The organism is Streptomyces sp. ISL-100 (genome assembly GCF_018614615.1).
Classification (GTDB): Bacteria; Actinomycetota; Actinomycetes; order Streptomycetales; family Streptomycetaceae; genus Streptomyces.
In genome coordinates, this window is the sequence record NZ_JAGGOK010000066.1 from 1 (window position 1) to 56,159 (window position 56,159).

Annotated in this window: 55 protein-coding genes, 1 tRNA gene and 1 pseudogene (1 of these 57 running past the window's edge); 24 read left to right on the forward strand and 33 right to left on the reverse strand. The window is 70.3% G+C overall.

The annotated features are described in order from the left end of the window. Positions 1–89: 89 nt before the first annotated feature. Complete coding sequence (locus tag J7E89_RS28000) at positions 90–1,421, reverse strand: sensor histidine kinase (protein WP_214977238.1); 1,332 nt, start codon at positions 1,419–1,421, stop codon at positions 90–92. Positions 1,422–1,575: 154 nt separating this feature from the next. On the opposite strand from J7E89_RS28000, the pseudogene J7E89_RS28005 reads away from it, so the two are divergent. From J7E89_RS28005 to J7E89_RS28040, 8 genes and pseudogenes are all read left to right on the forward strand, one after another. Continuing rightward, a pseudogene (locus J7E89_RS28005) lies at positions 1,576–2,443 on the forward strand (hypothetical protein). Positions 2,444–2,454: 11 nt separating this feature from the next. Then, positions 2,455–2,525 (forward strand) — tRNA-Gln (locus tag J7E89_RS28010). Between the two features lie 109 nt (positions 2,526–2,634). Beyond that, positions 2,635–4,086 carry a bifunctional UDP-N-acetylglucosamine diphosphorylase/glucosamine-1-phosphate N-acetyltransferase GlmU gene (gene glmU / locus J7E89_RS28015; RefSeq protein WP_214977239.1) on the forward strand — a complete coding sequence of 484 codons (1,452 nt, stop codon included), beginning with the start codon at positions 2,635–2,637 and terminating at the stop codon, positions 4,084–4,086. A gap of 121 nt (positions 4,087–4,207) precedes the next feature. Next, positions 4,208–5,185 (forward strand): ribose-phosphate diphosphokinase, encoded by a 978-nt coding sequence (locus J7E89_RS28020; RefSeq protein ID WP_214977240.1) that lies wholly within the window; start codon positions 4,208–4,210, stop codon positions 5,183–5,185. 191 nt (positions 5,186–5,376) lie between these two features. After that, positions 5,377–5,961 (forward strand): 50S ribosomal protein L25/general stress protein Ctc, encoded by a 585-nt coding sequence (locus tag J7E89_RS28025; RefSeq protein WP_214977241.1) that lies wholly within the window; start codon positions 5,377–5,379, stop codon positions 5,959–5,961. 120 nt (positions 5,962–6,081) lie between these two features. Further along, complete coding sequence (gene pth / locus J7E89_RS28030; protein ID WP_214977242.1) at positions 6,082–6,678, forward strand: aminoacyl-tRNA hydrolase; 597 nt, start codon at positions 6,082–6,084, stop codon at positions 6,676–6,678. 66 nt (positions 6,679–6,744) lie between these two features. Then, positions 6,745–7,212, forward strand: a complete 468-nt coding sequence (locus tag J7E89_RS28035; RefSeq protein WP_214977243.1) for a hypothetical protein — start codon at positions 6,745–6,747, stop codon at positions 7,210–7,212. Positions 7,213–7,395: 183 nt separating this feature from the next. Further along, positions 7,396–8,103, forward strand: a complete 708-nt coding sequence (locus J7E89_RS28040) for an LPXTG cell wall anchor domain-containing protein (protein WP_214977244.1) — start codon at positions 7,396–7,398, stop codon at positions 8,101–8,103. A gap of 68 nt (positions 8,104–8,171) precedes the next feature. On the opposite strand, the gene ppc is transcribed toward J7E89_RS28040, so the two are convergent. After that, the gene (gene ppc, locus J7E89_RS28045) at positions 8,172–10,898 is read right to left on the reverse strand and encodes a phosphoenolpyruvate carboxylase (RefSeq protein ID WP_214977245.1); all 2,727 of its coding nucleotides are present in this window, start codon (positions 10,896–10,898) and stop codon (positions 8,172–8,174) included. Between the two features lie 233 nt (positions 10,899–11,131). Between ppc and J7E89_RS28050 the strand changes: the two genes are divergently transcribed. Together J7E89_RS28050 and J7E89_RS28055 are read left to right on the forward strand one after the other, a co-directional pair. Beyond that, positions 11,132–12,115: an acyl-CoA desaturase gene (locus tag J7E89_RS28050; RefSeq protein WP_214977246.1), complete on the forward strand. Its 984-nt coding sequence runs from the start codon at positions 11,132–11,134 to the stop codon at positions 12,113–12,115. Then, complete coding sequence (locus J7E89_RS28055) at positions 12,112–12,801, forward strand: TetR/AcrR family transcriptional regulator (RefSeq protein ID WP_214977247.1); 690 nt, start codon at positions 12,112–12,114, stop codon at positions 12,799–12,801. Before J7E89_RS28050 ends, J7E89_RS28055 begins: the two co-directional genes overlap by 4 nt. A 74-nt stretch (positions 12,802–12,875) precedes the next feature. Here J7E89_RS28055 and J7E89_RS28060 read toward each other — a convergent pair whose 3' ends face one another. From J7E89_RS28060 to J7E89_RS28080, 5 genes are all read right to left on the reverse strand, one after another. Beyond that, positions 12,876–13,097 (reverse strand): DUF397 domain-containing protein, encoded by a 222-nt coding sequence (locus J7E89_RS28060; RefSeq protein ID WP_214977248.1) that lies wholly within the window; start codon positions 13,095–13,097, stop codon positions 12,876–12,878. Next, the gene (locus tag J7E89_RS28065; RefSeq protein WP_214977249.1) at positions 13,094–13,336 is read right to left on the reverse strand and encodes a DUF397 domain-containing protein; all 243 of its coding nucleotides are present in this window, start codon (positions 13,334–13,336) and stop codon (positions 13,094–13,096) included. The genes J7E89_RS28060 and J7E89_RS28065 overlap by 4 nt, the downstream gene beginning before the upstream one ends. Then, positions 13,329–13,535, reverse strand: a complete 207-nt coding sequence (locus tag J7E89_RS28070; protein WP_214977250.1) for a DUF397 domain-containing protein — start codon at positions 13,533–13,535, stop codon at positions 13,329–13,331. The genes J7E89_RS28065 and J7E89_RS28070 overlap by 8 nt, the downstream gene beginning before the upstream one ends. Beyond that, on the reverse strand, positions 13,532–14,374 hold the full coding sequence (locus J7E89_RS28075; RefSeq protein WP_251061197.1) for a helix-turn-helix transcriptional regulator: 843 nt from the start codon (positions 14,372–14,374) through the stop codon (positions 13,532–13,534). The genes J7E89_RS28070 and J7E89_RS28075 overlap by 4 nt, the downstream gene beginning before the upstream one ends. A gap of 245 nt (positions 14,375–14,619) precedes the next feature. Beyond that, positions 14,620–14,808 carry a hypothetical protein gene (locus J7E89_RS28080; protein ID WP_214977252.1) on the reverse strand — a complete coding sequence of 63 codons (189 nt, stop codon included), beginning with the start codon at positions 14,806–14,808 and terminating at the stop codon, positions 14,620–14,622. Positions 14,809–14,831: 23 nt separating this feature from the next. On the opposite strand from J7E89_RS28080, the gene J7E89_RS28085 reads away from it, so the two are divergent. Genes J7E89_RS28085 through J7E89_RS28100 form a run of 4 tightly spaced genes read left to right on the forward strand, consistent with a single transcriptional unit; the run spans position 14,832 to position 16,532 of the window. Further along, a complete protein-coding gene (locus J7E89_RS28085; protein WP_214977253.1) occupies positions 14,832–15,116 on the forward strand; it encodes a hypothetical protein in 285 nt (94 codons plus the stop codon). After that, positions 15,113–15,862, forward strand: a complete 750-nt coding sequence (locus J7E89_RS42110) for an ATP-binding protein (protein WP_214977254.1) — start codon at positions 15,113–15,115, stop codon at positions 15,860–15,862. Before J7E89_RS28085 ends, J7E89_RS42110 begins: the two co-directional genes overlap by 4 nt. Continuing rightward, on the forward strand, positions 15,859–16,275 hold the full coding sequence (locus J7E89_RS28095; protein WP_251061189.1) for a DUF6247 family protein: 417 nt from the start codon (positions 15,859–15,861) through the stop codon (positions 16,273–16,275). The genes J7E89_RS42110 and J7E89_RS28095 overlap by 4 nt, the downstream gene beginning before the upstream one ends. Next, entirely contained in the window at positions 16,272–16,532 is a 261-nt protein-coding gene (locus J7E89_RS28100) for a hypothetical protein (protein ID WP_214977255.1), read from the forward strand. Before J7E89_RS28095 ends, J7E89_RS28100 begins: the two co-directional genes overlap by 4 nt. Before the next feature lie 57 nt (positions 16,533–16,589). On the opposite strand, the gene J7E89_RS28105 is transcribed toward J7E89_RS28100, so the two are convergent. The 6 genes from J7E89_RS28105 to J7E89_RS28130 all read right to left on the reverse strand — a co-directional run bounded on the left by J7E89_RS28105 (position 16,590) and on the right by J7E89_RS28130 (position 21,504). Then, a complete protein-coding gene (locus J7E89_RS28105) occupies positions 16,590–17,648 on the reverse strand; it encodes a serine hydrolase domain-containing protein (RefSeq protein WP_308315627.1) in 1,059 nt (352 codons plus the stop codon). Beyond that, positions 17,645–18,580, reverse strand: coding sequence for a hypothetical protein (locus J7E89_RS28110; protein WP_214977256.1), 936 nt, complete (start codon positions 18,578–18,580; stop codon positions 17,645–17,647). Before J7E89_RS28110 ends, J7E89_RS28105 begins: the two co-directional genes overlap by 4 nt. Beyond that, positions 18,577–19,611: a hypothetical protein gene (locus tag J7E89_RS28115; protein WP_308315628.1), complete on the reverse strand. Its 1,035-nt coding sequence runs from the start codon at positions 19,609–19,611 to the stop codon at positions 18,577–18,579. Before J7E89_RS28115 ends, J7E89_RS28110 begins: the two co-directional genes overlap by 4 nt. After that, positions 19,608–20,270, reverse strand: a complete 663-nt coding sequence (locus tag J7E89_RS28120) for a hypothetical protein (protein WP_214977307.1) — start codon at positions 20,268–20,270, stop codon at positions 19,608–19,610. The genes J7E89_RS28115 and J7E89_RS28120 overlap by 4 nt, the downstream gene beginning before the upstream one ends. Before the next feature lie 56 nt (positions 20,271–20,326). Beyond that, complete coding sequence (locus tag J7E89_RS28125; RefSeq protein ID WP_214977257.1) at positions 20,327–20,518, reverse strand: hypothetical protein; 192 nt, start codon at positions 20,516–20,518, stop codon at positions 20,327–20,329. 173 nt (positions 20,519–20,691) lie between these two features. Continuing rightward, positions 20,692–21,504 carry a trans-aconitate 2-methyltransferase gene (locus J7E89_RS28130; RefSeq protein ID WP_214977258.1) on the reverse strand — a complete coding sequence of 271 codons (813 nt, stop codon included), beginning with the start codon at positions 21,502–21,504 and terminating at the stop codon, positions 20,692–20,694. 88 nt (positions 21,505–21,592) lie between these two features. Between J7E89_RS28130 and tamR the strand changes: the two genes are divergently transcribed. After that, positions 21,593–22,090, forward strand: a complete 498-nt coding sequence (gene tamR / locus J7E89_RS28135; RefSeq protein WP_214977259.1) for a MarR family transcriptional regulator TamR — start codon at positions 21,593–21,595, stop codon at positions 22,088–22,090. Here the strand turns inward: tamR and J7E89_RS28140 are convergent. Further along, complete coding sequence (locus tag J7E89_RS28140) at positions 22,049–22,846, reverse strand: response regulator transcription factor (protein WP_214977260.1); 798 nt, start codon at positions 22,844–22,846, stop codon at positions 22,049–22,051. The genes tamR and J7E89_RS28140 overlap by 42 nt on opposite strands. 530 nt (positions 22,847–23,376) lie before the next feature. Between J7E89_RS28140 and J7E89_RS28145 the strand changes: the two genes are divergently transcribed. Next, positions 23,377–25,026 carry a hypothetical protein gene (locus J7E89_RS28145; protein ID WP_214977261.1) on the forward strand — a complete coding sequence of 550 codons (1,650 nt, stop codon included), beginning with the start codon at positions 23,377–23,379 and terminating at the stop codon, positions 25,024–25,026. A gap of 36 nt (positions 25,027–25,062) precedes the next feature. Further along, a complete protein-coding gene (locus tag J7E89_RS28150) occupies positions 25,063–25,830 on the forward strand; it encodes a DUF4239 domain-containing protein (RefSeq protein ID WP_214977262.1) in 768 nt (255 codons plus the stop codon). 6 nt (positions 25,831–25,836) lie between these two features. Here J7E89_RS28150 and galK read toward each other — a convergent pair whose 3' ends face one another. The 7 genes from galK to J7E89_RS28185 form a co-directional block, all read right to left on the reverse strand. Further along, the gene (galK, locus tag J7E89_RS28155) at positions 25,837–26,991 is read right to left on the reverse strand and encodes a galactokinase (protein ID WP_214977263.1); all 1,155 of its coding nucleotides are present in this window, start codon (positions 26,989–26,991) and stop codon (positions 25,837–25,839) included. Further along, complete coding sequence (gene galE / locus J7E89_RS28160) at positions 26,988–27,962, reverse strand: UDP-glucose 4-epimerase GalE (RefSeq protein ID WP_214977264.1); 975 nt, start codon at positions 27,960–27,962, stop codon at positions 26,988–26,990. The genes galK and galE overlap by 4 nt, the downstream gene beginning before the upstream one ends. Then, a complete protein-coding gene (gene galT, locus J7E89_RS28165; RefSeq protein WP_214977265.1) occupies positions 27,959–28,993 on the reverse strand; it encodes a galactose-1-phosphate uridylyltransferase in 1,035 nt (344 codons plus the stop codon). The genes galE and galT overlap by 4 nt, the downstream gene beginning before the upstream one ends. Positions 28,994–29,249: 256 nt before the next feature. Further along, positions 29,250–29,924, reverse strand: coding sequence for a response regulator transcription factor (locus J7E89_RS28170; RefSeq protein WP_214977266.1), 675 nt, complete (start codon positions 29,922–29,924; stop codon positions 29,250–29,252). A 235-nt stretch (positions 29,925–30,159) separates the two neighbouring features. Then, positions 30,160–31,920, reverse strand: coding sequence for a PQQ-binding-like beta-propeller repeat protein (locus tag J7E89_RS28175; RefSeq protein ID WP_214977267.1), 1,761 nt, complete (start codon positions 31,918–31,920; stop codon positions 30,160–30,162). A gap of 68 nt (positions 31,921–31,988) precedes the next feature. After that, positions 31,989–33,827, reverse strand: a complete 1,839-nt coding sequence (locus J7E89_RS28180) for a PQQ-binding-like beta-propeller repeat protein (RefSeq protein WP_214977268.1) — start codon at positions 33,825–33,827, stop codon at positions 31,989–31,991. Positions 33,828–34,056: 229 nt separating this feature from the next. Then, positions 34,057–35,859 (reverse strand): ABC-F family ATP-binding cassette domain-containing protein, encoded by a 1,803-nt coding sequence (locus tag J7E89_RS28185; protein ID WP_214977269.1) that lies wholly within the window; start codon positions 35,857–35,859, stop codon positions 34,057–34,059. A gap of 109 nt (positions 35,860–35,968) precedes the next feature. Here J7E89_RS28185 and J7E89_RS28190 point away from each other — a divergent pair, with 109 nt between their 5' ends. Both J7E89_RS28190 and J7E89_RS28195 read left to right on the forward strand, forming a co-directional pair. Then, entirely contained in the window at positions 35,969–36,637 is a 669-nt protein-coding gene (locus tag J7E89_RS28190; RefSeq protein ID WP_214977270.1) for a TetR/AcrR family transcriptional regulator, read from the forward strand. Between the two features lie 50 nt (positions 36,638–36,687). Next, on the forward strand, positions 36,688–38,094 hold the full coding sequence (locus tag J7E89_RS28195; protein ID WP_214977308.1) for an MFS transporter: 1,407 nt from the start codon (positions 36,688–36,690) through the stop codon (positions 38,092–38,094). 169 nt (positions 38,095–38,263) lie between these two features. On the opposite strand, the gene J7E89_RS28200 is transcribed toward J7E89_RS28195, so the two are convergent. From J7E89_RS28200 to rsmI, 7 genes are all read right to left on the reverse strand, one after another. Further along, on the reverse strand, positions 38,264–39,625 hold the full coding sequence (locus J7E89_RS28200) for an acyltransferase (RefSeq protein WP_214977271.1): 1,362 nt from the start codon (positions 39,623–39,625) through the stop codon (positions 38,264–38,266). Between the two features lie 88 nt (positions 39,626–39,713). After that, complete coding sequence (locus J7E89_RS28205) at positions 39,714–40,625, reverse strand: 4-(cytidine 5'-diphospho)-2-C-methyl-D-erythritol kinase (protein ID WP_214977272.1); 912 nt, start codon at positions 40,623–40,625, stop codon at positions 39,714–39,716. Then, on the reverse strand, positions 40,622–41,521 hold the full coding sequence (gene rsmA, locus J7E89_RS28210) for a 16S rRNA (adenine(1518)-N(6)/adenine(1519)-N(6))-dimethyltransferase RsmA (protein ID WP_214977309.1): 900 nt from the start codon (positions 41,519–41,521) through the stop codon (positions 40,622–40,624). Before rsmA ends, J7E89_RS28205 begins: the two co-directional genes overlap by 4 nt. Positions 41,522–41,862: 341 nt before the next feature. Next, positions 41,863–43,080, reverse strand: coding sequence for a resuscitation-promoting factor (locus J7E89_RS28215; protein ID WP_214977310.1), 1,218 nt, complete (start codon positions 43,078–43,080; stop codon positions 41,863–41,865). Positions 43,081–43,247: 167 nt separating this feature from the next. Further along, positions 43,248–44,117 carry a TatD family hydrolase gene (locus tag J7E89_RS28220; protein WP_214977273.1) on the reverse strand — a complete coding sequence of 290 codons (870 nt, stop codon included), beginning with the start codon at positions 44,115–44,117 and terminating at the stop codon, positions 43,248–43,250. A gap of 58 nt (positions 44,118–44,175) precedes the next feature. After that, on the reverse strand, positions 44,176–44,583 hold the full coding sequence (locus J7E89_RS28225; protein WP_214977274.1) for a hypothetical protein: 408 nt from the start codon (positions 44,581–44,583) through the stop codon (positions 44,176–44,178). A gap of 139 nt (positions 44,584–44,722) precedes the next feature. Further along, a complete protein-coding gene (gene rsmI / locus J7E89_RS28230) occupies positions 44,723–45,625 on the reverse strand; it encodes a 16S rRNA (cytidine(1402)-2'-O)-methyltransferase (protein WP_308315629.1) in 903 nt (300 codons plus the stop codon). 61 nt (positions 45,626–45,686) lie between these two features. Here rsmI and J7E89_RS28235 point away from each other — a divergent pair, with 61 nt between their 5' ends. The 4 genes from J7E89_RS28235 (at position 45,687) to J7E89_RS28250 (ending at position 50,588) form a co-directional block, all read left to right on the forward strand. Beyond that, a complete protein-coding gene (locus J7E89_RS28235; protein ID WP_214977276.1) occupies positions 45,687–47,408 on the forward strand; it encodes a dolichyl-phosphate-mannose--protein mannosyltransferase in 1,722 nt (573 codons plus the stop codon). A gap of 134 nt (positions 47,409–47,542) precedes the next feature. Further along, positions 47,543–49,165 (forward strand): penicillin-binding transpeptidase domain-containing protein, encoded by a 1,623-nt coding sequence (locus J7E89_RS28240; protein WP_214977277.1) that lies wholly within the window; start codon positions 47,543–47,545, stop codon positions 49,163–49,165. Between the two features lie 59 nt (positions 49,166–49,224). Next, positions 49,225–49,716 (forward strand): YbaK/EbsC family protein, encoded by a 492-nt coding sequence (locus J7E89_RS28245; RefSeq protein WP_214977278.1) that lies wholly within the window; start codon positions 49,225–49,227, stop codon positions 49,714–49,716. Beyond that, complete coding sequence (locus tag J7E89_RS28250) at positions 49,713–50,588, forward strand: DMT family transporter (RefSeq protein ID WP_214977279.1); 876 nt, start codon at positions 49,713–49,715, stop codon at positions 50,586–50,588. Before J7E89_RS28245 ends, J7E89_RS28250 begins: the two co-directional genes overlap by 4 nt. A gap of 26 nt (positions 50,589–50,614) precedes the next feature. Here J7E89_RS28250 and J7E89_RS28255 read toward each other — a convergent pair whose 3' ends face one another. From J7E89_RS28255 to J7E89_RS28270, 4 genes are all read right to left on the reverse strand, one after another. Beyond that, on the reverse strand, positions 50,615–51,772 hold the full coding sequence (locus J7E89_RS28255) for a serine hydrolase domain-containing protein (protein ID WP_214977311.1): 1,158 nt from the start codon (positions 51,770–51,772) through the stop codon (positions 50,615–50,617). Positions 51,773–51,997: 225 nt separating this feature from the next. Beyond that, complete coding sequence (locus J7E89_RS28260) at positions 51,998–52,759, reverse strand: energy-coupling factor ABC transporter ATP-binding protein (protein WP_214977280.1); 762 nt, start codon at positions 52,757–52,759, stop codon at positions 51,998–52,000. Beyond that, a complete protein-coding gene (gene cbiQ, locus J7E89_RS28265; protein WP_138896271.1) occupies positions 52,747–53,508 on the reverse strand; it encodes a cobalt ECF transporter T component CbiQ in 762 nt (253 codons plus the stop codon). Before cbiQ ends, J7E89_RS28260 begins: the two co-directional genes overlap by 13 nt. A gap of 1 nt (position 53,509) precedes the next feature. Next, positions 53,510–54,580 (reverse strand): energy-coupling factor ABC transporter permease, encoded by a 1,071-nt coding sequence (locus tag J7E89_RS28270; RefSeq protein WP_214977281.1) that lies wholly within the window; start codon positions 54,578–54,580, stop codon positions 53,510–53,512. 166 nt (positions 54,581–54,746) lie between these two features. Here J7E89_RS28270 and J7E89_RS28275 point away from each other — a divergent pair, with 166 nt between their 5' ends. Beyond that, a complete protein-coding gene (locus J7E89_RS28275; protein ID WP_214977282.1) occupies positions 54,747–55,130 on the forward strand; it encodes an SsgA family sporulation/cell division regulator in 384 nt (127 codons plus the stop codon). Positions 55,131–55,290: 160 nt separating this feature from the next. Here the strand turns inward: J7E89_RS28275 and J7E89_RS28280 are convergent, their stop codons facing one another. Next, a protein-coding gene (locus tag J7E89_RS28280; RefSeq protein WP_214977283.1) for an MMPL family transporter crosses the window boundary here: on the reverse strand, positions 55,291–56,159 show its 3' portion. It continues 1,348 nt past the right edge of the window; the window shows 869 of its 2,217 coding nt (coding positions 1,349–2,217); the start codon falls outside the window, past its right edge; its stop codon occupies positions 55,291–55,293.

Consider the following 56,159-nt stretch of genomic DNA (forward strand, 5'->3'; position numbering starts at 1 on the left):
CCACCCCGCCCCCGCCCCCGCAGCCGGAGGCGGCCCGGCAGCCGGCCCGGCGACCGGCAGCCCGCAGTCAAGCCCCACCCGGAAGCGAGCTACCCCCCGCGCGGCCGGGCCGGGAGTACCGCCGACACACGAAAGCCACCCGCGTCCGTCGGCCCGGACACGAACACACCCCCCAGCGCCGTCACCCGCTCCCGCATCCCCACCAGCCCATTCCCCCCGCTCGGCAACCCCGCATCCGCCGCACCACCGTCAGACGGCCCGTTCTCCACCTGCATGGCCACCTCCGAACCCCGGTGCGCCAACCGCACCCACGTCTTCGCACCCGCCGCATGCTTGTGCACGTTCGTCAGGGCCTCCTGCACCACGCGATACGCCGTCTGCTCCACCAGCGGCCCACACGCAACGGGATCGCCCTCCACCGAGAACTCCACCACCATCCCCGCCTGCCGCGACTGCCCCACCAGCGCCTCAAGATCGGCCAGACACGGCCCGTCCTCCGCCTCGGCGGCAGCCACCGCAGCCGCAGCCGCACCCACCGCAGCCAACGGAACCGCCGAAGCCACCGGCCGCCGCTTCTCCCCCGCATCCCCCGAACGCAGCACCCCGAGCATCTCCCGCAACTCCGTCAGCGCCTGCCGCCCCATGTCCCCGACCAGCGCCGCGTTCCTCACCGCCTTGGCCGGGTCCTTCAACGCCACCGCCTGCAGCGCCGCCGCGTGCACCACCATCAGACTCACCCGGTGCGCGACCACGTCATGCATCTCACGCGCGATCCGCGTCCGCTCCTCCGTACGCGCCCACTCGGCCCGCTCCTCCGCCCGGTCCGCCAGCAGCGACAGCTCCCGCTCCAGCGAATCCGCCCGCTCCCGCAAGCTCTCCATCAACCGCCGCCGCGCCCCTATATAGAGCCCGTACAACACCGGCGGCCCCGTCAGCCCCAGCGACAAGAACAACGAAACCAGCGGCACATACCAGGGCCCGGGCCTGAAGTCCCCGTCCGTGGCGTTCGCCACGTCCTGCTGCGTCCGTACGAACGTCACGATCAGCGTCCCGGCCAGGGACATCCCCGCCAGTACCACCGTGATCCGGCGCGGCACCTCCGACGCGGCCAGCGTGTACAGCGACACGATGCCCATCAGGAAAGCCATCTCGGCCGGCGTCACGGCGATCGACACCAGCACCACCGCGATCGGCCACCGCCGACGCACGACCAGCACGGACCCCGCGACCAGCCCGAACAACACCCCCAGCGGAACCGGCAGCCCCGCGTTCCCCGCGAACCTCACACCCTCCAACGCACATTCGAGCGCCGAAACCAGCGCCAGCCCCACATCCAGGACGACACTGCGCCGCCTGTCCCACCACCAGAAGCGCCGGGCGGTCATGCCCGTGGCGTCCTGATCTGCCCCCGTTACGGTCATGCCAACCACCCTACGGGCGCCCGCCACCCAATATCCGGAGACCGGACGAGTGCGGAAACAGCTGTTGGCCCCCGAAACATGCGTTGTCCACACGAACTATTGAATCGACCGCGCTTTCGACCCAAGACTCCGCATAACGAACAACGCTGCTCGCATGACGGAAATCCTCGGCAAGTACGCCGACTTCGAAGGCCTCCGCGAGCAGGCGATCTGCTCCGCCGCCAGGGCCTCAGCCGCCGCCAGATCCGCGACCGCATCCAGGTCGACAACAACGACATCCTCAACCGGCTCCTGGAGGGTGAGCCCGCCCCGGAGTGGACGAAGCGCCCGAACGCGAAAGACGACCTGCGGGCGAAGGCAAGGGAGCTGCGGCTCCAGGGCCTCACGTACGACCAGATCCAGGTGGAGCTGGGCTGCTCGAAGAGCTCGATCTCTTTGTGGGTCCGGGACCTGCCCAAGCCACCGAAGAGGACCCGCGAGGAGGCATCCACTATCGGGAAGCGAGGCTGGGAGGCAACAAACCAGCGACGTGAAATTGAGCGGGAGAGGACCAAGCGTGCCGCTACGGAGGCAGTCGGCACACTGAGGACCGCGAGCTCTTCCTCGCCGGTGTCACGCTCTACTGGGCCGAGGGCGGCAAGGACAAGTCGTACGACCGGCGCGAGTCTCTTAAGTTCATCAACAGCGACCCGAACGTGATCAAGCTCTACCTGCGATGGCTCGACCTGCTCGAGGTGCCCCGTGAGCGCCTGCGCCTCTCCGTCAGCATTCACGAATCGGCCGACGTGCCCGCCGCCGAACAGTTCTGGGCGGAGATCGCCGGCGTGGCACCCTTCGCCTTCAACAAGGCAACACTCAAGCGGCACAATCCCAAGACCATCCGCAAGAACACAGGCGACGCGTACCGGGGTTGCCTGAGCATCTACGTCACCAAGAGCGCCGACCTCTACCGTCGCATGGAAGGCGCCTGGTACGGCATAGTAGGGGCGTCACTCGCGTCCGATCCAGAAAATCGGACATAAGCGACTAACCATCCCGGGTCGTCTAATGGTAGGACAAATGGTTTTGGTCCATTGAATGAGGGTTCGATTCCTTCCCCGGGAGCTTCACTTTGCGGGTCCTGACCACACCGGTCAGGACCCGCGCGCGTTTCGGGCATGACACCCCCCGGTATCCTGCGGGTGTCCACCACCCGAAGCCGAAGGGCATCACCGTGAGCGCCAACCGCCCGGCCGCCGCCGTCGTCGTCCTCGCAGCGGGTGAGGGCACCCGCATGAAGTCGGCCATCCCGAAGGTCCTGCACGAGATCAGCGGGCGCTCGCTCGTCGGGCACGTCGTCGCCGCCTCCCGCGAGCTGAACCCCGAGCACCTCGTCGTGGTCGTCGGCCACGCCCGCGAGCAGGTCGCCGCGCACCTCGGCGAGATCGACGCCGAGGCCCGTACCGCCGTACAGGAGCAGCAGAAGGGCACCGGGCACGCCGTCCGCATGGGCCTGGAGCAGCTGGGCGGCACCATTGAAGGCACCGTCGTCGTGGTCTGTGGCGACACGCCGCTGCTGACCGGTGACACCCTGGCCCGCCTGGCCGGGACGCATGCCGCCGACGGCAACGCGTGCACGGTGCTGACAGCTGAGGTTCCGGACTCGACGGGGTACGGGCGGATCGTGCGGGACAGGGACAGCGGTGCGGTCACCGGGATCGTCGAGCACAAGGACGCCACGGACGCGCAGCGCGCGATCAGTGAGATCAATTCCGGTGTGTTCGCGTTCGACGGGCAGCTGCTTGCCGATGCGCTGGGCAAGGTTCGTACGGACAACAGTCAGGGTGAGGAATACCTGACGGATGTGCTCGGGATCCTGCGTGAGGCCGGTCACCGGGTGGGTGCGGCGGTCGCTGTCGATCACCGGGAGATCCTGGGTATCAACAACCGGGTCCAGCTGGCCGAGGCGCGCCGGCTGCTCAATGCCCGGCTGCTTGAGCGGGCGATGCTGAGCGGCGTGACGGTCGTCGATCCGGTGTCGACGTTCGTTGATGTGACGGTGACGTTCGATCAGGACGCGGTGGTGCATCCGGGTACGCAGTTGCTCGGTGCGACGCACTTGGGTGAGGGCTGTGAGGTGGGGCCCAATTCGCGGCTCACGGACACGGTCGTCCACGCGGGCGCCCGGGTGGACAACACGGTGGCGGAGCGCGCGGAGGTGGGGCCGGGGGCGACGGTCGGCCCGTACACCTATCTGCGGCCCGGTACGAAGCTCGGCCCGAAGTCGAAGGCCGGTGCGTATGTGGAGATGAAGGCCGCTGTCATCGGTGAGGGCACGAAGGTGCCGCATCTGTCGTACGTGGGTGACGCGACCATCGGCGAGTACACGAACATCGGCGCGGCGAGCGTGTTCGTGAACTATGACGGTGAGACGAAGCATCACACCACGATCGGTTCGCACTGCCGGACGGGCTCGGACAACATGTTTGTGGCTCCTGTCACGGTCGGGGACGGCGCGTACACCGCGGCGGGCTCTGTCATTACCAAGGATGTTCCGCCCGGTTCACTCGCCGTTGCCCGTGGGCAGCAAAGGAATATCGAGGGTTGGGTGGCTCGAAAGCGTCCGGGAAGTGCTGCCGCGCAGGCGGCTCAGTCGGCGGCCGAAGTGGTCGAAGGCGAAAGCTGACCGGAAACAGGTGCGCCACTGACGGCGTACCGTGATAGGTGCACACAATTCGGCTGGCTCGTATGCGATTCAAGGGCGTGCGGGCGCAGCAGCAATGATTCACGTCCGAGGAGACAGTGCTGTGACCGGGATCAAGACGACCAGCGAGAAGAAGCTGATGCTCTTCTCCGGCCGCGCCCACCCCGAGCTGGCCGAGGAGGTCGCGCACCAGTTGGGTGTCGACCTCGTGCCGACGAAGGCTTTCGACTTCGCCAATGGTGAGATTTACGTTCGTTACCAGCAGTCGGCGCGCGGTGCCGATTGCTTCCTGATCCAGAGCCACACGGCTCCGATCAACAAGTGGATCATGGAGCAGTTGATCATGCTCGATGCTCTGAAGCGGGCTTCCGCGCGGAGCATCACCGTGGTCGTCCCGTCCTACGGTTACGCCCGTCAGGACAAGAAGCACCGTGGGCGTGAGCCGATCTCGGCCCGTCTGATCGCCGACCTGATGAAGACGGCGGGTGCGGACCGCATCGTCACGGTCGACCTGCACACCGACCAGATCCAGGGTTTCTTCGACGGCCCGGTCGACCACCTGTTCGCGCTGCCGGTGCTGGCGGACTATGTCGGGGCGAAGGTGGACCGTTCGAAGCTGACGATCGTGTCGCCGGACGCCGGCCGGGTGCGGGTGGCCGACCGCTGGTGCGACCGTCTGGACGCGCCGCTGGCGATCGTCCACAAGCGCCGTGACAAGGACGTCGCGAACCAGGTCACGGTCCACGAGGTCGTGGGTGACGTGAAGGGCCGTGTCTGCGTCCTGGTCGACGACATGATCGACACGGGTGGCACGATCTGTGCCGCTGCTGACGCGCTGTTCGAGAACGGTGCGGAGGACGTCATCGTGACGGCCACGCACGGCATCCTGTCCGGCCCGGCGGCCGACCGTCTGAAGAACTCCAAGGTGAGTGAGTTCGTCTTTACGGACACGCTGCCCACCCCGGGCGAACTGGAGCTCGACAAGATCACGGTGCTTTCGATCGCGCCGACGATCGCGCGTGCGTTGCGTGAGGTCTTCGAGGACGGTTCGGTCACGAGCCTGTTCGAGGAGCAGTCGTAACTGTCGTAACGGTCTGATCCGTTGATCGATTTCTGGTACGGCCTTCCCGCCGGGTAGACTCCTTGAGTTGCTCGGCGAGGGAGGCCGTACTCATGCAGTACGGCATATCCGTTATCGACGCGCTCTTCGTAGCAGGCCGTTTCGTGGCCGGGTGACCCATCCGTTTTTTGTCACCTGCGAGGAGTGCAGCCATGGCCGAGATCAAGATCGCCGCTGAAGTCCGTACCGAGTTCGGCAAGGGCGCTGCCCGTCAGACCCGTCGTGCCAACAAGGTTCCGGGCGTCATCTACGGCCACGGCGCCGCGCCGGTCCACGTCTCCCTGCCGGGTCACGACCTGATGATGGCGCTCAAGACCAGCAACGCGCTGCTGAGCCTCGACGTCGACGGCAAGACCGAGCTCGTCATCCCCAAGGCCATTCAGCGTGATGCCATCCGTCGCACCATCACCCACGTCGACCTGCTCTCGGTCAAGCTGGGCGAGAAGGTCACGGTCGAGGTCGCGGTCCACACCGAGGGCGAGCTGGCCCCGGGCGGCAACCTGCTCGAGAACGTGCTGAACACGCTGTCGGTCGAGACCGAGGCCACGCACATCCCCGAGTCCGTCACGGTCTCCATCGCGGGCCTCGAGGCCGGTGCCTCGATCCACGCCAAGGACGTTCCGCTGCCCGAGGGCACGACCCTGGTCACCGACCCGGACGCCATCGTCATCCAGGTGCTGGCCCCGCAGGCCGAGGAGGCCCCGGCCGAGGGTGAGTCCGAGGGCTCCGAGGCCTGAGCCTCGTCGCTCACCTAGCTGTTCACCGTCCAGCCGCCGTCCCGCGCCTCTGCGCGCGGGACGGCGGCTGGCGTATGAGGGCGTACGACGCGTACGAAGGCGTATGAAGGAGACATGCAGATGACGGACGCAGCAGCCGCCGAGCCGTGGCTGATCGTGGGTCTGGGCAACCCGGGTCCCGACTACGCGGCCAACCGGCACAATGTCGGCTTCATGGTGGCCGACCTGCTGGCGGAGCGCATGCGGGCGAAGTTCAAGGCGCACAAGGCCCGTGCCCAGGTGGTGGAGGGCCGCATGGGTGCGCCGGGTCCGGCCAACCGGCGTGTGGTGCTGGCCAAGCCGTTGTCGTACATGAATCTGTCCGGTGGCCCGGTCACGGCGCTGCGTGACTTCTACAAGGTGCCGACGGCCAACATCGTCGCGGTCCACGACGAGCTGGACATCGACTTCGGCGCGCTGCGCGTGAAGCTGGGCGGCGGCGACAACGGCCACAACGGTCTCAAGTCGATGACCAAGGCGATGGGGCCGGACTATCACCGGGTGCGGTTCGGTATCGGGCGGCCGCCGGGGCGTACGCAGGTGGCGGACTTCGTCCTCAAGGATTTCTCCTCGACGGAGCGCAAGGAGCTGGGTTACTTCGTGGACCGGGCGGCGGACGCGGTGGAGTGTCTGGTCACTGAGGGCCTTGAGCGCGCGCAGAGCTCGTACAACTCCTGATATTCCCCCCTCCGGTCATGGCCAGAGGTTGACCGAGCGCGGTCATATGGCCAAGGATCGCGCTCCATGGCCTCGAAGCGGACTCAAGCCCTCCTGTACACCCGACGGACGGCGATGGCCGGCATCGCCCTGCTGCTGCTCGTCGCCGGCGTGCGTTCCTCCTGGGGCACGGCCCAGCACGTCATGCTCGCCAAGGGGCGCGAGCACGGCACGATGACGGTCGCCGCGTGCGGCGCCGAGACCTGTACCGGTCCGTACACGCCCGAGGGCCGTACGCCCGACCACCCGCGCGTGAGCATCGACAAGTCGATCGCGGCGAAGAAGGGCATGAAGCTCCGGGTCGTGGTGAAGCCCGGCACCGATGAGGTGGTACGCGCCGGAGGATCCGGGCTCCTGCACGCCTGGACCCCTCTCGGCGGCGCACTGCTGCTCGCCGGCCTGGTCATCGGTGGGGGCCTGCGGCTGACCCGCACCGCCTGGGCAGCGGGGGCGGTCGGCGGGGCGCTACTGGTCGCGTCGTTCTTCACGCTCTGAGTTCCGAGCCGCGTACCTCTGTGCGGAGCCGGAACCCCGTATTCCTGATCGTTACCCGGGACCATTGGGTCAAGTCACAGCGCAAGGGACGGATGGGCCAAGTTCCTCCTTGACGGGCCGCAGGGACCACAGGAAGCTGAGCCGCCCCCCACGGCATGCCACTTCTCTCACGTTGGACTGCCCATGCGCACCCTCATTCCCTCCAGCGCTCTGGTGACGGCTGTGACCGCCTCCCTGCTGCTGGCCCCTTCCGCCCACGCCACGCCCAAGGGCGACAACGGCACGGTGAAGATCCACAACGCCACGACCGGCGAGGAACTTCGCAAGAACGAGCCGAAAGTCTGCTCCTTCTATCTCGACGCTTTCGGCTTCGACGCGGCCCAGCAGGTCGACTGGCACATCGAAGCCTGGGCCAACAACGACCTGGCCAAGGGCGAGACCGTGAAGTCCGGTTCGCTGACGCTCGACGGCTCCGGCCACGAGCGAACCGAGGACATGACCCTGCCCGACGGCCAGTACAAGCTGTTCTGGAACTTCGAGGGCGAGAACGGCAAGGCCAAGCACAAGGTCTTCAAGACCGACTGCCCGGCCGACGAGAAGCCCGCCGACGAACCCGGTAAGCCCGCCGACAAGCCGGCCGACGAGCCGGCCGCCACTCCCAACGAGAAGCCCTCCGAGCCCGCCCCGGCAGGCGAGCAGCCGAACGGGGGCGCCTCCCCGACGGAGTCCGCTCCGGCGTCCCCGGCCCCGGCCGGTCAGGACGACGCTTCCGGCGACCTGGCCGAGACCGGTTCGGGTGCGCCCGTCGGTGTTCTCTCCGCCGTCGCCGCGGCGCTGCTCGGCGCCGGTGGCTACTTGGTGATGCGCCGCCGCAAGGCCCAGCAGAGCTGATCAGCGAACACGAACGGCGGTGGTCCTGGGGACCACCGCCGTTCGTGCTGTCCGTACCGCCGTGTCCGTCAGCCGGTGTTGCGCAGCCCTGCCGCCACGCCGTTGACCGTGAGCAGCAGCGCCCTGGCCAGCAGCGGGTCCGGCTCCTCGCCGCGTTCGGCGGCCGCGCGCTGGCGGGCCAGCAGCGAGACCTGGAGGTAGGAGATCGGGTCCAGGTAGGCGTCGCGGATCGCGAACGTCTGGTGGAGCACCGGGCTGGAGCCCAGCAGCTGCTCCTCGCCCGTGATGCGCAGGACTTCCGCGACCGTGAGCTCGTGCTCGGCGCGGATCATCTCGAAGACGTGCTTCAGCTCGTCCGGGACGAGCGTGTCGACGTAATGCTGCGCGATGCGCAGGTCGGTCTTGGCGAGCGTCATCTCCACATTGGAGAGGAAGTTCCGGAAGAAGTGCCAGTTCTGCTGCATTTCGTCCAGGACCGTGTCCAGCCCCGCCTCCCGCAGCGCCTTCAGGCCGGACCCGACGCCGTACCAGCCCGGCACGATCTGGCGTGACTGCGTCCACCCGAAGACCCACGGGATGGCCCGCAGGCCGTCGAGACCGGCGCCGCTGTCGGGGCGGCGCGAGGGGCGCGAGCCCAGGTGCAGGTCCGCGAGCTGGTCCACCGGAGTGGCGGCGAAGAAGTACGCCGGCAGGTCCGGGTCCTCGACGAGCTTCCGGTAAGCCGTGTGGGCGGCCTCGGAGACCGTGTCCATCGCCGCGTCCCAGCGCGCCAGCGACTCGTCGGACTGACGGGGTGAGGTGTGCAGCGCGGATGCCTGGAGCGTGGCGGCGACCGTCAGCTCCAGGTTCTCCCTGGCCAGAGACGGCACGAGGTACTTGTCGGAGATGACCTCGCCCTGCTCGGTCACCTTGATCTCGCCCTCCAGCGTGCCCCACGGCTGCGCGAGGATCGCGTCGTGCGAGGGGCCGCCGCCGCGGCCGACGGTGCCGCCGCGGCCGTGGAAGAGCCGCAGACGTACGCCGTACCGGTGCGCGACGTCACGCAGCCGCCGCTGGGCGCGGTGGATCTCCCACTGACTCGTCGTGATGCCGCCGAACTTCGAGGAGTCGGAGTACCCGAGCATCACTTCCTGCACGTCACCGCGCAGTGAGACGAGCCGCCTGTACGACGGGTCGGCGAGCATTTCGTCAAGGATCACATCGGCCGCACGCAGCTCGTCCGTGGTTTCAAGCAGCGGCACGATGCCGATCTTCGCCCACCCCGTGTGCAGGTCGACGAGCCCGGCCTCCCGCGCGAGCACAGCCGCGGCGAAGACGTCGTCAGCGCCCTGGCACATCGAGATGATGTACGACTCGATGACCTCGGGCCCGAAGCGCTCCAGCGCCTCTCTGATCGTGGTGAACACGCCGAGCGTCTTCTGGCCCGCGGCGTCCAGGGGAGCGGGCGTCGGGGCGAGCGGCCGCCGCGACCGCAGTTCCTTCGCGAGGAGCTTCTGCCGGTACTCGCGCGGCATGTCGGCGTACCGCCAGGACTCCTCACCGAGCCGGTCGAAGAGCTGCCCGAGGGCGTGGTGGTGCGCGTCGGCGTGCTCGCGTACGTCCATCGTGGCGAGCTGGAGCCCGAACGCCGCGAGGGTGCGGATCGTACGGTCCATGCGGCCGTCGGCGAAGAGCCCGCCGCGGTGCTCGCGCAGTGACGTCTGGATGAGCGCGAGGTCGGCGATGAGCTCGCCGGTGCCGAGGTAGTCGATGCCCGGGCGGTGCGGGGTGCCGTTGGCGAGGCGCTCGCGCGTGTTGAGGAGCTTCTGCCGGATGCAGGTGGCCTTGAGCCGGTACGGCTCCTCGGCGTTCAGCCGCTTGTAGCGGGGGCTGATGGGCAGCCGCTCCAGGTCTTCCTGGAGGGAGGACATCAGCTCCTCCGTCGCGCCCGCGTAGCGGATGGAGTTCGACAGCTGCCCACGCAGCTGATCAACGAGTTCCAGCGCATCCGTGATCCCGTGCTCGTGCTGAAGGATCAGCACTTCCCAGGTCACGGCCGGTGTGACGTTCGGATTTCCGTCGCGGTCGCCGCCGATCCAGGTGCCGAAGGTGAGCGGCCGGGTGTCGGCGGGCAGCTCCACGCCCACCCGCTCCAGCTCGGCGGAGAGGTCCTCCAGAACGTCACCCACAGCGCCCGCGTGCAGCTCATCCAGGTAATAGATGGCATTGCGAGCTTCGTCGGCAGGCTCCGGACGTACGACACGCAGCTCGTCCGTCTGCCAGATGAGGTCGATCGATTCGGCCAGACGGAGGTCATGGCGACGCCGATCGGAGGCGATCACCGGGGTCTCGAGAAGCTCCGCGATGCGGCGCAGCTTGTTCAGCACGGACCGGCGTGCGGCCTCGGTCGGATGGGCGGTGAAAACCGGCCTGACGTTGAGGTTCTTGACGGTGTGGCGCAGGTGCTCGGGGTCGGCGTCCTTGAGCTTGTCAGCCGTTCGGGCGAGGAGCCCGCCCTCTTCGGCACGCTTGGCGCGCATCTCACGACCGCGGTGCACCTGCTCGGTGACGTTGGCAAGATGGAAGTACGTCGAGAAGGCGCGCACCAGCCTGGCTGCGGTTTCCAGGTCGGTGTCGCCGAGCAGTTCGGCGGCGGCCTCCCCGTCGGTGCGCGTCAGGGCACGCACGCGCTCCACCAGCTCGAGGAGTTCGTGGCCTTCCTGCCGTACGAGCGTCTCGCCGAGCAGGTCGCCGAGACGGCGGATGTCGGCACGCAGCTCCGCGCTGGTGTTGGAGTTCTGGTCGGCACTGCTCACAGGTGCGGCTCCTTGCAGTGTTTGAGCACGTCTGGAGGTTATGTGGACCACGCTGTCCGACGGCACCCAGGATATGCGGCGCGGCCGAACGCGTTCCCCGCGGCCTCTTGCCGCCGGGCAAAGCGCTGCCATACTTACGACGCCGTAGGTTACGCAACCGTAGCCAAAGGTTTCGCAGCTACGGCTTTGGCAACCAGAGCTTCTGACACTTCCCTCACCCCACAGGGGACCCCATGACCACTCGTTCCGACGTGCTCGAAGATGCCCGCGAGGCGGGTAGCGACACCTCGGCCCCCACCGCCACCCGCGGCGGGGAGTCCAAGCGCTCCATCGAGCAGCTCGCGCTTCTCCTCTTCATCACCGTCCCCTTCCTGGCCCTGCTGGCTGCCGTGCCGCTGGCCTGGGGCTGGGGCGTGAGCTGGTTCGACCTGGGCCTGATGGTCTTCATGTACTACCTCGGATGCCACGGCATCACGATCGGCTTCCACCGCTACTTCACCCACGGTTCCTTCAAGGCGAAGCGCCCGCTGCGCATCGCCCTGGCGGTCATGGGCTCGATGGCGGTCGAGGGCCCCCTGGTCCGCTGGGTCGCGGACCACCGCAAGCACCACAAGTTCTCGGACGCCGAGGGTGACCCCCACTCCCCGTGGCGTTTCGGCGAAACACTCCCGGCCCTGATGAAGGGCCTGTGGTGGGCGCACATCGCATGGATGTTCGACGAGGAGCAGACGTCGCAGGAGAAGTACGCCCCGGACCTGATCAAGGACCCGGCGCTGCGCCGCATCTCCCGCGACTTCGTCTACTGGACGATCCTGTCCCTGGCCATCCCGCCGCTGGTCGGTGGCCTGGTGACGATGTCGTGGTGGGGCGCGTTCACGGCGTTCTTCTGGGGCTCTCTCGTCCGCGTGGCGCTCCTCCACCACGTGACCTGGTCGATCAACTCGATCTGCCACGCGGTGGGCAAGCGCCCGTTCAAGTCGCGTGACAAGTCCGGCAACGTCTGGTGGCTCGCGGTCCTGTCCTGCGGCGAGTCCTGGCACAACCTGCACCACGCGGACCCGACGTCGGCGCGGCACGGCGTGATGAAGGGCCAGCTGGACTCCAGCGCCCGCCTGATCCGCTGGTGCGAGAAGGCCGGCTGGGCGTACGACGTCCGGTGGCCGAGCGCGGACCGTATCGACTCCCGGCGCAAGAGCGAGCCCTCCGAAGCGGCATGATTGGTGACGTGGCGATCGACGGCAGCAGTACGAACAGCGAGAAGAGCAGGCCCACTCCGAGCCGGCGCGCCCGCCGCGTCCGCATGACCGGTAAGGAACGCCGCGAACAGCTGCTGGACATCGGCCGCACGCTCTTCGCCGAGAAGGGTTTCGAAGGCACGTCGGTGGAAGAGATCGCAGCGAAAGCCGGCGTCTCCAAACCAGTGGTCTACGAACACTTCGGCGGCAAGGAGGGCCTGTACGCGGTAGTGGTGGACCGTGAGATGGGTCGCCTGCTGGACATGGTCACGGGCGCCCTTACGGCGGGCCACCCCCGCGAACTCCTGGAACAGGCCGCATTCGCCCTCCTGGACTACATCGAGACGTACACGGACGGCTTCCGCATCCTGGTGAGGGACTCCCCCGTAGCCCAGTCCACGGGATCGTTCGCCTCCCTCATCAGCGACATCGCCACCCAGGTGGAGGACATCCTGGGCCTGGAGTTCAAGGCCCGCGGCTTCGATCCCAAACTGGCCCCCCTGTACGCCCAGGCCCTGGTAGGCATGGTCGCCCTCACCGGCCAGTGGTGGCTGGACGTCCGCAAGCCGAAGAAGGCGGAGGTCGCGGCGCACCTGGTCAACCTGTGCTGGCACGGCCTGGAGAACCTGGAAGCCAAACCCCGCCTAATAGGCCACCGCAAGAACTGATCACCCCGGAACCACGCGAGCGGGCCGCCCCGGAAGAGGGCGGCCCGCTCGCGTTGTCTCCGGAGGCGTTCGCGTCAGACGGTACGGTCCAGCCCGTCGCCCTTGATTCCGCCGAGGAACGCGACGAAGGCTGCGGCGCTGACGGCGAGCACGGGACCTCGTTCGCCCTTCGAGTCACGGACTCCGACCCAGAACCGGGCACGTGCGATCTCGACGCACTCGTTGTCGGCCGCGCTGTAGCTGCTCTTGAACCAGCCCGCAGCCGCGAGCTCAGCGGCGGTTTGCGCGTTACTCATCGAGGGCGCCCTTGTCGCGCTGTGGCCGATAGCTCGTCGCCCTTGATCCCGCCGAGGAACGTCGCGAACGCATCGGCGGTGACAGCAAGAACCGGGCCTTGCATGACCTTCGAGTCTCGGATGCCGGTCGTGCCGTCAGCGAAGGCCACCTCGACGCAGTTGTCGCCGCCTGAACTAAAGCCACTCTTGAACCACACCGTGTCCGCTGCTCCACTGTGGAGAGAAACGCGATCAGTCATGGGGACGCTCCTGCGTCAGTTCGCTGAGAAAGGCAGTGAACGCAGCGGAGGTGACGACGAGTACGGGCCCCTGCACGGCCTTCGAGTCGCGGATGCCGGCCTTGCCGTCAATGAGGGCAACCTCGACGCAGTCTCTGTCGCCTGCGCTGTAACTGCTCTTGACCCACGACGCCTTACTCAGGTCGACCTGCCTGCTCAACTCAGCTCCTCGATGGTCTTGCGGATAAAGGCGCAGGACTCGTCCGTGCCGAGCGCCCTTGCCCGCAACAGATTGAACGCAAGTTCGTACTGCCCCACGTGTGCATCTTCCTCCAGGTACAGGGAAGTTGTCAGGGGCTCCACCACGACTACTGGGTCACCGCTGTCGAATCGGAACACCGTGTAGGAGCCGGCGCTCACCCCGGCGTGGGCGCCCAAGCCGAAGGGCATGACTTGGAGCTGTACGTGAGGGACTTCGTCCTGAACGTTCAGCAAGTGGTGCAACTGCGCTCGCAGCACTTCGCTCCCGCCTACGCGCCGGCGCAGCACCGCCTCGTCCAGCACGCACCAGAGACTGAGAGGTAGCTCCCTCCGGAGGACTGCCTGGCGGCGCATACGCAACTCCACGAACGTGGATACCTCGCGCTTCGTGCGCCACCGCGTACCGGAACTCACAACCGCGTGCGCGTACTCCTCGGTCTGGAGGAGCCCCGGGATGAGCTGGGACGCGTAGAAGTCGGCGTGATTGGCCAGCTCCTCCAGCTCAAGGTAGTCAGCGAAGGGGTCGTCGATCGCGTCTCTGTACTGGTTGAGCAGATTGCCTCGACGCCCGGAGGAAGCAAGGCTGGCCAGCCTTCGGATCTCGGTCTTACGGCTCTCCGGTACGTCGTAGATCGCGAAGTACTGATCGAGCGACGCGCCCGGGACCCGCATCTTGCCGTTCTCGATCTTGCTGAGCACGGGCGGCCCGGACATGCCCAGCCGTTCCGATGCCTCCTGAAGGCTGAGACCGGCCCGCTGCCGAAGCGTCCGCAGAGCAAGCCCCAGCCGCCTCCGCATCAATGTCGGCTTGGCATCCACCACTGCCCGATCACCATCCTCTCGACCGAGAGCGTACAAGCATCAACTCCGGTGTCATATGCCAGTTTTGGAGTCCAGCCCGAAATATTGCCTAAGAGAGTTGCGCCGAAAATTTTCGGGAGCCATGCTTGGGTCGTCACACAACGCAGTCACATGACTGCTTAAAGCAACCTGTTGTCACGCGCCCGAAAGAAGCGGCCATGGCGTTGCACACTCCCGCGGACCTACGCACCGAGGTCCTGGACCTTCTCTCCCTCGCCCCCGAAGCTCGCCTCCGCCTTGCCGGACTCGCCTGCGCCCGGTGCGGAAGCACCGCCCCACTCCGGCCCGGCGGCCACGCGTACACCCGCAGCCCCGGCGGCGGGCGGCTCGGGTGGGCCGTGAAGGTCTGCGAAAGCTGTCCTCTCGCTCATTCCGCAGAAGGGAAGTCGGGCTCTTGACCAACTTCGCCGCCCGCGCCGTCGACCGCCTGCGGACCCTGTTCGCCCCGCGCGGCCGGCACCGCGCCGGGCAGCCGTTGCCCCCGCCGCCGCCACCAGCCCTCGCCCGGCGGCCGGGGCCGTACGCCACCGACATCCCCATCGACGGCCTGGCCACCGCAATGGTCCGCCCCTACCTGCTCACCGCCGAACAGCGCCAACGGCGCCGGGCACTCTGGCCGGCGACGTACGGCATCGATGTCGGCCCGCGTCGTATCCACGGTGTGGCGGTGGCGCGGTGAACCGGCTGCTCCCATGGACCGGTGAGGACGGCCGGTCCTGTTACCTCTCCACGGATGGCGACGGCCCGTTGTCCCGGCTCGCCGACCGGATCGAGTTCGTACAGCTCGGTCTCGCGGGTCGGCTCCTCGACCATGCGCGGGACGTACTCACCGAAGCTGGGCCGGTTGCGGCATCGGACCTCGGCGTCGTGGTGGCCCAGTTGACGGATGCCTTGCGCGACGCGCTGCTCATCGCGGAGAGCCGGGGTGCCCGCCTCGCTCCGGCAGAGAACGAACGCGTCCTCCCGAACGGAGTTCACGCCGTGCCACCACTCATCGAGGTCGCCCAGGACACACTGGCCCACTGCCCCACCGCGCCCAAGGCACTCGGTCTGCTCTCGCTCCCCGGCGGAGACCTCGCCTCAGCGGGCGCCGCCAGGCGCTACGTACGGATGGCGGCCACGTCCTGGGGACTGCCGCCGGACACGGCAGACGCCCTGGAAACGATCACCGGGGAGCTCTCCGCCAACGCCTTGGAGTACAGCGCGAGCCTCTCCATCACCGTCGCCCTGTCCCGTACCGCCTCGGCGGTCGTCGTCAGCGTGACCGACGAAGGCCAGGAATGCGTGTCCGTACCTGACACGCCAGGGCCCGAGCAGGAACATGGGCGCGGGCTGCTGATCGTCGACGCGCTGGCCTCTCACTGGGGCCGGCGGCACACATGTACCGGGCTCACCGTCTGGGCCGAGATCACCGTCGAAGGATGAGCCCCACGACCACCCGCCGCTGCCGGTACCGTACGAAGACCGAACCGCCCGCACCGGAGGCCACCGTGAGTGCCCAGCCCAATGGCCCGTACGGACCACTGATCCCCATGCCCGAGCTCACGCCCGACGCGCTGCGGAACGCAGTCTCCCGCATCGCCCCCAGCCGGGTCCCCGCGCTCACCCAGCACCTGTTCGAGGCCACGACCAACGCCCAGCAGACGCAGAGCCTCGCTCCGCTGCGCGCCTTCGTGCACTCGTGGGCCGTGTTCGTCGCGATCGAGCGGCATCCGGAGCGCGCAGCCCAGCTGCGTGAACTGGAGCGCATCGTGGACGCGGGCGAGCAGGATCCCACCGACGCGATCACCAAAATCCGCCGGATCCGGGAGGCAGCCGAGGCGGAGGCCGGGCTGTGACGGACTGGACGTGGGATTACAACCCGAGCGCCGAGTACCTCACCAGTGGACTGCCACTCGGTGTCGCGGCGGAAGTAGAGCGGCTGGCCACCGAGCTGGCCGCACTCGGACACGACTCGGTGAAAGTCGGCCGGCCCATCGACCGCGAGGGTGGGCTCCGAGAGTTCGATCTGATGGGCGGGCGCGGATTCATCAGCTTTCTCGCTGTACCGCGCCACGAATGCGTCTACGTCTGCAACATCACCTGGTACGGCTGACGCCGACGACGCCTGAGCCCGCGCCGGCCACGGCCGTGTCCCCGACGGGACGCATGCTCAGAGCGTCGAGCCGGCGGCGAGTGCGTACAGCAGCTCGTACGCCGATTCCACCAGGCGCAATCTGTCGCCCCGGCGGGTCGCGAGGGCGGCGATGCCGGTTGCGGAGGCGGGGTGGAAGCCGAGGAAGGCCTGTTGGCCGAAGGTGGCTCCGGCGTGGAAGAGCAGGGGTCCCCCCGGGGCCGGGTGGTGGAACCAGGTCAGGGTGTGGATGTCGCGGCGGCGCAGGCCGCGGCGCAGTTGCGGGATCTGGACGTCGCGCAGGGGCAGGCGCAGCGGCGTGGGCCCGGGGTTCAGGTGTGCTTCGAGGTACGTGAGGAGGTCGGCGGGGGTTGAGCGTACGGCTCCGGCGGCCATGAAGGGGCCCATGCCGAAGCCGGGTACGGGTGTGGTGCCGTTCCTGCGGTGCCCGACGGCGGTGGTGGAGGGGGCGCCGGGGCCGAGGGTGGTGCCGGTCATGCCCAGGGGGCGCAGCACGTGGCGGGTGAGCAGCGTGGGGCAGTCGGCGCCCGCGGCCCGGGCCATGGCGGGGCCGAGCAGCGCCACTCCGAAGTTGGAGTAGCGCCAGCGGGTGCCGGGGCGGTGGTGGGGCCGGGTGCGGGCGAAGGTGCGCAGGAGGCGTTCGGTGTCGTACGTCGCGTAGGCGTCGGCGTACGGGCGCAACAGGGCGCTGGGGATCAGGTCGCCGGGGATGCGGGGCAGTCCGGCGGTGTGGGTCGCGAGGTGGCGCAGGGTGATGCGGCGCGAGTCGGGGTGGCGCAGGGGCAGGTCCGGCAGGTGGGCGGTGAGCGGGTCGTCGAGGGACAGCACTCCGGTACGGGCCAGGTGGGACAGGAGCAGGACGGTGAAGGTCTTGCTGACCGAGCCGAGTTCGTAACGCAGCGCATGGCGCGGCACGGCCGGGGCGCTCGCGGTACCACCAGTCACCGTGGTGCGCCGGCCGTGGCGGGTGACAGCGAGTACGACGTCCGGGGCGTCGATCGCGCTGACGGCGTCCGCGAGGCGCAGCGTGAGCGCGTCGGCGGACGTCGGGGCGGCCGGTGCCAGGCGCGTCGTCACGTGGGGGACATCGCCCGGGAGGTGGCCATCGCGGAGGCGAACGCGGCGACCAGGGTGGGGTGGTGGACGATGTCGAAGACCTCCGCCGCGTCGCCCTCCGGCATCCCGTGCTGGAGGGGCATCGCACCGCTCTCGGACTGCGCGGCGGCGTACCGCTCCCACACCTGCGCGTCGAGGGTGGGCCGGGGCAGGCACGCGTCGACGACGAGGAGTTCGCCGAGCAGGTCCCAGTGTTCCAGGTCGGCCCAGTCGTCGATCCAGGCGGGCAGGTACAGCGCGAGGTAGTCGGCGGTCTGCGCGGGGATCCCGCCGGGGTCCTCACCCCAGTTGGTGAGGTGGAAGACGGTGTGCGTGATGTCGTACGCGATGTGGCGCTGCACCGTCCATGGTTCGGGGTGCCGGCTCAGCCAGGTCAGGTTCACGGCTTCGTCGAAGTCGCCGCTGGGGGTGAGGCCGATTTTTCGTTCGGCGCCCAGCACGCTGAGCCGCCGGACGGGCACCATGTCGAGCGCCGGCCAGGTGCGGGTGCGGTGACTGACGTCCACGGCCGTTTCCAGTCCCGGGTGGCGGAAGCCCAGCTCGTGGAAGGTCGCGTAGATCTCCAGGGGTACGGGCGAGAAGGGTTCGTCGTACTGAAGAGCCGCCAGTACATTGCCGCCGTCCAGCAGTTCCCGCCACGCGAAGTCCAGGAGCTGACCGGCACGGGCGTGCTGGCGCGAGCCCGCCACGCCCTCCCGGAAGAGCACCCGCATGTTGAGTGCCAACTCGCCGATGGGTTTGAGCCGTTCGACGACGCCTCGGCCGGTGGCGCGGTCCCCGGGGGTCAGCCGGAAGTGCTCACGGTGGTCGTCGAGCCAGGTCAGGGCGCGGTCTCCGACGCTGTGCAGCAGTGCGGGAGGAGCGGCTGCGACTGTGCTTGCGGTAGTTGTCATCGGGCTGCCTCGCTTTCACGTTCACGGCCCCGCGTCCCCTCCTCGCGCCGGCCCTCACCCACACCCAGGGCGATACGGGCCAGGGTGCCGGCGAAGGCGGTCACCAGGGTGGAGTGGTAGCAGGCCGTGAAGGTGGCAGCGCGGTCGCCGGGCGGTGGTCCTGCTCCCATGCCGGGCACGCTGCCGTCGGCCGTCCGCGCGTCGGCCAGCCGCTGCCAGGCCACCGGATCGTACGGAGCGGCGGGCAGGCAGGCTGTCACTGCCAGCAATTCGCCTGCCAGGTCCCACAGTTCTTCGTCCAGCCAGTTCTCCAGCCAGGCGGGGAGCCAGAGCCGCAGATAGTCGGCCTGCGCGCGGGGCAGCCGGCCACGGGCGCGGCCCCAGTCGGTGAGGTGGAAGACGTCGTGGGTCAGGCCGTACGCCCCTTCGCGGTCCAGCGCCCACGGCTCCGGCATCAGCCCGAGGTTGGTCAGCTCCAGTACGGCATCGAAATCGGCGTGCGGCGCCAGACCGATTCGGCGCTCCGCGTTGAGCACGCCGAGCGTACGGGTGTGGTCCTCGCGCGCCACGCGCCAGCCGCGCAGCGCGGTCGTCGCCGGGAGCAGTTGTTCCACGGCGGTGTTGCGCAGCCCGGCCTGGGCGAAGACTCCGTAGATCTCCACCGGATACGTGGCGTGCGGCTCACCGCGGATCAGCTCGGTGAACAGCTCTCCGTCCCGCGTCTCGTTCCAGGCGAAGGCGAACAGCCCGTCCGCTACCTGGCGCAGCTCGTCGCGGGGGTGTGACGCGCTGATCAGGTACGTCAGTTCGGCCAGTTCACCGAGGGGTTTGAGGGTGAGGTTGGGGTCGGCGTCCGCGGTGACGTTCGGGGGCAGCCGGAAATCCTCGCGCGCCGCGTCCAGCCACTCCAGGCTGTCGTCGACCATGCGGTCGAGGAACAGCGCACCCGACGCCGTCGAAGCCGGGGCGGCCAGGAGGTCGCCGGTCACCCACCCGTTGTCGCCGGTCACCCGCCCCGCGTCGCCGCTCACCCGCCCCGTCCGTAGAACTGGCGTGCGGCCACGACATGGAGCGCCACCCTCGGGTCGCCGTCGCTCATTTGCCGTACGAACACCAGTCCGGTGTCGAGACCCAGGGTCGGCGGGGCGTCCGGCAGCCGGGCCAGCCAGCGCCCGAGTCCGGCGGCCTGCAACCAGTCCCTGCGGCGTACGGCCCGGACGAAACCGCGGGCCAGGTCGTCGGTGCGTGACGCGAGCCGGTCGGCGAGTCCCTGCGCGAGTCCGGGAAGCGCGAGCGCGGCCAGTTGCGACGCTCGATGGGAAAGCTTTGGCCAAGGATCGTCGGCCACCCAGGCGGAGGGGGCCTGCGGCGCCTGCGGCCAGCTGTCAGTGCCGCCGGACAGGAAGGCGTTCGAGGCCTCGACCAGGCCCCGGTAACTCCACACCGACACCTCCGAGGCGTCAGGGCCGGGCGGGTAGGCGGCCAGCGCCTCCCGGACGACCGCTTCGTCGCTCTCTCCACCGGGTGCTGCCCGGTGGTCCAGCGCGTACGGTGCGAGCGCATCGGCGCCCAGCACCCGGATCGCGGCTGATGCCAGCGCGTCCCCCTGCCGCAGAAGGCTGGAGAGCGCATAAGGGTCGCCCTCACCTCGAAGGGCAAGGACGACTCCGTTTGCGGCATCGGCGACCACAGCGCTCAGCGGGACTGAGCCCGCTTCTTGAGCCTGTTCAGCCAACGCATTCCTCCTCAACGGGCCTTCGGGTCCGTCTTCGGGCGCGGGGTGGGCGGTGAGCCGATGAGCAAAAACGCGAGCAAGAACGCGGCCTTACACTCACGGGTGTCACGGAAGACGCCCTTCGGTTCCGCGGAATCCAGCAGCCCCTCAACTTCGGCGCTCAGCGCTGCGGTCTCGACCGGGGAAGTGCGGTCCATGATCATAGGACCATCTCCTCTTATCTCCTCTTCTAGCGGCTGAATAACCAGCGTTACATGGGCCCCAATTGATTGCAAACGGTAGATAACGGGCATTGGCCCGACGGGAAATCCGGGAAAAATCCACCCTTTTGTTGACGACGCAACAGCCGTATGTCGCCGATCTCCCTGACCGAAGGTCAGCTCAGACCGTCACCCTTCCGCGCGACCGCGAAGATGCGCCGGAACGGAAAGACCGTGCCGTGCGGGCCCGTCGGATACGCGCCGCGCAAGGCCTCGGCGTACTCCGCGACAAAGGCTTCGCTCGCCTGCGGATCGTCCGCGAGAGCGGTCAGGACCGGCCGCAGGGCCGTGCCTTTCACCCAGTCAAGGACCGGGTCCTTGCCAAGGAGGACCTGAAGGTACGTCGTCTCCCATACGTCGGCCTCGCAGCCCAGCGCCGTGAGGCGGGTGAGGTAGTCGCCCGGTTCAAGGACCGCCGCCGCCCGCTCGCCCACGCCACCCAGCCGGCCGCGCCAGCGCGGGGAGTCGCGCAGGGCGGCCAGGATGGTGTGACTGGGGGCGGTGAAGTTGCCCGGCACCTGGAAGGCGAAGGTGCCGCCGGGGGTGAGCGCGTCCAGCCAGGCCGGGAAGCGGTCGGCATGGTCCGGGACCCACTGGAGCAGCGCGTTGGAGACGATCAGGTCGTACGTCGCGTACGTCGCCTCGTCCGGCCCCCAGGTCGCGGCGTCGGCGTGGACGAAGTCGAGGAGCGGCCCCGCGTACCGCTCCGCCCGCTCCAGCATCTGCGGGGAATTGTCGTAACCCGTGATGCGGGCGGCGGGCCAGCGGTCCGCCAGCAGCGCGGTGACGTTGCCGGCGCCGCAGCCGAGGTCGGCGATGCAGGCGGGCGCGGGGGCGTCGACGCGGGCGAGGAGGTCGAGGAAGGGCCGGGTGCGGTGGCCCGCGTGCCGGAGGTACTGCTGCGGGTCCCAGGTCGGTCGTACCGTCATGCACGCAGCTTGACCACCACACTCTCTCGATGTCAAGACTCTCGACGCCAAGAGACTTCATGTCGACAGACCAACTACACTGATCGTCATGGAGGACGAGGTCGACCGACTGGTTGCTGCATGGCGCCGCGAGCGCCCCGACCTCGACGTGGAACCACTCGAGGTCCTCAGCCGCGTCTCCAGGCTGGCCCGCCACCTCGACCGCGCCCGGCGCATAGCCTTCTCCGAGCATCAGCTGGAGCCGTGGGAATTCGACGTCCTGACGTCGCTGCGGCGCGCCGGCGACCCGTATCAGCTCTCGCCGGGCCAGTTGCTGACCCAGACCCTGGTCACCTCCGGCACCATGACCAACCGCATCGACCGGCTCGCCAAGAAGGGCCTCGTCGAGCGGCTGCCCGATCCCAGCGACCGCCGCGGCGTCCTCGTGCGGCTCACCGCCGAGGGCCGCGACCGGGCCGACCAGGCGCTCGCCGGGCTGCTCGCGCAGGAGCGGGCCATCCTCGCCGAACTCTCGCGCGCGCAGCGCGGAGAACTGGCCGGGCTGCTACGCCAGTTGACCGCCCCGTTCGACAACATCCCGGGCTAGGCCCACCGGTCCCCGGTCCACCGAGCCCAGGTCCACCGGTCCGACCCCGGCGCGGCGGGCGAGCGCGACGGCGGCGAGCGTGGAGTGCACGCCCAGCTTCCCCAGCACGTTCTGCATGTGCGTACGGACGGTGTGCGGGGAGAGGAACAGCCGCTCGGCCACGGCCTTGCGGCCCAGCCCGGCCACCATGCACCGCAGCACCTCCCGCTCGCGCGGGGTGAGGGACTCGACGAGCCGCTCACTGTCGGTGCGGTGCTTGCGGGCTGCGGTCAACTCCCGCAGTACGCCCGTGAGAAGCGCCGGAGGCAGGTGCGTTTCGTCGCGCAGTACGCCGCGGATGACGGCCAGCAGGCGTTGCAGCGAGCAGTCCTTGGCGACCCAGCCCGCGGCCCCGGCCTGCAGCGCGAGGGCGGCGCGGCGCGGATCGTCCTTCTCGGCGAGTACGACCGACCGTACGGCCGGCTGCCCGGACCGCACGCCCGCCACCAGGGAGATGCCGTCCACCGGACCGTCCTCGGCCGGCTCCGGCACGTGGACCACACGGGCGGGCACCGCCGCGGCGGTGCCGAGGTCGGCGTCGACGAGCATCACATCGAATCGGCGGCCTTCCGCCGCCGCCCGCTCCAGGGAACGCAGCGCGGCCGGGCCGCTGCCTGCCGCGCAGACATCGACGTCGGACTCGGCGGCGAGGGCCGCGGCGAGCGACTCGGCGAAAATGCGGTGATCGTCCACCACCAGTACCCGGATCCGAACCACAGACACCCCCATGCCGCGTTGTGCCGGATGTCCCCCCTGGACCCCCGGGGAGGCGAAACCGCCTGCGGGTACGACGCCCGGAGGAAGGTGCACGTCACGTCAGACGCACGGCCGCCGCCGTGCACCGAACACTGACCACTGCCCACCCCGGGCGACGTACCCGACTGTCTCGCCCCCTGATCAAGCACCGGCCCCCACCGGCGCTCTTCTTCAGCGTACGGGCGGGGGCGGTAAGCGGAAGGCAATTCGCAGAACTGATTGCCCCGGCGTGTTCCTGGTGTGCCTCCTGTTTCGTTTCGAGGCAGAAGTCGACAAAGCTCGACAGAGAACGGCCGCGGTCCCGCCATCACGGTGTATTCACCACACGGGCAGCGCAACGAACCGCTTCCCGGCTGTCTCCCCCCGTAAGGTCGGCTGACGCTGACCGGAGTCAGGCACACCAAGGCCCCGGGAAGGGAAACCCTGCATGGGGGGGCAGACCCAGCACTCGCACCAGAACACTTCTGCTCGCCGCCGGAGCACTGCTCCTGGTGGCGCACGCCGGCGGCTGGCCGCCGGCCGCCGACCCCCCGCGCGCCGCCGCCGACGGTGTCGGTTCCCACGCCCTCGCCCTTTCGGTGACCGTCAACACGCGGCCCGGACGGGAGGCGGAACACACCGGCATCCGTGCCGGCCACCCCGTCGTCAAGCACTACCGGCTCACCAACCGCTCGGGTGCCGACCTCCACCGGGTCGGCCTCACCGATCCCGACGTGCCCGGCGCCGCGGTGAACTGCCCCGGCGGCCGGGGCCTGTGGCTGCGCGGGCTGACCTCCGTCACCTGTACGTCGCTGGTCAGTGCCACTCCCGGCAGGCACACGTCCACCGTGCGCGCGCACGCGGAGATCCCCTCCCTCGGGGCGCGGCCGACTGCCTCCGCCGTGGCCGGATACGAGGGCGTGGCCGGTGCGCTACGGCTCGCCGTCACCGTGCGGGAGGTGGAGGGGTCGCGTGCGGTGGTCCAGTACACCGTCGGGAATCCGGGCAACCGCACCGTCTTCGGCGTACGGCTCTCCGACACGGCACTCAGCCCGCCCCGGATCATCTGCGGCGGCCGTCCGGCCTCCTCCCCGCAGACCTTGCGCGCGGGGGCCACCGTGCTCTGCGTCGCGGAGCTGGACGGCCTGCGGCCCGGTACGTACCACAGCGGGCCCGAAGCGAGAGGAAGCGACGGGCTCTTCACGCTGAACATGACGGGTGGGCTTGTGGGCCCTCCGCAGCTGGTGGCCCGTGCGGCGACGCGGTTCACGGTACGGACCCAGCCGTCCCCGCAGTCACCCCGGCCGGCGAGGCCGGCGCCTCCGCCGGCCCGGGCCCCACTGCCGGACCCGGCTCCACCGCCGGGTGGCGCTTCGCCACTGGACCGGGCCGCGCCACAGGCACCGTTGGCACCTGCCGGCGCGGGGCGCGCACAGGGAGCTCCCGCCGGGCCCGCGCCCGGTGCGCCGGGCGGGCAGGGGACTCCCGCCGGGCCCGCGCGGGGTGCGCCGGGTGCGCCGGGTGCGCCGGGTGCGCCAGGTGCGCCAGGTTCGCCAGGTGCGCCAGGTTCGCCAGGTGCGCCAGGTGCGCCAGGTGCGCCAGGTGCGCCGGGTGCCCCGGGAGCGCCCGCCCCCGCACCGCCGTTCGCCGCGCTCGGCCCGGGGGGCCTGGGGGCGCCCGGCCTGACAGTTCCCGGCCTGGGAGTTCCCGGCCTCGGAGTGGCAGGGCTCGGGGTGCCAGGACTCGGGGTGCCAGGGCTAGGAGTGCCAAGCCTCGGCGTCCCAGGCCTCGGCGTCCCAGGCCTCGGCGTCCCAGGCCTCGGGGCGACCGGCCCAGGGGCTCCCGGGCTTGGCGCGCCCGGGCTTGGCATGCCCGGCCTGGGCGCCGGCGAGGCCGGCGAGGCCGCAGGCGTCGCACCGCCGCCTCCCGCAGCCGCAGGCATCGCACCGCCACCCCCCGCCGCAGACCGCATCGCGCCTCCGCCCCCCGGAGAGCGCGTCACCCGGCCAGACACTCCCCGCGCCCCCACCCACCAGTCCGTGGGCGCCCGAAGAGCGGGAGGCGTGCCACGGCGGGAGGATCCGCTCCCCGTCGTCGCGGTCCTGCTCCTGTTCCTCATTCCGGCGGGCATCGTCGCCGTGGTGGCGTCCCGCCGTACGTGACCCTGCGGCTGCCCACTCATCGACCGAGGGAGCGTCATGGAACAAGTCGTCGAGATGCTCGCCGTCGGGATGATCTGCGCACTGCTCACCGCAGCCGCGGTCATCGCCTGGCGCCGGTTCCACCCGGTGGCGGACGAGGAGGAGTCCGGCGAGGAGGTGGCCGAGTACATGTCGATGATGATCGCCCTGCTGTACGCGCTGCTGCTCGGCCTGGCCCTGGTCAGCGTCTGGGATCTGCGGGACCGCTCCCAGCGCCACACCGCCGCCGAGGCGGGCGCCCTGCACCAGATGACGGTCCTCGCCGAGGGCATGCCGCCGGCGCAACGGGAGCGAATCGACGCCCTGGCCGAGAGCTACGCCGCGCATGTGGTCCAGGAGGAATGGCCACGGCTGGCGGACCGCAATGGCCTCGGCGAGCGCGGCTGGTTCCCGCTGCGGCAGCTGCGCGCGGCAGCGGCGGCCCCGCCCGATGCCACCCCCGCCCAGGAGGTCACGGCGCTGGAACTGCTCGCTCAGCTCGGCGCACTCGACGACGCTCGCCGGGGCCGGGAGGCGGACGCACAGGAAACACTGTCACCGGCGCTGTGGTCCGGGATCGTGATCGGGGCGATCCTCTCGATCTGCATCCTGTTCTTCTTCAGAATCGGGCGCAGCCCCAGCCAGCTGGTGATGGCCATGGGCATGGTGGGGCTGACCGTCTTCCTCGGGCTCCTCATCCACCACTTGGCCTCGCCCTTCGGCGAGGTGATGGGCGTCAGCCCCGACCCGTTCACCCGCTACTTCCCCAAATCGGCCGGGGTCTGACAGCGGTCACGCGACGCGGTGGGCTCCCTGGGCGGGGATCGCCCGGAAGATGCGGGGTGGTGTGCGGGAGGTCGCCGCGAAAGCCGTCTCGATCGACTTCGTGACCGTGTCCGACGCCGACGACTCCGCCAGGACTATCGCCGAGCCACCGAACCCGCCCCCCGTCATCCGCGCCCCCAGCGCCCCCGCCGCGTTGGCGGACTCGACCACCAGGTCGAGCTCCTCGCACGAGACGCGAAGGTCGTCGCGGAGTGAGACGTGCCCCTCCGTCAGGAGCGGGCCCACCGCTCGCGGATCGGCCCCGTCCAGGAGGGCGATCACCTGCTCCACGCGGTGGTTCTCGGACACCACATGCCGCACGTAGCGGCGTATCCGCTCATCGCCCAGACTCTCCAGCGCGGCCCGCAGACCGGCGTACGGAACATCCCGCAGCGCCGCCACGCCCAGCGCCCGCGCCCCCGCCTCGCACCCCTGGCGCCGTTCCGCGTACGCCCCGTCGCCCAGCGCGTGCTTGACGCGCGTGTCGACGACCAGGAGTTCGAGGCCGTGGGCGGCCAGGTCGAAGCGGACCTGGCGGCGCGTGAGGTCGCGCGTGTCCAGGTGCAGCGCGTGGCCTTCCGTGCAGCAGGCCGCCGCCGTCTGGTCCATGATCCCGCAGGGCACCCCGACGAACGCGTTCTCGGCGCGCTGGGCGACCACCGCCAGCCGGTCGCCGGAAAGCCCCAGCTCGTACAGGTCGTTCATGGCCAGCGCCGTGACGACCTCCAGCGCGGCGGACGAGGAGAGACCGGCGCCCGTCGGCACCGTCGACGTCAGGTGGATGTCGGCGCCGCCGACCGCGTGGCCCGCCTCCCGCAGCGCCCAAACGACCCCCGCCGGGTACGCCGCCCAGCCGCCGCTGCCGCTGCCGAGCGGCGCGAGCTCGTCGGCGCGCAGTTGGACGATGCCTCCGTCGACGTCGGCCGAGTGCAGGCGCAGCACGCCGTCGTCGCGGCGCGCGACCGCCGCGACCGCCGTGTGCGGCAGAGCGAGCGGCATCACGAAGCCGTCGTTGAAGTCGGTGTACTCGCCGATGAGGTTGACCCGGCCGGGGGCCGCCCACACCCCGTCGGGCTCGGCGCCGTACAACTCGGTGAAGTCCTTGATGACGGCGTCGGTCATACGTCCTGCTCCTCTCGGCGGGCAAAGGCCCACGCGTCCGCGACGATGCCCGCGAGATCCGCGCGGGACGGCTTCCAGCCGAGCTTTTCGCGGGCCGCGTCGGCGGACGCGACCAGCACTGCGGGGTCGCCCGCCCGGCGCGGCGCGGGGGTCTCGGGGATCGGGTGGCCCGTGACCTTGCGTACGGTCTCGACCACCTCGCGGACCGAGAAACCGTTGCCGTTGCCGAGGTTGCAGGTCAGGTGGGCGCCCGGCTCGGCCGCCCCCAGGGCCAGCAGGTGCGCCTCGGCGAGGTCGGCGACGTGAATGTAGTCGCGGACGCAGGTGCCGTCGGGGGTCGGGTAGTCGTCGCCGTACACCGCGATCGACTCGCGCCGGCCCTGCGCGACCTGGAGGACGAGCGGAATGAGGTGGGATTCGGGGGCGTGCCGCTCCCCGTACGCCCCATACGCACCGGCCACGTTGAAGTAGCGCAGCGAGACCGCTGCCAGGCCGTGCGCGGCACTCTCGCCGCTGATCATGTGGTCTACGGCGAGCTTGGAGGCGCCGTACGGATTGGTCGGCGCGGTCGGCGCCGCCTCCGTGATGGGCGTGGAGACCGGCTCGCCGTACGTCGCCGCCGTCGAGGAGAAGACCAGCTTCCGCACTCCTGCGCCCCGCATCGCGGCGAGCAGCGCCATGGTCCCGCCGACGTTGTTCGTCCAGTACTTCTCGGGGTCGACGACGGACTCGCCGACCTGCGAGAACGCGGCGAAGTGCAGTACGCCGTCGTACGAGGAATCCAGCCAGCGGTCCGCGTTCTGGACGCGGCCCTCGATGAACGTCGCGCCGGCCGGGACGCCCTCGCGGAAGCCGGTGGAGAGGTCGTCGAGGACGGTCACCTCGTGGCCGGCCTCCAGGAGATGCGCCGCGACCACGCTGCCGACGTATCCCGCACCACCAGTGACCAGATACTTCTGCTGCTGCTTCACTCGCTCGCTACCTCTCGCAGTCGCGCTGCCGCGTTCTCCGGCGGCACATCGTTGATGAACACATTCATGCCGGATTCGGAACCCGCGAGAAACTTCAGCTTGCCCGAAGTACGTCGGATGGTGAAAAGCTCGAGGTGCAGCGCGAAGTCGGGCGTGCCGAACGGTGCCTGGTGCCAGGCGGAGATGTACGGCGTCGGCGGCTCACCGGGGCCGAAGATCCGGTCGAACCTGCGCAACAGTTCCAGGTAAATCTGTGGGAACTCGGTGCGCGCGTCGTCGTTGAGTCCCCGCAGGTCGGCCACGCGCCGCTTCGGGTAGAGGTGCACCTCGTACGGCCAGTGAGCGGCGTACGGCACGAAGGCCACCCAGTGCTCGCCCTCCAGCACCACCCGCGTCCCCTCGGCGCGCTCCCGCTCCACGACGTCGTCGAAGAGGTTCCGGCCGGTCTCCGCCAGATGCGCGGCCGCCGAGCGCAGCATCAGCTCCGTGCGGGGGGTGACGAAGGGGTAGGCGTAGATCTGGCCGTGAGGATGGCCGAGGGTTACGCCGATCTCCGCGCCCCGGTTCTCAAAACAGAACACCTGCCGGACCCCGGGCAGCTCGGCGAGCTCCGCCGTCCTGTCGGTCCAGGCCTCCAGGACGAGGCCGGCCTGGTCGTCGTTCAGGTCGGCGAAGGACGCGTCGTGGTCGGAGGTGAAGCAGACGACCTCGCAGCGCCCCGCGTCTCCGGCCAGCGAGGGGAAGCGGTTCTCGAAGACGGCTACGTCGTACTCGGCGGCCGGGATCTCGCTGTGCCGGCCGTCGCGCGACGGGCAGAGCGGGCACTCGTCGGCGGGCGGGTGGTAGGTGCGGGCCTGGCGGTGTGAGGCGATGGCGACACAGTCGCCGAGCAGCGGGTCGCGGCGGATCTGCGAGGTGGTCGCGACGGGTTCGAGGGGGCGCGGGTCGGCGGCTTCGCGTACGACGTCGTCGCGGGAGTCGTAGTAGAGCAGCTCCCGGCCGTCGGCCAGCCGGGTCGACGTCTTCTTCACACGCAAGCTCCTCATCGCACCCACCACTGAACAACATAAACAAACACAACCAACCATAACGGAACAGTCCCGTCAATGCCGATCAGCGACGCGACGGCAAGCTGAAAACGAACAATCGCCGGAGGGGCTCCGTTGGAGCCCGTCCGGCGATTGAGGACACGCCCGCAGGGCGTCCATGTCGTCTGGGGGCTGGGGGCTTGCCCCCAGTTCGGGAAGGGGCGGGGAGGGGAAAGCCCGCCGCAGGCGAAACCGGCGGTCAGCTCTGCGGCGGAGTCGCGCGATCCAGCAAGCCCGTTCGTGCCGCCAGGGCCGCCGCCTCCAGGCGGGACCCCACGCCCAGCTTCATCAGCACCCGCTGAACGTGCGTACGCGCGGTGCTCGGCGCGATGCCCATACCCGCCGCGATCAGCCGCGTGTCCTCACCGTCCGCGACCCGCATCAGGACCTCCACCTCCCGCGGCGTCAGCATCTGGAGCAGCCGCTGCCCCTCGTCGTCCGGCTGCGCCGCCGGGTTCAGCAGCTCGGCGAACGCGGCCTGCAAGAGCTGCGGTGCCACCGCCGCCTCCCCCGCCCGGGCCTTCACGATCGCGCGCTCGACGCCTTCGATGCGCTCGTCATGGCGTACGTACCCGGCCGCCCCGGCGGCGAAGGCCGCCGCGATGCCGCGCGGATTCGGCACCGGGCCCAGCACGACGACGGCCACCTGCGGCCGTTCGTGCTTGATGCGGACGATCGGGTCGAAAGCCCCTGGTTCGGCGGGAGTCGCCGTACCGAACAAGCACACCTCGGGCGCCCTGCTGACGACCAGCTCCGCCGCCCCCGACGTCGGCGCGGCCGCCGCGAGCACCCGGTGCCCGCGCAGCTTGAGCGCCGAGGCGAGCGCCTCGGCGAGCAATCGGTGGTCATCAACCACCATGAGCCGCACGCCCATAGAGAATCCCCCATACCCCTGCCCCTGGAGCTGGCCCCCCGGCCCTCCTGACCCGGCAAGCTACACGCTTGTTCGACGTTGCGCGCCCCTTACTGGTAAGAAGCCCCCCGGATTGTCGAATTCCTCGCGATTCAGGACTACTTGCCGGGCCGGATGTGGCATGGGACGGCCCCGGCAGTGGAGAAGAACCACTGCCGGGGCCGCTGTGACCTGTGTGTCAGGTATACCGAGTGCGTCAGCCGGTGCCGAAGCCGATCGCCAAGTAGCGCTTGAAACCCGCGCGCTCCTGGCTCATGAGGCGTGTCGCCATGAACAGGCGGCCGTCGGCGTAACGGAATTCGGCGGAGTCCACCACGAAGGTCGTCGTCACATCACGGACCGCCCTGTCAGCCGGGTTCTCCATCAGCAGCGTCTCCTTCATGGAACCGCCGTTGATGCTCACCACCTGGCCGCCCTTGTCGTACGGCGGGTACTTGTACGCGATGATGTTGCCGCCGTCCATGCGGATCGGGTGCATCGTGTAGCGCTCGCCCGCGTCGGCCCGGTCGCCGGTGAGCTTGCCGGTCGCCAGGTCGAAGGAGACGATTTCGTTCGTACGGCCGCCCTCGCCGCCACCCTCGTGCTCCTCGGTCGGCACGTAGATCTTGCCGTTGCCGACGACGATCTTCGTGCAGCCCTCGGTGTCGCGGCACCTCGGGGCGTACTGCTCGGCATCGACCGGGATCCTGGCGCGCAGTTCGCCGGTCTTCTCGTCGATCGAGAAGAAGTCGGAGACGCCGCTTCCGTCGCCCGCGGTGTCGCCGACGTCGGCGGCGGCCACCAGCGGCTTGGTGGAGACGATGCTCGCCCGGTCCACGCCGGTGGGCATCTTGTACTTGGCGATCGGCGCGCCGGTCTTCGGGTTCAGGGACTCGATGGAGAGCTGCGGGGCACTGGCCGAACCGCAGCTGCGCACCGTGGCGAGTGCCTCGCCGCCCGCGTAGCCGACGTCGCGGCACTGTTCGGCGTTGGGCTTCGGCTGCCAGCGGACCTTGCCGGTGGCGACGTCGAAGGCCGCGCCGCCGCGGGTACCGCCGGCGCCGACCGCGTCGCCGCCCACGGTGACCTCACTGAACATGATCTTGTCGTCGCCGTCCTTGACCGACTTCTGCCACAGCAGTTTGCCGGCGTCGATGTCGATCACACCGACCTCGGTGCACGGCGAGTATGTCTTGCCCGCCGGCATCGGCCCCGCGAACAGGATCGCGGTCTTGTTGTCCTTGGTGACGTGAGGCGACGCCGCGCAGACCTCGCCCGGGAGCGGAATGCTCCACAGCTCCGCGCCGCTGTCCAGGTTGTGGCCGACGACCTCGTTGAGGCCGCTCTTGACGTACGCCTTGTCGGTGATCCAGGAGCCGTTGACGCCGGCGACCGATTCCGTCACCTTCGGGGCGGGCAGCTGGAAGAGGACCTTGGAGTTGGCGTTGGAGGGCTTCTCTTCCTTGCCGGCGCCGTCGGGGGCGGGTTTGCCGTCGTCGCCGCCACCGCCGGTCGAGCCCGCGGAGGAGTTCTGCGCCGGGTCGTCCTTGCCACCCTCGTCGCTGGTCGCGAACCAGACGCCGACGCCGACGATCAGCGCCACCGCGACGACCGCCGCGATGACAACGGCCGTGGTGGTGTTGACCTTCTTGCCGCCGCCGCCCTGCGGAGGCATGCCCTGCGGGTAGGCGTACTGCGGCTGTTGCTGGCCACCGTACGGGGGCTGCTGACCGTAAGCCGGCTGCTGGCCGTACGGGGTGGGCTGGCCGGGCTGCTGGCCCGGGTAGCCGTAACCGGGCTGCTGGCCTGGCTGGGAGGGGTAACCGTAGCCCGGCTGCTGACCCGGCTGCTGGGCGGGCGGCGCCGGGGGCGTCTGCGGGTAGCCGTAGCCGGGCTGACCGGCGGGCGGAGGCGGCGGGGCGCCGAACCCGCCCTGCGGGGGCTCGTTCGGCGGCGGCGGGGGCGGGGGCTGCGTCATGGCGTACGTACCTCTGGAGAAAGGGAGTCGAAGACGTGGGAGAAGACCCGGGACTCAGTCACCGGCCGTCACTTGCCGAAGACCATCATGGTCTTCGTCTCCTTCTCTTCCTCGTCGTTGCTGGCGCTGACGCGGGTGGCCACGACGTAGAACTGACCACCCTCGTAGGCGACCTTCGTCGTGAAGAAGCTGTTCTCGATCTCGGCGGTCGACTGCGGGTTCTGGAGCAGTGTCTTCGGCTTGCCGCCCGACGCCGCGATGGTCGCGAGGGCGCCGCCCTTTTCGTACGAGGCGTCCATGTGCACCAGGACCTCTCCGCCCTCCATCCGCACCGGCATCATCGGACGGTCGGTGGCGGCGGAACGCCACTTGGGCTTGCCGGTGTCGAGGTTGAAGGCGACGACCTCGTTGGTGCGCTCCAGGCCGCTCGTCTTCTCGGCAGTGGCCATGTAGAAGGCGTTCTGGTCGGCGGCGACGCCGGTGCAGCCTTCGAGGTTCCGGCCGAAGATGACGAAGCTGCCGCCGCACTGCGGCTGGAACTTGTCCTTGCCGCCGTCGATCTCCGAGCGGAGCTTGCCGCTGTCGGTGAGCGCGATGACGCTCCAGGTCTTCTTGGCGCGCTCCTGCACGGACACGACGAGCGGGGAGACGGAGTAGACCTTGTCGACCGACCAGCCCTTGGCCAGCGGGTACGACCACTTGACCTTGCCGGTGGCCGGGTCGTGCTCCTGGATCCGCTCGTGGTTCCTGGCGGCCTCGCCGGTGGAGCAGGCCGCGGCGGCGATCAGCTTGGCGCTGCTGGTGAAGGCGTACGGCTGGCACTCACCGGGCAGCTTGCCCCACAGCTCCTTGCCGTCCTTCATGCTGAAGGCGGTGGAGTGGCCGGTGCGGCCGGCGGTGACGGTGTTGCCGCTGATGGCGATCGTGATGTCGGACAGGAGGTCGAACGTCCCCTCCTTCTTCACCTCGGCCTTCCAGCCCGCCTTGCCGGTCTTGAGGTCGACCAGCTGGAGCTGGCTGCACTTGGCCTTCTCGGTGGTGCCGTTCTTGACGCCGATGACGATCTTGCCGTCGTCGGAGGTCCTGACGGGCGCCGCGCAGATCTCGGTGGAGAGCGGAAGGCTCCACTTCTCCTTGCCGTCGGTGGTGCTGTAGGCGGCGACCTTCTTGTACATCGCCTTGACGACGAGGCCGTCGGTGAACCACGGGCCGTACACGTCCGCGCCGTTGCGCGGCAGGTCCACGTCGTTCTTCTGCAGCCACAGCACTTTGGACTCGCCCGACTGGCGCCCGGCGTTCAGGTCGTCCCCGGCATCGCGGCCGCCCGCTGAGTCGTCACTGGTGTCGCCGGTGCCGCCGTTGGGCAGACCGTCCTGCTTGTTGTCCTTGCTGCCGTCGGCGACGGGTCGTTTCTTCTTGCCGCCGTCGTCACCGCTGGTGGCGAGGTAGATGCCGCCGCCGACGACGAGGACCGCGGCGAGGGCCGCGCCGATGATGACCGCGGGCTTGCCCTTGAAGCCGCCGCCGGTGCCGCCGGGGCCCGGGGCGGGTGCGCCGGGGAAGCCGCCGTAGGGACCGGGCTGCTGCTGGCCGTACGGGCCGGGCTGCTGGCCGTAGGGGCCGGGCTGCGGCTGACCGTACGGTCCGGGCTGCGGCTGGCCGTACGGGCCTGCCTGGCCGGGCTGTTGACCGGGCTGGCCGGGGTAGCCGTATCCCGGCTGGGGTGCCTGCTGCGGCGGTGCCTGCGGGTAGCCGTACCCGGGCTGCGCCGGGGGCTGCTGCGGCGGGGCCGCCGGCGGGCCGGGCGGGGCCGGGGGCATCTGCGGCGGCTGCTGGGGCGGCTGCTGCCGGGGGTCCTGGGGGGCTCCGAAGCCGCCCTGCGGCGGCTGGTTGGGCGGCTGAGACATCAGCGCTTACCTCTTCACACGAGACCGCCGCCCGTTCGGTCTCCCCCGCAATTCCGGCGGCGTATCTCCCCCAGAAAGGAGCGAATCGGGCTTGAGCCCCGCAGATCTACGTCAGTCGAGCGGGGCTTCTTTCTATCACTTGGACCCCCTCCAACGAGGGGCCGGTCCGCCCCTGTTCCCAAGGGAGGACCGGCCCGTGACGCGCTCGTTATTCGGATTTGAGGATCTGCTACGCGTCCTCGGCGAGTTCCATCCAGCGCATCTCCAGCTCGTCGCGCCCCGATACGAGTTCGCGAAGCTCGGCGTCGAGCAGGGCGACCTTCTCGAAGTCGGTGGCGTTGTCGGCGATTTGGGCGTGCAGCCTGGTCTCCTTGTCGGAGAGCTTGCTGAGCTGACGCTCGATCTTCTGCATTTCCTTCTGGGCGGCGCGGGCGTCGCCGGACGCCTTCTTCTTGACGGGCGCGGCGACGGCGGCGGGCGCCGGGGTGGCGGCCTCGATCATCTGCCGCCTGCGCTCCAGGTACTCGTCGAGACCGCGCGGCAGGTTGCGCAGCGTCTGGTCGCCGAGCAGGGCGTACACCTTGTCGGTGGTCCGCTCGATGAAGAACCGGTCGTGCGAGATGACGACCATCGAGCCGGGCCAGCCGTCGAGCAGGTCCTCGAGCTGCGTGAGCGTCTCGATGTCGAGGTCGTTGGTCGGCTCGTCGAGGAAGAGTACGTTCGGCTCGTCCATCAGCAGCCGCAGGATCTGCAGCCGGCGCCGCTCACCGCCGGACAGGTCGCCGACCGGCGTCCACTGCTTCTCCTTGGTGAACCCGAACTGCTCGCACAGCTGGCCCGCCGTCATCTCGCGGCCGGTGCCGAGGTCCACCCGGTCCCGTACACGCTGAACGGCTTCGAGCACGCGCAGGTTCGGGTCGAGCTCGCCGACTTCCTGCGAGAGGTACGCGAGCTTCACCGTCTTGCCGACGACGACCTTGCCCGCGACGGGCTGGGTGTCGCCCTGCGTGCGGGCCGCGTCGGCCAGGGCGCGCAGCAGCGAGGTCTTGCCCGCGCCGTTGACGCCGACGAGGCCGACGCGGTCGCCGGGGCCGAGCTGCCAGGTGAGGTGCTTGAGCAGCACCTTGGGCCCGGCCTGGACGGTGACGTCCTCAAGGTCGAAGACGGTCTTGCCGAGCCGCGAGTTGGCGAACTTCATCAGCGCGGAGGTGTCGCGGGGCGGCGGTACGTCGGCGATCAGCTCGTTGGCCGCCTCGACGCGGAAGCGCGGCTTCGACGTACGGGCGGGGGCGCCGCGGCGCAGCCACGCCAGCTCCTTGCGGACCAGGTTCTGGCGCTTGGTCTCCTCGGTCGCGGCGATGCGCTCCCGCTCGGCGCGGGCGAAGACGTAGTCGGAGTAGCCGCCCTCGTACTCGTGCACGGCGCCGCGCTGCACGTCCCACATGCGGGTGCAGACCTGGTCGAGGAACCACCGGTCGTGGGTGACGCAGACGAGCGCGGAGCGGCGCGACTGGAGGTGCTTGGCGAGCCAGGCGATGCCCTCGACGTCGAGGTGGTTGGTCGGCTCGTCGAGGACCAGGAGGTCCTGGTCGTCGATGAGCAGCTTGGCGAGCGCGATACGGCGGCGCTCGCCGCCGGAGAGCGGGCCGATCACGGTTTCGAGCCCGTGCTCGAAGCCGGGCAGGCTGAGCCCGCCGAACAGGCCGTTCAGTACGTCGCGGATCTTGGCGGTGCCCGCCCACTCGTGGTCCGCGAGATCGCCGATGATCTCCTGGCGGACGGTCGCGGCGGGGTCGAGCGAATCGTGCTGGGTGAGGACCCCGAGGCGCAGGCCGCCGTTGTGCGTGATGCGGCCGGTGTCGGCCTCCTCAAGCTTGGCGAGCATGCGGATGAGGGTCGTCTTGCCGTCGCCGTTACGGCCGACGACACCGATCCGGTCCCCCTCGGAGACGCCGAGGGACACGCCGTCCAGCAGAGCACGGGTGCCGTAGACCTTGCTGACGGCCTCGACATTGACAAGGTTGACGGCCACTGACACTCCAGTTGAGGGGGTTAAACAACCTCCAGGGTAGTCGGCACGCACGGAGCCCTCCCCGGCACCGCTGTAGACAGTGTCTACAGCGGCCTGGTAGACACTGTCTATGGAAACTGAGAGCTCCCTTCGGGAACGGCTGATCGACGTCGGAGCAGACCTCGTGATGTCCGAAGGAACCGCCTCGCTGGGGCTGCGCGAGATCGCTCGCCGGGCAGGGGTGTCGCACGGCGCTCCGCGTCGGTACTTCCCCACTCATCACGCCCTGCTCTCCGCGATCGCCCGACGCGGTTTCGCGGACCTCGAAGCCCGTTTCGCGGCCGCGATCGGCGGCAGCACGTCCCCACGCGGCCAGTTGAAAGCTCTCGGGCTGACGTACGTCGGGTACGCGCAGGAGCATCGCGGCATGTTCGAGCTGATGTTCCGCCACGACCTGCTCGACAGCGGGAAGCACGCATCGGACCAGCCGCAGCTCAGGGAGTCCACGCTCCCGCTGTTCGAGACCGTCGTCGGGCTCGTCGCCCAGCACCGGGCGGAGCAGAACACCCCGCACCGGCCCGGCGCGCCGGGCGATGCCTGGCCCCCGCCGCCGGCCGTGACAGCCGCGGCCCTCTGGTCGAACCTGCACGGCATCGCCCAACTGTGGGCCTGGGGCAGTCTGCAACTCACCCTCGGCGCCCCAACAACGGGCGAAGCCCTTGCCGGCCGGCCGCTCGACCAGCTCGTCGCTGCGGCCCTCGACGCTCATCTCGGCCATCACGGCCCGGTGAACGGGTGACCGAAGCGGGCCGGCGGCGTCTCGCGCTCCTGGTCAGTGTGGCCGGCGCCATGCTCGTCGCGCTGGACGGCACGGTGCTGCTCGTGGCGCAGCCCAGCCTCCAACGCGACCTCGGCGCCGACGTGGCTCAGGTCCAGTGGACCAGTACCGGCTACCTGCTCGCGGTGGCCGCGCTCCTCGTCATCGCGGGGCGTCTCGGCGACCGGTACGGGCACCGGCGACTGCTGTTCGTAGGCGTACTCGGCTTCGCGGCCGCCTCGGCGGGCATCGCACTCGCGCCCGGTGTCGGCTGGGTGATCGGTCTGCGTGCCGTACAGGGCGTGTTCGGCGCGCTTCTGCAACCGGCGACACTGGCGCTGCTGAGGCTGGCGTACCCGGCGGACCGGCTCGGCGCGCCAGTCGCGATCCGTACCAGCGCGATCGGTGTCGCCGCGGCGGCCGGCCCCGTACTCGGGGGCGTCCTCGTCGCGCACTGGGGCTGGCGTGCCGTGTTCGTGATCAACGTCCCCATAGCGCTCGCGATCGCCGCGATCACCCTCTCCGTACGGGCGCCGGCGCCGCGGCCACGTACCGGATCTCAGCGACTCAACCTCACAGGCGCGGCCCTGCTCGCGACCGCGCTCGCCGTCCTGGTGCACACCTTGGTCGGCGTACCGGAGCATGGATGGACCGCCGCGCCGACGCTGCTCGGGCTCGTCGCCGCCGCTGGCATCGCGGTGGTGTTCGTGGCGCACGAACGCCGTACCGCACACCCCATCGTGCCGCCCGCAGTGGCCCGGTCGGTACCGGTCACAGCCTCGATGGCGATCCTGCTGCTCACCACCGGCGGCATGTTCGGCGCGCTGTTCGTGACCACGTTCTTCCTCCAGGACGTACTCGGTCTCGACCCGCTCGCCTGCGGACTGCGGGTACTGCCGCTGACCGCGCTCATGATCCTCGGCGCGCCCGTCGCCGGAGCCGCGCTGCGCCGGTGCGGACCGCGTCGCACTGCCTTCACCGGTGTCGTCCTTGTCGTCCTCGGTCTCGCGGGTCTGTCCCGCCTCGGCCCGACCAGCGGCTGGGCGGTCACCGGCGTGGCCTTCGCCGTGCTCGGTGCGGGGTTCGCCACCGTGATGGTCACCGCCACCGGGACCGTCGTAGGCGACGCACCGCCCGGATACGCGGGAGTCGTCGGCGGGCTCAAACAGACCGCCATGAACGTCGGACCGGCCTTCGGTATCGCCGTCGCCGCAAGCGTGATGCTGCTGAAGGCGTCCGCCGCAGAGCCTCTGGCCGTAGGCGCGACCCCGGCAACGTCCGCCCCGGTGATGGCCCCCGCCCTCATGGCGCTGGCCGCACTCGCCGCCCTCGGCCTGCTGCCGGCGTCGCTGCTGCCGCACGGCCGAGCCACCGCGCGAGACGTGACACGAACTGAGGCTCCGCCCCAGACCCCGCTCCTCGAACGCCGGAGGGGCTGAGATGTGCCGCTGAGCGCAGCCGGTGCTTCTCTTCTTGAACCGCGGGAACTACCGGCGGGGTTGAACAAGTTGTCGTACGCCGCGTCCCGGTGCAGCAGCACCTGCCGGCCGGCCCGCGCGGGCAGCTCGGCCCGCCGAGCGGGCTCGCTCTCGGGAAACGTTCGCCTGTCTACGCTCCCCCTCGGGACCCGGCGCGCAGCGTCGGGCGTGGCGTGCGGGGCCGGCCCGCCGTCTCCACCAGGAGCCAGCCCGCGAGGGCCATCGCCACCGCCGCGGGGGCGCTGACCTGTACCGCGATGAGCATCGCCGTACGCCCTTCGAGGAGGCCTGCGAAGCCGACCATCGACAGGCCCAGGACGCCGAGCAGGCAGAGGGTGACGCCGACAGCGGCGGCCGGGCCCGCGAAGCGGCCGGGCGCCGTGGGACGGCCGGCCCGCGCCGGCCGCTCGAACGTCCGGAACGCCGCCACGCACAGCGCCGTCAGCGCCGCAGCCGCGGCGAAACGCACCGGCACTTGCGCCCACCAGGCCGCGCTCGCCGGTGCCGGCAGCGGCACGTCCAGGGCGAGCATCGCGCCGTACACGCCGAGCATCGCCGTCAGGTGCCACAGGAACGCCGTCATGGCGAAGCCGTTCGCGGCGACGACCGTACGCCAGACGCGCGGCCGGGCGACGAGGCGCGCGCCGGGGGCGCGCAGCAGTTCGACCGCGCCGACCAGCCACAGGCCGTGGGCGAGGAGCGCCAGCGTGGGCGGGGCCATGTTGCTGACCTTCTCGCCGGGCATTCCCACCATGCTCAGCGGGTACGGCCCGAAGGCGACCAGGGCGGCGGCACCGGCCAGGCCGGTGGCCGCGAGCGCGGCCGGCATCCGGATGCGTCCGTCGGCGCGCAGAAAGCCGAGCTGGTGCACCGCGAGCCAGACGAAGGCGAAGTTGAGGAACTCGACGTACGGCACGCCGAACGCGAAGCGCAGTACGTCGACACCGGCGGCGGCGAGGGCGAGCACGGCGAAGGCGGCCCATCCGTGGCGCTCGTGCAGCTTCAGCAGGGGCGGGGTGAAGGCCACCATCGCCAGGTAGATCCCGATGAACCACAGGGGCTGCGCCACGAGGCGCAGGGCCGCGCCGGTCAGTCCGCCCTGGCCGCCGAGGAGTTGGATCGCGAGCGCGGCGGCGCCCCAGACCAGGACGAAGACCATGGTGGGGCGCAGCAGCCGCTGGAGACGGGCCCGGACGAACACCGAGTACACCGGGGCGCCCTCGGGGTGCTTGCGGCTCAGCGAGCGGTAGGAGAGCGCGTGCGAGAAGCCGCCGACGAAGAAGAAGACGGGCATGACCTGCAACGCCCAGGTGAGGATCTGGAGCTGCGGCACGACGGCCAGGAGATTCCCCACGCCGCCGTCGGCCGAGACCGCGGCCATCAGCCAGTGTCCGGCGACGACCGTGCCGAGTGAGGCCACGCGCAGCAGGTCTACGTACCGGTCCCGCCCGGCGGGTGTCCGGTCGGCGAGCTCGCGCACACTGTTTCCCATGCGGGTACGCTCTCGCCCCCGCGCGGGCGGCGAACAGGGTGCCCGTACTCATTTCTCCCTGAGTACAGGCCCCTCCCCGGCCCCCGTTTCAGGCGCCGACGACCGTCGCGCCCGGCGCCGGGGACTCCGCCACGCGGGCCGTGCGGCAGGTGCCCGATGCGGTGAGGGCCGCGGCCACCGACTCTGCCGACTCCGCGTCCTTCGTCAGGAACGCCGTCGTCGGGCCCGAGCCCGAGACCAGGGCCGCCAGCGCGCCCGCGTCCGTCCCCGCTGCCAGGGTGGCGGCGAGGGACGGGCGCAGGGACAGAGCCGCAGGCTGGAGATCGTTCACCAGAGCGCCCGCGAGGGCCGTCGCGTCGCCCGTGCGCAGGGCGTCCAGGAGCGCCGGGGACGCCGCGGGCCGCGGGACTTCAGTGCCTGCCGTCAGCCGGTCGAACTCGCCGTACACCGCCGGTGTCGACAGGCCGCCGTCCGCCACCGCGAACACCCAGTGGAACGTGCCGCCGATGTCGAGGGTGGTGAGGTTCTCGCCGCGGCCCGTGCCCACCGCCGCCCCGCCCACCAGGCTGAACGGCACGTCACTGCCCAGCTCGGCGCAGATGGCCAGAAGCTCCGGCAGGGAGGACTCCGTACCCCACAGCTTGTCGCACGCCAGCAGCGCGCCCGCGCCGTCCGCGCTGCCGCCCGCCATGCCGCCCGCGACCGGGATGTCCTTGGCGATGTGGATGTGTACGTCCGGCGACAGCCCGTGGCGTTCGGCCAGCGCGATCGCCGCGCGCGCGGCCAGGTTCGTACGGTCCAGGGGGACCTGGGCCGCGTCCGGGCCCGAGCACGTGACGCGCAGGGTGTCGGACGGGGTGACGGTGACCTCGTCGTACAGGCCGACCGCCAGGAAGACGTTCGCCAGGTCGTGGAAGCCGTCCGGGCGCGCGCCGCCCACCGCCAGCTGCACGTTTACCTTCGCGGGGACCCGGACCGTGACCGCAGCCTTCACCGTCATGCCGCTGCTCCCTTGTTCTCCGCGATACGCGCGAACTCCTCCACCGTCAGGGACTCGCCCCGGGCCTGGGGCGAAACCCCGGCCGCGACCAGCGCCGCCTCGGCCGCCGGCGCCGAGCCCGCCCAGCCGGCCAGCGCGGCCCGCAGCGTTTTGCGGCGCTGCGCGAAGGCCGCGTCGACCACCGCGAAGACTTCCGCCTTCGAGGCCGTGGTCTTGATCGGTTCTGTGCGGCGCACCAAGGACACCAGGCCCGAGTCGACGTTCGGGGCGGGCCAGAAGACGTTGCGGCCGATCGAACCGGCCCGCTTCACCTCGGCGTACCAGCAGGCCTTCACCGACGGCACGCCGTACACCTTGTTGCCGGGGCGGGCCGCGAGGCGGTCCGCGACCTCCGCCTGGACCATGACGAGCGTCCGCTCGATGCTCGGGAAGCGCTCCAGCATGGTGAGGAGGACGGGGACCGCGACGTTGTACGGGAGGTTCGCGACCAGGGCGGTCGGCGGCGGCCCGGGCAGCTCGGTGACGTGCATCGCGTCGGAGTGGACGAGCGCGAAGCGGTCCGCGCGCGCCGGCATCCGGGCCTCGATCGTGGCGGGGAGGGCGGAGGCGAGTACGTCGTCGATCTCGACGGCGACCACGCGGTCGGCGGCCTCCAGGAGTGCGAGGGTGAGTGAACCCAGGCCGGGGCCGACCTCGACCACGACGTCGTCGGGGCGCACGCCGGCGGTCCGTACGATCCGGCGGACCGTGTTCGCGTCGATGACGAAGTTCTGGCCGCGCTGCTTGGTCGGGCGTACGCCAAGTGCCGCCGCCAGCTCCCGGATGTCGGCGGGGCCCAGGAGGGAGTCGGGCGCCGACGGGGGGGCCGGTGTGGGCTCGGGCGTCGGGTCAGGCAGAGGCTCAGAAGGCTCAGTGGTGCTCACCGCTCAAGCGTAAAGGCCCCCGGAACCGCGCCCGGCCGCCGACCGTCGGGGCCGGCGGTGTGGCCGGGCAAGCGCCGGGCGTCTCTTCCAGGCACCGCTACCGTGCGGCGGTGCGGCGGGCAGGCGCCGGGGGCGCTGGGGTCGGACCCGCGCCGGGGCGTCTCCTCGGGTGCCGAACGTTCGGGTACGGGTTTTTGTATTCGGGCTCGTTGCGTTCGACACCCTGCGGGGAGCGCCCCGACACGTCCCCTCCAGGCGCCGCTACCGTGCAGCCGTCACGGCAGACGGCCGTGGTGGCGTGCGGCAGGGGGGTGTCAGTGCTGTAGGCGGGGGCCGCAGTGGGGCCAGGGGGTTGTGCCGCGTTGGATGTACAGCTTCTTCGCCCGGAATGTCTGCTCGCTCGCGGGCGCGTCCTCCGGGCGGCCGCTGCCGCCCAGCCTCTGCCAGGTTTGCGCGTCGAACTGGTACAGGCCGCCGTAGTTGCCCGTCGCGTCCACCGCGCCGGGGCGGCCGCCGGATTCGCAGTGGGCGAGCTCGTTCCAGTTGAGCCCGTCCGCGCCGGCCACGGACGCCGGCCTCTCCTTGGTGCCGACCATCACGTGTCGCGCGACCGGCTGCCGCGCGATCTCCTCGGCGATCCTCCTCGGCTGCTGCCGGACACCGTTGACCGTGCGAACGGAGTACGTGATCCTCTTTGATCCCTGCTCGCCGGCCTGGACTACCACCTCTGTGCCCTTGAACAGCGACGCGTCCTCGGTCCTCACGGTGTCGAACGGGATGGGCTCTTCGCGCACTTCCTTCGTGCCCCGGATCCGCATCACGGTGATCGTCTGGCCGTCGCGCGGGAAGCTGACGGACGGCACGGAAGTGGTGTCCTGGCCGCGCAGGCTGATGCCGGCCTCCTCGACCGCCTCCATTACGGTCGCGGCGTTCGTACGGATGGTGCGCTCGCGCCCGTCCGCCAGGAACGTCACGGTCCGCTCGGTGCGTACGTCGAGCGTGAGGCCGGCGCGCCCGATCTCCAGGGAGCGCGCGACGGAGAGGTACGCGCCCTCCGTACGCACCCCGAGCTGGCGCAGTGCGCCTTCGACCGTACGGGCGGTGGTCCAGATCCGGCGCCGATGCCCGTCCAACGTCAGGGTGACCGGTCGGCCGTACCGGACCACCACCTCGTCACCGCTCTCCAGCGCCGCGCCGGGGGCGGGTGCCACGAGGTCGTGTGTTCCCACTTCGACGCCCTGGTCCTCCAGCAGTTCCGTGACGTCGTCGGCGAAGGTGTGCATCGTGCGGGGTACGCCGTCAACACTGAGCCTGACCGCCTTGTCGCTGGCGACGAACGCCGAGGTGCCGCCGGCCAGGAACGCGACGACCAGCGCCTGCGGCACGAGCCGGCGCAGCGCGTCGGGGCGCTCGGCCGCCTTGCGGCGCCTGGCGGCCCGCCGGGCCTGCGCCCTGCCGCCCCCGGCGTTCTGGCGCGGCAGCAGCGGCTCGCGGAGCTCGTACGACGGCACATACGTGCCGTACTCGGCCATGCCGCGGACGCTGCCGCGCACCGCCCGGTGACTGCCCTGCGAATTGCCCACGACGCTCCAGAAGTCCGGTCCGCCCCCGATGACGCTGCGGGCCGGGACACTAGCGGAGCCTTGGTCACTCTCCAAAGCAACACGGCTACGGAGGGTCGCGGTGTTGTCATGAGCCGTCAGTAGTCGAACGCGCGTGCCGTGTTCGCGGCGAGTGCCGTCGCCAGAACGTCCTCCTCGATTCCCCTGACCGCCGCCATCGCCCGCACGGTGACCGGAATGAGGTACGGAGCGTTGGGCCGTCCTCGGTACGGCGCCGGGGTCAGGAACGGCGCGTCCGTTTCGACGAGGACCAGCTCCAGCGGCGCGACGGCGAGTGCGTCGCGCAGGTGCTGGGCGTTCTTGAAGGTCATGTTCCCCGCGAAGGACATGAAGTAGCCCTTGCGCGCGCAGACTTCGGCCATCGCGGCGTCGCCGGAGTAGCAGTGGAAGACGGTGCGCTCGGGAGCGCCCTCCTCGTCGAGTACGCGCAGTACGTCCTCGTGCGCCTCGCGATCGTGGATGACGAGCGCCTTGCCGTGCCGCTTGGCGATCTCGATGTGGGCGCGGAAGGACCTCTCCTGGGCGGCCATGCCTTCCGGGCCCGTACGGAAGTAGTCGAGGCCGGTCTCGCCCACACCGCGTACGTACGGCAGGGCGGCGAGCTGGTCGATCTCGGTGAGGGCGTCGTCGAGGGCGCCGTCCCCGCCCGGGATCCGCGCGCCCTGCCGCGACCAGCCGTCGGGGTCTCCGAGGACGATGCGCGGGGCTTCGTTGGGGTGCAGGGCGACGGCGGCGTGCACGTTCTTGTGCGCCGCCGCCGTTTCGGCCGCCCAGCGGGAGCCCTTCACGTCGCAGCCGACCTGGACGACGGTCGTGACACCGACCGCGGCGGCCTTCGTCAGGGCCTCCTCGACGGTGCCGTCCTGCATGTCCAGGTGGGTGTGCGAATCGGCGACCTCTCCCCGGAGGGGTTCGGGCAGCGGCGGGAGTGCGTCCTTGGGGCTCATGGTCACGATCGTACGAAAACCGCGCGCCCCTCCCGCCCGCCGCTGCCGTGCCCGCGGCTCACTTCCGGTGGTGGAAGGGGTGAAGCAGATCGGCCACGCGCCAGTTGTGCTTCACTCGCACCGGGCCCGGTGCGTCCTCGATCGCCGGCCCGGGGATTCCCACCACCGGTCCGGCCATGGGGGCGTCCACTACGGCGGCCCTCAGCATTTCCCTGATCGACGAGACCTGCCCCGCCTTCATGATCCGCACGACATGTCCGCCGCAGTTCAGACAGGTGGGTCGGGACAGCGGCGAGGGAACGCGTACGCCGTCAGCCGTGTAGGTCACGAATGCGTGGCCCTTGCCGTCGACGTGGTGGTGTATCTCGAAGGACTGCTCCCAGCCGTGCCCGCACCTCATGCAGGCAAAGGCGTAGGCCTCGTGAACGGTGGTTCCTGCGCCGGCGGTGTCTGCGATCTCGCTCATGCCAGCTCCTTTCCACTGGTCCAGTGGACGCCTGTTTCGGCGGGAGCGCATCGGTGCCTGTCGATATATGGGCCGGTCTTGGCCTTTCCATGGGAAAGGGACCGGTGCGCGGTCTGTGCCTTTAGGAAGCTTTGGCTATTTACGATAGTCCTTTGCCGTCCGCGGAGCCCGTTCGTGCCGCATTCTTTGCCGCGACGACCGCGTCGAACACGTCGCGCTTGGGTAGCCCCGCCTCGGCGGCGACCGCGGCGATGGCCTCCTTGCGGCGCTCCCCCGCCTCCTCGCGCACCTGCACCCTGCGGACCAGCTCCGCCGGGTCCAGGTCCTGCGGCGCGTCCGAGGCGCCTTCGACGACGACGGTGATCTCTCCCCGTACGCCCTCGGCCGCCCATTCGGCGAGCGCCTTGAGCGGGCCGCGCTTCACTTCCTCGTACGTCTTGGTCAGCTCGCGGCACACGGCGGCCCTGCGCTCGTCGCCGAAGACCTCGGCCATGGCCGCGAGGGTGTCGTCGAGGCGGTGCGGCGCCTCGAAGAACACCATCGTCCGCCGCTCACCTGCGACCTCCCGCAGCTTGCCGAGGCGCTCGCCGCCCTTGCGCGGCAGGAAGCCCTCGAAGCAGAAGCGGTCGACGGGCAGGCCGGACAGGGCGAGGGCGGTCAGTACGGCCGACGGGCCGGGCACGGCCGTGACCTTGATGTCCTTCTCGACGGCCGCGGCGACCAGCCGGTAACCGGGGTCGGAGACGGACGGCATGCCCGCGTCGGTGACGAGCAGGACCCGCTTGCCGTCCTCCAGGGCCTCGACCAGTTCGGGCGTACGGGCGGTTTCGTTGCCCTCGAAGTACGACACGACACGCCCTGTCGTCTGCACGCCGAGCGCCTGCGTCAGGCGGCGCAGCCGACGGGTGTCCTCGGCGGCCACGACGTCGGCCGTCGCGAGTTCGGTGGCGAGGCGCGGCGGCGCGTCGGCCACGTCGCCGATGGGGGTCCCGGCGAGTACGAGCGTTCCAGCCGATGGGGTCGTTCCAGTCGTTCCAGTCACAAGAGCCATCCTCGCAGGGCGCGCACACGACGCGCACAGATGTGTTCCCTACGATGGCGCGGTGACCAGTACCGCGTCAGAAGCCCGGCAGGGCCGGGCCCCAGGGGAACAGCCGCCCTCCTGGCAGCAGCGGCTGCGCCGATTCGGCTACGTACCCAGGCCCGTCATCGGGCTGCGGGAACGGCTCGTGCCGCCGTACAGCAAGCCCGGCACCCAGGTCTGGAGAGTGCTCGGGGTGCCACCCGTACTCGCGGGGCACCTGGTGCGGTGGGCCGCGTGGGGCGGGCCGCTGCTCGTCGCGCTCGTCGCGGGGCTGATGCGGTTCTGGAACCTGGGCAGCCCGAAGGCGGTGATATTCGACGAGACGTATTACGCGAAGGACGCCTGGGCGCTCATTCACCAGGGGTACGAGGGCCAGTGGCCGAAGGACATCGACAAGTCGATTCTTGCTGATCCGTCGGGGGTCACGGTCCCCGCCGACCCCGGCTATGTGGTGCATCCGCCGGTCGGCAAGTGGGTCATCGGCATCGGGGAGCAGCTCTTCGGGTTCACGCCCTTCGGCTGGCGCTTCATGGTCTGCGTACTGGGCACGCTGTCGGTCCTGATGCTCTGCCGGATCGGCCGCCGTCTGTTCCGCTCGACCTTCCTCGGGTGCCTGGCGGGCGCGCTGCTCGCGGTGGACGGCCTGCACTTCGTGATGAGCCGCACGGCGCTGCTCGACCAGGTGCTGATGTTCTTCGTGCTGGGCGCGTTCGGCTGTCTGCTGATCGACAGGGACCGGTCGCGGCGCAGGATCGCGGCGGCGCTCCCGTGCGACGACGAAGGCGTGCTGCGCCCGGACGCCGAGGTCGCGGACACGCTGCGGCTGGGGTGGCGGCCGTGGCGGATCGCGGCGGGGGTGTGCCTGGGTCTTGCCTTCGGCACGAAGTGGAACGGCCTGATGACCCTGGCGGCGTTCGGGCTGCTGACGGTGCTGTGGGACGTGGGCGCGCGCAAGACGGCGGGCGCGGTGTGGCCCTACCTGTCGGTGCTGAAGCGGGACATCCTGCCGGCGTTCGTCTCGACGGTCGTGGTCACCTTCGTGACGTACGTCGCCTCCTGGACGGGCTGGATCGTCACCAAGGGCGGCTACTACCGCAACTGGGCCCAGGGGGACGGCAGGGGCGGCAACTGGACCTGGCTGCCCGACTGGCTGCGCAGCCTGTGGCACTACGAGACCGAGGTCTACAGCTTCCACGTCAACCTGACGTCCGGTCACACCTACCAGTCGAACCCGTGGAGCTGGATCGTCCTGGGCCGCCCGGTCTCGTACTTCTACGAGTCGCCGAAGCCCGGCGAGGAGGGCTGCCCGGCGAGCGAGAAGAGCGACTGCGCCCAGGAGGTGCTGGCGCTCGGCACCCCGCTGCTGTGGTGGGCGGCCTGTTTCGCGGTCCTGTACGTGCTGTGGCGCTGGGCGTTCCGGCGCGACTGGCGGGCGGGGGCGATCGCGTGCGGCATCGCGGCGGGATGGGTGCCCTGGTTCTTCTACCAGGAGCGGACGATCTTCCTCTTCTACGCCGTCGTCTTCGTGCCGTTCCTGTGTCTGGCGCTGGCGATGATGATCGGCGCGATGCTGGGACCACCCGGCTCGAACGAGCGGCGGCGCGCGGCGGGCGCGGTGGGCGCGGGAGTGCTCGTACTGCTCATCATCTGGAACTTCATCTACTTCTGGCCGATCTACACCGGCCAGACCCTCCCCATAGACGACTGGCGCAACCGCATCTGGCTCGACACGTGGGTATGACCGCCGGGGGGGTTCGTCCCGGTCCTGTAACAGTCACCCCTGGTGTCACTGTGGTCCCGTACAGTGCGCTACAGCACTTCTTGAACATGTTCAGTTCAGGGAGCGGGGGACTCCTGGGGAGGGGACTGCACAGCATGCGCAGTGGAGCGAAGGTCGCCATAGTCGGCGGAGTGTTCGTGGTCGCGGCCACAGGCGTGGGATTCGGGGCGTACTCCATGGTGAGCGGTGAGGCCGGCGATCCGGACACCACGACCCTCTCGGCGCCGGAGAGATCGGGGCCACCGAGCGCGGACGAGATCGCGCAGACCTCGAAGGACTTCCTCGCCGCCTTGGCAGAGGGTGACGCCCGCGTGGCCGCTGATCTGACCAACAACGCCGCCGCCGCGCAGCCCGCGCTGTTCGCCTACCGCGACGAGGCGCACATCAGCGAGGTGAAGCTGACCCCGGGCACGCCGGTGGGTGCGAAGGTGCCGTTCACCGCCGATGCCACGGTGACGTACAAGGGCAAGAGCAAGGCGTTCTCGTACGAGTCCGAGCTGACCGTCGTGCGGGGAACGACCTCGGGCAAGGCGCTGGTCGACTGGAAGTCGTCGGTCGTCCACCCCGACCTGAAGGAGGGTGAGGTGCTGAGGGCGGGCGAGGCCTCGGCCCCGCCCATCAAGGCGGTCGACCGCAACGGCGCCGAGCTGACGAAGGAGAAGTACCCGTCGCTCGGGCCCGTACTGGACGCGCTGCGGGAGAAGTACGGCGAGAAGGCGGGCGGGAAGCCCGGCATCGAGCTGGCCGTCGAGAGCGCCGGCAGCGAGGCGCCCGCCAGGACCTTGCTCACTCTCACCAAGGGCAAACCTGGCAAGCTGCCGACGACGCTGGACGCGGGCGTGCAGGCGGCCGCCGAGACGGCGGTGAAGAAGTACAGCGAGGCGTCGGTCGCGGCGGTCAAGCCGAGCACGGGCGAGATCCTGGCCGTCGCCAACAACCGCGTGGACGGCTACAACGCGGCGGTCATGGGCGAGCAGGCGCCCGGCTCCACGATGAAGATCGTGACGGCGGCGATGCTGCTGGAGAAGGGCCTGGTGGGGGCGGACCGCAAGGCCGAGTGCCCGAAGACCGTGATGTACCAGGGCGTGAGCTTTCACAACCTGAAGATGTTCGAGATCCCGGACGGCACCTTCACCACCAGCTTCGCCCGCTCCTGCAACACGTCCTTCATCAAGCTGATCGACGACACCAAGGACGACGCGGCGCTGCCGAAGACCGCGCGCGAAGTCTTCGGCCTCGGACTCGACTGGCAGACCGGGATCGTCACCAAGGACGGTTCGGTCCCCGAGGCCACCGGCGGCGAGGCGGCGGCGCAGTACATCGGGCAGGGCACGGTCCAGATGAACGCGCTCAACATGGCGTCCGTCACCGCCACCGCCAAGGCCGGCACGTTCAAACAGCCGGTCATCGTGCCGCAGTCGCTGGACGGCCGGGAAATCGCCAAGGCGTCCCGCTCCCTCTCCCCCTCCGTACACAGCCAGCTGGTCGGCATGATGCGACAGACGGCGGCCTGGGGCACGGGTGCCAAGGCGATGGCCTCGGTCGGCGGCGACAAGGGCGCCAAGACCGGTTCGGCGGAGGTCGGCGGACAGGGCAAGCCCAACAGCTGGTTCACCGGGTTCAGCGACGACGTGGCGGCAGCGGCGTCCGTCGAGTCGGGCGGCCACGGCGGCGACGCGGCGGGCCCGCTGGTGGCGGCGGTCCTGCGGGCCGGCTGACGGCGGCCGACCCGAAACCGGCTCGCATGGCCCGTACAGCTACCGCTAGCGTGCGGGCCATGACCACTCCAGAAAGCCAGGCCCACCCCCGGTTCGCCGAAGCCCTGCGCACGCTCGGCGTCGCGGAGCTGGAGGTACGCCGCTTCCCGGACGCCACGCGCACCGCCGCCGAGGCGGCGGCGGCGATCGGCTGCGGGGTCGACGAGATCGTCAAGTCGCTCATCTTCGAGGCCGACGGGGTGCCCGTCCTGGTCCTGATGGACGGCTCGTCACGGGTCGATGTGGAGCTCGTACGACGCGAACTGGGCGCGGAGAAGGTCAAGCGGGCGAGTGCCGGTCTCGTACGGGAGACCACCGGTTACGCGATCGGCGGCGTCCCGCCCTTCGGCCACCGCACCAAGACGCGGGTGCTGGCCGACCGGGGCCTGCTCGACCACGCGGTGGTGTGGGCGGCGGCGGGCACCCCGCACGCGGTCTTCCCGATGGAGCCGAAAACCCTGATCGCCCACGCGGGCGGCGCACTCGTGGACGTACGCGAGCAGACCAAGTGACACCGATAGTCGCGGCGGCGGTCCTGATCGCCGCGATCACGCACGCCCGGCTGGAACGCGATCGCGCACCACATCAAGGACCCCCAGTGTTCGGACACCACATCAAGGACCAGCTGCTGTCGTTCACGCTAATCTCGGGCGGCGGCGCCCTCATCGGCCTGGCCGCCGCCGCGTTCGTGCCGTTCCCGGCGGCGGGGGCCTGGCCGTACCTGATCACCTCCGCCGCGCTCCACGTGGCGTACATGGCGCTGCTCATGCGGTCGTTCACGCTCGGGGACTTCGGGCAGATGTACCCCATCGCGCGGGGCACGGCGCCGCTGGTGGTGACGGTGCTGGCGGCGGTCTTCGTGGGCGAGGTGCCGGACGGGTGGCAGACGACGGGCGTCGTGGTGGCGTGCGCGGGCCTGGTCGGCGTCGCCCTGTGGGGCATCCGGGGTTCGCGGCCGCACTGGCCGGCGCTGGTGGCGGCGCTCGCCACCGGTCTGTCGATCGCGGCGTACACGGTGGTGGACGGCGTGGGGGTGCGCGCGTCGGGCTCGTCGCTGGGCTACATCGCGTGGCTGATGATCCTCGAAGGCCTCGCGATCCCGGCGTACACCTTCTACCGCCGCCGCTCCGAACTCCTCGCCCAGCTAAGGCCGCTGGCCGCGCGCGGCCTGCTCGGAGCCGCCCTGTCCGTATCGGCGTACGCGCTGGTCCTGTGGGCCCAGACCCGGGCGCCGCTGGCACCGGTCGCGGCGCTGCGGGAGTCGTCGATCATCGTGGGCGCGGCGATCGGCGCACTGTTCTTCAAGGAACGCTTCGGGGCGCCGAGGATCGCGGCGGCGGGTCTGATGGTGATCGGCATCGGCCTGATGCTCCACGCGAGTTGAGGTGGCGGCGCTGGTGCATCAGCCGATCACGCGGCGGACCGTACTGCCCTGACCAGCGCCTGCGCGCGCGGGTCGGCGGTAACACCCTTCTGGTGTCCGTTGGTTACGTACCCGAAGGCGATCCCCGACTCCGGATCGGCGAACCCCAGCGAGCCGCCCCGCCCCGGGTGCCCGAACGAGCCGGGTGCGAGCAGCGGCGCGCCGGAGCCGTGCAGCATGAAGCCGAGGCCGAAGCGGGTGTTGACGATCAGGACCCGGTCGGGTCCGGACGATTCCTCGGTCCGCGCCAGGGTGAGCGTCGCGGGGGCGAACAGCCGGTGCCCGTCGACCGGGCCGATCATGGCGGCGTAGCACCGGGCCAGCGCCCGCGCCGTGGATATCCCGCCGGACGCGGGGAGTTCGGCGGCCCGGTACGCCGGGTCGTTCTCGTCCGCGAGCGGATCGATCGCCCCGAAGGCGCGCCGGGTGAGCGAGGCCGGATCTCCGTACGCCTCGCTGACGCTCCGCTTGGGCCGCAGCCGCAGCGAGCCGCCGTCCACGGGCGGCGGCTCGACGGGACCGACGCGGCCGATCCGGTGCGCCTCGTCCGCCGGCAGCCCGACCCAGAAGTCGAGGCCGAGCGGCCTGGCGATCTCCTCGGCGATCCAGCGCCCGACGGTCCGCCCCGTCACGCGCTTCACGAGCTCGCCGATCAGCCAACTGTACGTCTGCGCGTGGTAGCCGTGGTCGGTGCCGGGCTCCCAGGCGGGCGCCTGGGCTGCGACGGCGCGCGGCCCGGACACGCCGTCGATCGCCTCGGCGGGCGTCAGGGGGTGGTCGAGCACCGGTACGCCGGCCCGGTGGGACAGCAGGTGCCGTACGAGCACGCGCTCCTTGCCGTTCGCCTTGAACTCCGGCCAGTACGTCGCGACGGGGGCGTCCAGGTCGATCTGGCCGCGCTGGTGCAGGAGCAGGGGCACTGCGGCGGCGACGCCCTTGGTGGCGGACCGTACGACCTGGGCGGTGTCGACGGCCCACGGCTCGGTGCCGTCCACGTCCCGGGTTCCGGCCCAGAGGTCGACCACCTTGCGGCCGTGGCGGTAGACGGCTACGGCGGCGCCGCGTTCGCCGCGTTGCCCGAAGTTACGTACGAACGCGTCCCTGACCGGCTCGAATCCGGCAGCCACCGTGCCCTGTGCATCCACTACTGCGCTCGCGCTCATGCCCCCCATGGTGCAATGCCGCTGCGCGGGGCCCTTCCCCACCCCGCCCCTTCCCACTGCGACACTTTGCGGCTACGCCGCGCGGGGCTCCGCTCCTCCACCGCCGGAGGGGCTGAAGGAGTGCGGCAGCACATCCGGCCCGTCCGGCGTTTGAGGCCACGCCCGTAGGGGCGTCCAGCCCCGCGCAGCGGGACCTCAGCCAGCCGCTTACGCCTCCACCCGCACCGAACCCGGGTCGAACCCGAACGGCAGTTCCAGCCGATGCGCCCGCATCACCGCATCGTCCGACAGCAGCTCCTGCGTCCGCCCGTCCGCCACAATCACGCCCCCGCTCAGAATCACCGACCGCGGGCACAGCTCAAGCGCGTACGGCAGGTCGTGCGTGACCATCAGCACCGTCACGTCCAACGACCGCAGGATGTCCGCCAGTTCGCGCCGCGACGCCGGGTCCAGGTTGGACGACGGCTCGTCCAGCACCAGGATCTCCGGCTCCATCGCCAGTACGGTCGCGACCGCCACCCGCCGCCGCTGCCCGAAGGACAGGTGGTGCGGCGGCCGGTCCGCGTACTCCGACATTCCGACCCGGGCCAGCGCCGCCGCCACGCACGCCTCCAGCTCCGCGCCCCGCAACCCCGCCGCCGCCGGCCCGAAGGCCACGTCCTCGCGGACCGTGGGCATGAAGAGCTGGTCGTCGGGGTCCTGGAAGACGATGCCGACCCGGCGCCGGATCTCGGCGAGGTGCTGCTTGCCGACAGGCAGCCCCGCCACGGTCACGGAACCCGCGCCCGCCGTGAGGATGCCGTTGAGGTGGAGCACGAGTGTGGTCTTGCCGGCGCCGTTGGGGCCGAGCAGCGCGACCCGCTCGCCGCGCGCAACCGACAGGTCGACACCGAAGAGCGCCTGGTGGCCGTCGGGATAGGCGTAAGCGAGGCCGTTCACCTCAAGAGACATCGTGGTCATAGGGTCCATCCCAGCAGACAGACCGCCAGCGCCGAAACCGGCAGCGCGGCCGCGTACGACCACTGCGCCCGCGTCGCGGTCACTTCGTCGATCACCGGCATGGTGCCGGTGTACCCCCTGCTGACCATGGCCAGATGCACCCGCTCACCTCTCTCGTACGAGCGGATGAAGAGCGCACCCGCGGTCTTGCCCAGAACACCCCAGTGCCGCACGCCCCGCGCCTCGAATCCGCGCGAGCGGCGGGCGATCGACATCCGGCGCATCTCGTCCGTGATCACATCGCCGTACCGGATCATGAACGACGCAATCTGCACGAGCAGCGGCGGCAGTTTCAGCCGCTGAAGCCCGAGCAGCAGAGACCGCAGCTCGGTCGTGGACGCCAGCAGGACAGACGCGGCGACGCCCAGCGTTCCCTTGGCGAGGACGTTCCAGGCACCCCACAGCCCCGAGACGCTCAGCGACATGCCGAGCACCTCCACCCGCTCCCCCTGCGCCACAAAGGGCATCAGCACCGCGAACGCGACAAAAGGCACCTCGATGAGCAGCCGCTTCAGCAGGTACCCGGCCGGCACGCGCGCGGCGTACGCGACCCCGCCGAGCAGGGCGGCGTACAGCCCGAACGCCCACATCGCCTCACGCGGCGTGGAGACGACCACGAGCACGAAGCAGAAGACGGCGGCGAGCTTGCAGTGCGGCGGCAGGGCGTGCACCGCGCTGTGCCCGTGCCGGTAGAGCTTGTGGGCGTGACCCGCGCCCATGTCAGGCGGTTTCCTTGTCCTCGGTACGCACCGACACGACCTCGGCCGGCCGGTCGGCGTCGCGCCGGCGCCGCACCGTCCAGAAGACGCCGCTGCCGACTACGACGGTCGCGCCGACACCCACCGCCCCCGCGAGGCCGCCGGAGATACGGCCGTCGGTGATGCCGCTGACGCTGTAATCGGCAAGCGGGGAGTCTGCGGCGGCGTGCTCCTCGACCTTCTTGTCGAACCCCTGGTCGGCGGCGACCTTCTCCAGTCCGTCAGGGCTGGCGGAGGCGTAGAACGAAACGAACCCGGCGAGAACGAGCGCCGAGGCCAGCCCCGCGCCCCACACCTTGCGGGTGGAGCGAGCGGCGACGGGAGCCGGGGCCTCGGCCGGAGCAGCGTCCACCAGCTCGCCGCCCACCAGCAGCTTGAGCGGCGCGGTGAGTCCGCGCGCCCCGTGCACCAGGTCGGGGCGTACGGCGATGACGGCGCCCACGGTCAGCGCGGTGATCGCGGCCTCGCCGACGCCGATGAGGACGTGTACGCCGACCATCGCGGTCAGAACCTTGCCGATCGGCACGTCCGTCGTGCCCCCGACGGCGTAGATGAGGGTGAAGGCCGCGGCAGCGGCGGGCACGGACACCAGAGCGGCGACGAAAGCGGAGGCGGTGACGGACGAGCGGCGACGCGGAAGGATCTTCACGAGGCCGCGGAAGAGAGCGTACGCGACGAGAACCGTCACCACGCCCATGACGCTGATGTTGACACCGAGCGCGGTGAGCCCGCCGTCCGCGAAGAGGATGCCCTGCATCAGCAGGACGACCGAGATGCACAGCACACCGGTGAACGGGCCGACGAGTATCGCGGCGAGCGCGCCGCCCAGCAGATGCCCGCTGGTGCCGGCCGCGACGGGGAAGTTCAGCATCTGTACGGCGAAGATGAACGCGGCGACGAGCCCGGCGAGCGGGGCCGTCCGCTCGTCCAGTTCGCGGCGCGCGCCGCGCAGGCTGACGGCGACTGCGCCCACCGCGACAACACCTGCCACAGCCGAGACAGGTGTGTTGATGAATCCGTCGGGGACATGCATGGAGAGGCTCCGCTTCCTGCGCGTACGCGGGGGTGATGAACCGTTCGATGATAGTGCCCTCTTGCAAAGAGTTCGCAAGAGCGCACTGGTCACAAATAAAGCGGAGCGCGCGCCCTAAAATATGGGACATTAGAGGACAAAAGCCCCGAAACTGAGGAGCCGCCCGATGCACCCCGCAATTGAGGACCACGCACGGGCTTGCCTGATCACCGACGGCCCCCAGCGCCACGCCGTCCCGGTCGCCCTCCGGTACGACCCGGAGGAGGACCCGCTGGCGGTGCACCTGATCTTCCCGCCGGACGTCTCGCCCGACGGCGCCGAGAACGAATGGGTCTTCGACCGGTCCCTCCTGGAGGGGGGCATGAGCCGCCCGACCGAAACGGAGAGCGGTGACGTCAGGGTCTGGCCGTGCGGCAGGGTGCAGGCGGTGATGGAACTGCGTTCGCCGCAGGGCATGGCTGTGATCCAGTTCGACCGGACGCCGCTGCTGCGCTTTCTGCGGCGTACGCACGCCGTCGAAGAACCGCCACTCGCCGAAGCCGACCACTGAACCGTCCCCCGCCGAAAACCAATGAGGTCCCCCTGGACCGGACCGGCAGTTGCCGGAACCCCAGGGGGACCTCACCGTCGCACCGGATCCCGTCCCCACGAGCCGGTGCGCGACCGGGACCGCCTTCCGCTCATGGAACGGCCCCGGAGCTTTTCAGTGCCTACGCACGGACCAGCTCCCGCTCGCCCCGAGACGCGTCGTCACCCAGCTCCTTGCGCAGCTGCTCACCCTCGACGTCCACGTTCGGCAGCACCTTGTCGAGCCCGCGCGGCAGCCACCATGCCTTCTTGCCGAGCAGCGCCAGCACGGCCGGCACGATGGCCATCCGTACGACGAAGGCATCGAAGAAGACGGCGATCGCGAGCCCGAAGCCGATCATCTTGACCATCGACTCGCTGGACCCGATGAAGCCGGCGAAGACGGCCATCATGATCACGGCAGCGGCGGTGACGACGCGCGCGCCGTGCTGGAAACCGGTGACGATCGCCTGGCCCGGCCGCTCCCCGTGGACGTACGCCTCACGCATGCGCGTGACGAGGAAGACCTCGTAATCCATGGCGAGACCGAAGACGACACCCACCATGAAGATCGGCATCATCGACATCACAGGCCCGGTCTGCTCGACACCGAACACACTCGCCAGCCAGCCCCACTGGAAGACCGCGACCACCGCGCCGAGCGCCGCCACCACGGACAGCAGGAACCCGAGCGCCGCCTTGAGCGGGACGAGCACCGAGCGGAAGACCAGCATCAGCAGCAGAAACGCGAGGCCGACGACGAGCGCGAGGTAGGGCAGCAGCGCGTCGTTCATCTTCTGCGAGAAGTCGATGTTCATGGCCGTCGAGCCAGTGACCAGGACGTCGGCGCCGGTGTCGGACTTCAGGTCCGTACCCGCGTCGCGGATGGACCGTACGAGCTCCTCGGTCCCCTCCGAACTGGGCCGGTCCTTCGGAACGACGGTAACCACCGACGTGTCGCCGGCCTTGTTCAGCGGCCCGGGCACGGTGGCGGCGACGCCGTCCATGCCCT

Excerpts from the sequence above, each read along its gene's own strand:
- J7E89_RS28275 (WP_214977282.1), top strand. The coding sequence starts at position 54,747 with ATGCACCCCGCAATTGAGGACCACGCACGGGCTTGCCTGATCACCGAC.
- tamR (WP_214977259.1), top strand. The coding sequence starts at position 21,593 with ATGGAGGACGAGGTCGACCGACTGGTTGCTGCATGGCGCCGCGAGCGC.
- J7E89_RS28260 (WP_214977280.1), bottom strand. The coding sequence starts at position 52,759 with ATGGACCCTATGACCACGATGTCTCTTGAGGTGAACGGCCTCGCTTAC.
- J7E89_RS28040 (WP_214977244.1), top strand. The coding sequence starts at position 7,396 with ATGCGCACCCTCATTCCCTCCAGCGCTCTGGTGACGGCTGTGACCGCC.
- J7E89_RS28035 (WP_214977243.1), top strand. The coding sequence starts at position 6,745 with ATGGCCTCGAAGCGGACTCAAGCCCTCCTGTACACCCGACGGACGGCG.
- J7E89_RS28240 (WP_214977277.1), top strand. The coding sequence starts at position 47,543 with ATGCGCAGTGGAGCGAAGGTCGCCATAGTCGGCGGAGTGTTCGTGGTC.
- J7E89_RS28110 (WP_214977256.1), bottom strand. The coding sequence starts at position 18,580 with ATGACAACTACCGCAAGCACAGTCGCAGCCGCTCCTCCCGCACTGCTG.
- J7E89_RS28050 (WP_214977246.1), top strand. The coding sequence starts at position 11,132 with ATGACCACTCGTTCCGACGTGCTCGAAGATGCCCGCGAGGCGGGTAGC.
- J7E89_RS28065 (WP_214977249.1), bottom strand. The coding sequence starts at position 13,336 with ATGACTGATCGCGTTTCTCTCCACAGTGGAGCAGCGGACACGGTGTGG.
- J7E89_RS28170 (WP_214977266.1), bottom strand. The coding sequence starts at position 29,924 with ATGGGCGTGCGGCTCATGGTGGTTGATGACCACCGATTGCTCGCCGAG.
- J7E89_RS28270 (WP_214977281.1), bottom strand. The coding sequence starts at position 54,580 with ATGCATGTCCCCGACGGATTCATCAACACACCTGTCTCGGCTGTGGCA.
- J7E89_RS28060 (WP_214977248.1), bottom strand. The coding sequence starts at position 13,097 with ATGAGTAACGCGCAAACCGCCGCTGAGCTCGCGGCTGCGGGCTGGTTC.
- J7E89_RS28175 (WP_214977267.1), bottom strand. The coding sequence starts at position 31,920 with ATGACGCAGCCCCCGCCCCCGCCGCCGCCGAACGAGCCCCCGCAGGGC.
- J7E89_RS28130 (WP_214977258.1), bottom strand. The coding sequence starts at position 21,504 with ATGACGGTACGACCGACCTGGGACCCGCAGCAGTACCTCCGGCACGCG.
- J7E89_RS28195 (WP_214977308.1), top strand. The coding sequence starts at position 36,688 with ATGCTCGTCGCGCTGGACGGCACGGTGCTGCTCGTGGCGCAGCCCAGC.
- J7E89_RS28000 (WP_214977238.1), bottom strand. The coding sequence starts at position 1,421 with ATGACCGTAACGGGGGCAGATCAGGACGCCACGGGCATGACCGCCCGG.
- J7E89_RS28205 (WP_214977272.1), bottom strand. The coding sequence starts at position 40,625 with ATGACGGTGAAGGCTGCGGTCACGGTCCGGGTCCCCGCGAAGGTAAAC.
- J7E89_RS28180 (WP_214977268.1), bottom strand. The coding sequence starts at position 33,827 with ATGTCTCAGCCGCCCAACCAGCCGCCGCAGGGCGGCTTCGGAGCCCCC.
- J7E89_RS28055 (WP_214977247.1), top strand. The coding sequence starts at position 12,112 with ATGATTGGTGACGTGGCGATCGACGGCAGCAGTACGAACAGCGAGAAG.
- J7E89_RS28225 (WP_214977274.1), bottom strand. The coding sequence starts at position 44,583 with ATGAGCGAGATCGCAGACACCGCCGGCGCAGGAACCACCGTTCACGAG.
- J7E89_RS28220 (WP_214977273.1), bottom strand. The coding sequence starts at position 44,117 with ATGAGCCCCAAGGACGCACTCCCGCCGCTGCCCGAACCCCTCCGGGGA.
- J7E89_RS28245 (WP_214977278.1), top strand. The coding sequence starts at position 49,225 with ATGACCACTCCAGAAAGCCAGGCCCACCCCCGGTTCGCCGAAGCCCTG.
- J7E89_RS28075 (WP_251061197.1), bottom strand. The coding sequence starts at position 14,374 with ATGCGGAGGCGGCTGGGGCTTGCTCTGCGGACGCTTCGGCAGCGGGCC.
- J7E89_RS28215 (WP_214977310.1), bottom strand. The coding sequence starts at position 43,080 with ATGGCCGAGTACGGCACGTATGTGCCGTCGTACGAGCTCCGCGAGCCG.
- cbiQ (WP_138896271.1), bottom strand. The coding sequence starts at position 53,508 with ATGGGCGCGGGTCACGCCCACAAGCTCTACCGGCACGGGCACAGCGCG.
- pth (WP_214977242.1), top strand. The coding sequence starts at position 6,082 with ATGACGGACGCAGCAGCCGCCGAGCCGTGGCTGATCGTGGGTCTGGGC.
- J7E89_RS28125 (WP_214977257.1), bottom strand. The coding sequence starts at position 20,518 with ATGATCATGGACCGCACTTCCCCGGTCGAGACCGCAGCGCTGAGCGCC.
- J7E89_RS28150 (WP_214977262.1), top strand. The coding sequence starts at position 25,063 with ATGGAACAAGTCGTCGAGATGCTCGCCGTCGGGATGATCTGCGCACTG.
- J7E89_RS28190 (WP_214977270.1), top strand. The coding sequence starts at position 35,969 with ATGGAAACTGAGAGCTCCCTTCGGGAACGGCTGATCGACGTCGGAGCA.
- J7E89_RS28080 (WP_214977252.1), bottom strand. The coding sequence starts at position 14,808 with ATGAGCGAGAGGACAGCTTTCGCAGACCTTCACGGCCCACCCGAGCCG.
- J7E89_RS28025 (WP_214977241.1), top strand. The coding sequence starts at position 5,377 with ATGGCCGAGATCAAGATCGCCGCTGAAGTCCGTACCGAGTTCGGCAAG.
- J7E89_RS28200 (WP_214977271.1), bottom strand. The coding sequence starts at position 39,625 with ATGGGAAACAGTGTGCGCGAGCTCGCCGACCGGACACCCGCCGGGCGG.
- J7E89_RS28095 (WP_251061189.1), top strand. The coding sequence starts at position 15,859 with ATGAGCCCCACGACCACCCGCCGCTGCCGGTACCGTACGAAGACCGAA.
- galK (WP_214977263.1), bottom strand. The coding sequence starts at position 26,991 with ATGACCGACGCCGTCATCAAGGACTTCACCGAGTTGTACGGCGCCGAG.